Below are 56,401 nucleotides of genomic sequence, written 5' to 3' on the forward strand. Positions count from 1 at the left end.
TTCTGCTTCGGGAGCCGCCGCGTTCTGCTGCGTTCCGGCGGAAGCCTGTTCCAGCAGAGCGTCGATGTCGTCGGCGGAAAGCGGATCACCGTTTTTCTGCGCGGCGGGTGCCTGCGGCTGCTGCGGTGCGGCTGCTGACGCCTGTTCGATGAGCGCATCCAGATCGTCGATGTCGGGCGCGTCCGTTTCATCGCTGGTGCCTGAATCCGGCGCGGCAGGCTGTTCTTTTTGCGCGGTGTCCTGCACCGCTTCGTCCATGGCTCCGTTCAGCAGGGCATCCAGATCATCCAGATCGTCATCCTGCGAGGGTGCGGGAGCACCCACATCGCCCAGAAGATCATCCATGTCAGACATGTCAGGCATCTGCAGTTCTTCGTTGGGGTCGACCACGGGTGAACCTCCTGATGCTGAACCGGCGCTGCCGGCAGAGGGGGCGTCCTGTTCCAGATCATTCAGCAGGGCATCTATATCGTCTTCATCGTCTGCGGGTTTCCTTGCGGACGGGGTGGTGCCGCTGTCGATCTCCAGATCATCGAAGCCTTCGATGGAATCAAGACCCGCATCGTTATCCAGCAGGTCTTCCAGCTCTTTTTCAAAATCAGCGGCATCGCTGTCCGTACTGCCGGGAACAGATCCTTTTTCGACGATTTCCGTCAGTTCGATGATATCGTCTTCTTCGTGCAGGGGGCCCTGTGGTGACATGGCGTACCTTCAATCTGAGGTTGAGGGTATCCGTCCGGCTGCCGGAGCGCCGCGGAGCGGAAAACAGCAACAATCTGTATCGTCAAAAAGATAAGCATACATCGCGCCGTAACGCAAGAGGCCGCCCTTTCGGGCGGCCTCGAACAAGCAAATCCGGACCAGTGCCTAGGGGTGGCACTTGGACTTTTTGCAACCGGTCAGTTCCTTTTTCAGGTCCTTGTCGCTGCCTGCAGCTTCAAGGTGGCAGGACATACAGGTGGCAACAGTGGTGGCCTTTCTGTCGTGGATGATTTTGTAGTAAGAATGGACAGACTTGTCCTTCTTGTCAAAAACATCGTGACAGCCGGCGGTGGCACACTTGGCAAGATTTTCCTTGCCGTCAACGGGGTGGTGGCAGTCGGCGCACTGGTAGCTGGAGTGGCTGGAGTGGTTGAAGATCACCGGCATTTTGGTGTTTTCCATCTTCAGACCGTCGGCAGGTGCTTCCGCGGCGATGACGGGCAGCGCAAAAGCGGCTACCAGTGCCAGCACCATTACGGCAAACAGCGATTTCCTCATAACTGTGATACCTCCTTCACAAGGTATGTTAAATAATTTGGGCAATCCTAGAGCTACACCCCACTTCTGTCAAGCAGGGGCGCTGGTTAGCAAAGGGTCTGCGCGTGAAAAAAAGTGCAAGCGACCTTGCGGGGCATGACCTGCGCTGTGCCCGCGGGGGGCAGATGCGCGTACCTGCGGCGGGCACAGCGCAGGCTGCATTGCGCGGCGTGCAAAGCGCAGATGCCTGCGCCGTGTCCGGCTCAGCGGTATTTTTTCATGTATCCGCGGGGTGTCACCATGTTGCCCCGTATTATTCTGGTGGTGCTGTTGCCTATGATCACAATGGAGAGCATGTCCACCTGCGCCGGTTCGAAAACCGACAGAGGGGCAACCGAAACAGCCTGTTCCGGCCTGTTGGCCTGCCGTACCAGTCCGACAGGTGTTTCGGGCTGTCTGTAGCGGCGGGCCGTTTCCAGCGCATGCTCCAGCTGCCAGTCGCGTTTTTTTGAGCGCGGGTTGTACAGCACCACAACGAAATCAGCTTCCAGTGCGTTTTGCAGGCGCTTTTCGATAACTTCCCAGGGGGTGAGCAGGTCACTCAGGCTGATGCAGGCGAAATCGTGCATCAGCGGTGCGCCCAGCAGCGCCGCAGCCGCAGAAAGTGCAGGCACTCCTGCGATGACGTGCACGGGCAGATAGGCGTCCATTTCTTCGATCAGTTCATAGATAAGTCCGGCCATGGCATAAATGCCGGGATCGCCGGAGCACACCACTGCCGTGGCCCTGCCGGAAAGAGCAGTTTCAATGGCCTTGGCGCAGCGTTCCATTTCGCCCATCATGCCCGTGGCAATGATTTCGCGTCCGGCAAGAATATCGTCCGGCACCAGTTCAACATAGCGGGTGTACCCTGCTATGACTTCTGAAGCCCGCAATGCGTCCGCAGCCTGCGGGGTGAGCAGCTGCGGGTCTCCGGGGCCCAGACCGACGATGTAAAGAGGTGCGGGGTGCATGGTGTATTGCTCCTGTGCCACGGCAGCGGTCACGTCGCCGTCGGCTGCTTTGGGTATGATAAGATGTGCCGCGGCATGCTGTGTGCAGCGGCATTCATTGTTTGTCCGCGCTGCCAGCAGGGCGGCAGCCTCCGCCACGGAAGGGGTGCCCACGGCTTTCAGCGGTCTGGACGACGGGTTGGGTACCGCAATTGCGGCCAGTGCGGCAGAGGAAAAAAAGATAACGGGCACCCCCAGCCTGCGGGAGGCCTCGTGCATGGCCGGTTCAGCCCGTTTAGCCTCCACGCTTGCCAGCGATGCCAGTGCCAGCGGAGTGATGTCATGCGCTTCCAGCAGCCGCAGCAGGTGTTCAGCCGCTCTTGGCGCGGGCACGTTTTTGCGGCAGCCCAGACCTGCATGAAGAATGCGCGGATGCAGTACCAGCCTGTCTGCAGGAGCGCGCCGGGCAGCCGATGCATGGATTGTCACCAGTACGGAGGGTAGTGCCGCGTACCGGTTGTCCAGACTGTGTTCGTCGGTGTGAATGAACAGGCCGCAGGGGTGATTTTTCAGCTTCAGCAGGTCGTGGCGGTCGGCAACGGCCACCTGCCGCCCTTCCAGCAGTGCGGCGTTGACGTGCCGTACTGCGGTCAGCCGGGCTATGGCCATGTTGTTTTCCGCCGCCAGCAGATCGAGTGACGGCAGTCCTTCGGTATCAGTGGCGGTGGTGATGACAGGTGTGCCGCCGGTCATGGCGGCTATGCGGCAGGCAAGGGCGTTTGCTCCGCCGAGATGTCCCGAGAGCAGGCTGACGGCGTGGAGCCCCTGCTGGTCCAGCACCACCACGGCGGGGTCGCGGTCTTTGCCCTGCAGCAGCGGCGCTATGCTGCGCACGGCTATGCCGCATGCCGCGATAAAAATCAGACCGTCATAAACAGAAAACGCATGCCGCACGGCATCGGCAAGCCGGAGAAAACGCTCTGTGCGGGGGGCGGTTGTGCTGTCTGCAAGACCGGCAAGCCGGTGCGGCAGAAACAGGTCTGCCTGCAGATGCGGGCAGAGCCGCGCGGCCAGCTGTATTCCCTGAGGAGTCAGTGCAAAAACACACAGCCGTGACGTATGTGTGCCGCCGGAATCTGTGCCGGAGACGTCGTGCAGGGAACGGGGTGTGCTGTTCATGATGTTGCCGTGCGCAAAGGTGAAAAAAGCCGGAGCACCGTTCAGGCGCTCCGGCAGCATAGCATTGTTGCGGGGGCGGGACCATACCCGCAGGAGTTGCCCTAGAAGGTGACGTTGCGCACTGCTGCGAGCATGGCCGCAAAGTCGTCTTCGGTGTGGGCCAGCGACACCATGGCGCATTCAAAACCGGACGGGGCAAGGTAGATGCCCTGATCACGCATCTGCTGGTAAAAGCGGGTGTAGAGCGTGCCGTCGGCTTTTTTGGCGCTGTCATAGTCAGTCACCGGTTCTTCGGTGAAGAAGATGGTGAACATGGAGGCCAGACGGTTGACTGTCACGGGTACGCCCTTGGCCTTGAGAATGGCTTCTATTTCAGAAGCAAGCGCGTCCACACGTTTTTCCAGTGCGGGATAGTCGGCTTTTTTCAGTTCAGCCAGCGTGGCGATACCTGCGGCCATGGCCACAGGGTTGCCTGCCAGAGTGCCGGCCTGATACACATCGCCGCAGGGAGCGATGCGCTCCATTATCTCGCGTCTGCCGCCATAGGCGCCCACGGGCATGCCGCCGCCGATGATTTTGCCCAGTGTGGTCAGGTCGGGGGTGATGCCGAAATACTGCTGTGCCCCGCCGTAGGACAGCCGGAAGCCGGTGATGACCTCGTCGAAGATAAGCAGCGCGCCGTAGCGGTCGCACAGATCGCGCAATCCCTGCAGAAAACCGGCGGCGGGCCGTACCAGTCCCATATTGCCCGCCATGGGCTCCACGATGACTGCGGCGATGTCTGCGCCGTGGTTTTCAAACAGGGCTTTTACGCGTTCAAGGTTGTTGTAGGGGGCCAGCAGGGTGTCCGCCACCACTGTGTCGGGCACGCCGGGGGTTCCCGGAATGGAAAGCGTTGCCACTCCGGAACCTGCGCTGGCCAGAAAAGCATCGCCGTGGCCGTGGTAGCAGCCCTCAAATTTAATCAGTTTGTTGCGGCCGGTGTAGCCGCGCGCAAGGCGCAGGGCAGACATGGTGGCTTCTGTGCCGGAGCTGACCATGCGTACCATCTCAATGCTGGGCACGGCGTCCACCACGGCTTCTGCAAGGCGGATTTCGTCTTCGCAGGGTGCGCCGAAACTCGACCCCTTGTCCACGGCTTCGTGGATGGCCTTGTTGACGGCGGGGTGGGCATGGCCCAGCAGCAGCGGCCCCCACGATTCCACAAAGTCGATGTATTCTCTGCCGTCAACGCTGTACAGCTTGCTGCCCTGCCCGCGTTCTACAAACACGGGGGCGCTGTCTACGCTCAGACAGGCGCGCACGGGGCTGTTCACCCCGCCGGGAATAAGTTTCTGGGCGCGTTCGAAAAGATTTCTGGAACGTTCCATGATGCGGTATCCTTGTCATGCCCGCGATTGTGCAACCGCGGATTTGCTCCTCCGCGCTAGAAATAGGTCATGGAGGTTTTTTTCAGTTCTTTCAGGCTGTTCAATACAGCATATTCTTCCAGCGCAGTTTCTTTGCGCAGGGTGTCAATCACTTCAAGATATTCGTTTTCGTGCCGCCCGTGGATCATGGTGTACAGCGTGTAAGGCCAGTCCGGCGCGGTACTGGGGCGGTAGTAGACATGCGATATGAGCCGGTGCTCGGCGGCCTGTCTGCCCACTTCGTCCACGGTGTCTTTGTCGACAATCCATGTTACCATGGCGTTGTGCGTGTAGCCTGCCTTCTGGTGCTTAAGGCTGGCGCCGAAACGGCGGATGGAGCCTTCTTCCTTCATGCGGCGCAGCAGAGCAAGCACTGTCTGCTCGTCGGTGCCTGTCTGTTCGGCGATATCGGCATACGGCGTTGCGCTGTCCGGCAGGTTCTTCTGCACAATGCGCAGAATGGCGCGCTCGGTGTCTGTAAAAGTCTGAGCCATCTCGCGTCCTCGTGATAGGGTTGCGGTTCACGCTGTTGATACCTGTTCAGGCGCGGTGTTGCAACCATGCAGCCGCACTTGAGCCCGGACGCTGTTTGCAGTATGTGCCGTGTGCGTGGCACCGCCGCTGCATAACTCTGCAAAAACGGGGAGACCCATGAAAATAGCCGTAGCCGGAGGCGGAAGCTGGGGGAGCGCTCTTGCCCATCTGCTGGCCGCCAATGCCTGTGACGTGACGCTGCTGGTGCGCGATGCCGTACAGGCCCGCCGTATCAATGCCGACCATGTGAATCCCGATTATCTGCCGGATGTGGTGCTGCACAGTTCTGTGCGGGCCACTGTGGATGATGCCGAAGCGCTGGATGGTGCCGGTCTGCTGCTGATGGCCGTGCCGTGCCAGCATTTTCGCAAGGTGCTGCAAAGATTGCGGCCGCTGCTGCCGCCGGAGCCGGTTGTGGTGTGCGCCAACAAGGGCATAGAGGTGGAAAATCTGTGCACGGTTTCAGAGGTTGTGGCGCAGGAGCTGGAAGGCACCGGCCACACTTTTGCCATGCTTTCCGGACCGTCTTTTGCCGCCGAAGTCATGCGCGATATGCCCACCGCGGTGGTGCTGGGCTGCAGGGATGCCGCCACAGGACGCCGGCTGCGTCATATTTTTTCGTACGGGCTGTTCCGCACGTATTCCAGCACGGACGTACGCGGAGTGGAGCTGGGCGGGGCGGTTAAAAACGTCATCGCCATTGCGGTCGGTCTGGCAGACGGGCTGGGGTTCGGCCATAATGCCCGTGCGGCGCTCATCACCCGCGGGCTGGCAGAAATGAGCCGTCTGGGTGTGGCCATGGGCGCGCGGGCTTCCACGTTTATGGGGTTGTCCGGCATGGGCGATCTGGTGCTGACCTGCACCGGAGACCTTTCCCGTAACAGGCAGGTGGGGTTGAAGCTTGCGCAGGGCATGACTCTGGAAGAGGTGACCAGAAGCATGCGCATGGTGGCGGAAGGCGTGAAGACCACCGAGGCCGTGCACACTCTGGCGGCGCGGCTGCAGGTTGATCTGCCCATTACTTCGGCCATGTATGATGTGCTGCACAGCGGTAAAAATCCGCGTGATGCCGTGCGCGAACTGATGAGCAGGGAGCTCAAGGAAGAGTAGGGCGCCGGATACGGATTGCTGCCGTGCTGCATTGCCCGCCGCGGGTTACAGCGCGCGGCTGAGCGCCATGATAACCACGCCGCTGAGCATGGCTGCCAGCACATTGCCGGTCAGGCGCATGCAGGCGATGGTGCAGGCGGAGGCAAACCACCCCCAGGGGCCGAGGCTGACCGAGGCTGGCACCACAATGGACAGCAGTATGGTGCCCGGCAGTGCATCCATGAACCGGCGCGCCCTGCCGGTATCCGGAAGTTTGCCTGCCAGCAGCAGCCCACCGAGGCGCAGGGCGTAGGTGGCTGCCGCAGCCAGTATGACGGCCAGAAAGGCCGCGGTGTTTTCCGTCATGTCTGCTTTCTGTCCTTTCCCGCCGCGTGTGCGGGCATCAGCGCGGCGCACAGGGCGCCGCTCAGGCCTCCGGCGGGTATGTACCATTTGCTGCCGGGAACAGCCTGTTCCACAACCAGAGCCACGGCCGCGGCAGTCAGCCACGGCAGCAGGTCTCTGCCGCCCCGCCAGAAGCTGCACAGCAGTGCGGTGAACACGGCTGTAAACGCGAAATCAAGCCCCAGACGCTCGGGGTTGCCCAGCAACGCCCCCACCTGATTGCCGAACAGCGAACCGGCACACCATGCCATCAGAATGCACAGGCCGCCGCCGAGCATGAAGTATGTGTCCACGGGACGCTTTGAGGCCGCAGCCAGCGTGACGGCCCAGTTTTCGTCGGTGACCAGATGCATGACAAGAGCCTTGTGGGTCAGTGTGGTTCCGGCAAAAAGCTGACGCAGTGATGCCCCGATGAGCAGATAGCGTGTGTTGATCACCAGAACCGCCAGCGCTATTTCCGCCACCGGCAGGGGCGGTTGCCACATATCCACCATGACAAACTGTGCAGACCCGGCAAAGATGGTCAGGTTCATGAACAGCAGCTGCCCCCAGCCGATACCTTTCTGGGCTGCCAGCAGGCCGAAAACGCTGCCGTAAGCGGCTACGCTGGCCGCCACGACGAGGTTGGCGGCAAAGCCTTTTTGCAGCTGGGAAAACGAAGCGGGCAGCGGGGATGAAGGGGATGGCGGGGATGAAGGCTGCAACGGATATCCTTCCGTGTGTATGTATTGGCAGAAAAAAGTCTGCCGCGGCATGAGCGGACAAGAGCATGCTGCGGCAGGCGATTATCGCAGCGGGACAGCTGTCAGCTGCCGGCCATGAACTGCATCCATACCGTGCGTTGCCGCGGACCGTCAAATTCGCAGAAATACACTTTCTGCCATGTTCCCAGCATGATGTCACCGTCTTCAACAATAAGCATCTGTCCGCACCCGAACATGCCTGATTTGATGTGCGCGTCGGAATTGCCTTCGGCGTGGCGATAGTCGCCATGCCGCGGAACGAGCTTGTTCATGTTTGCGGTGATATCGCGCGCGACATCCGGATCGGCCCCTTCATTTACTGTTATGGCGCCGGTGGTGTGAGGGCAGTATACAAGCAGCGCCCCATGGCGCCAGCCCTGTTCGCCTGCCAGTCTGCGGATGTGGGCGGTGATGTCTACAAGCTCTTCGCGGCGGTGTGTCTGAACGTGGAATGTTATCAAAACAGAATCCTTGTGTGATTTCGCCCCGCTGCGGCTGCTGTGTTGCGGCCGGTCAGTCGTGGCGGACGTGGGCGCCGTAAAACCGCACAACGCCTGTGGCGTCCAGGCGCAGACCGGTAACGTCGACGGAATGCGCCAGCAGTTCGCGGTTGTAGACCAGCGGAATCCACGGGGCGTCATTTCTGATAAGCCGTTGTATGCGCCGGTAGTGTTCCTTGCGGATTCCGGGGTCTGTTTCCTGCTGGGCTTTTTCTATCAGCCGGCTGACTTGGGGGTTGGTATAAAACGCCCTGTTCTGGGCATGGGGTGTCACGGCATTGTGAGGATGGAACAGCGGGTAGAAGAAGTTGTCGGGATCGCTGTTGTATCCGCCCCAGCTGATGATGCACATATCGTGCTCCGCGTTGCCGGTGGCTTTCAGGTGTTCGGTCCATTCGGTGTAGCGGATATCCAGACGCACGTTGACGGCTGCCAGTTCATTTCTGATAAGAGCTTCGATTCCTTCGGGGTAAAAAGGGCGCGGACAGAAATACAGCGTGGCGGTGAATCCCTGCGGATAACCGGCCTGTGCCAGCATGTCACGCGCGGCCGCGGGATCGTAGACATAGGGGGGCAGGGTTTCGTCATAGGCCCATACCGTTTCGGGAATGACGTTGTGCGCCACCACGGCGGTGTTGCCGTAGATCAGAGTCTGCATGGGGATTTTATTCACGGCCATGTTCAGAGCTCTGCGCACTGCCGGATTGTCAAAAGGGGGCTTTTGCGTGTTCATGGCCAGATAGGCTATGCGCAGACCGGTACGGCTGGAAAGCTGTATGGAGCTTTGAGCTGATGCATGGCGGGCTATGTCACTGGTCACTCCGTCAAAGGCATCAATGGCGCCGACGTTAAGTGCGGTAAGCCTGTCCGATGCTTTGGGTATGACCTCCAGCACCACGGTATCCAGCTGAGGGGCGCCCCGCCAGTATTCCGTGTGGGCCTTCAGCACTATTCTTCTGCCTTTTTCCCACGTATGCAGACGGAAAGGCCCTGTACCGGCGGGAATATCACCGCCGGCAGGACTGATGACCGAAGCGGTGGCCATGGACATATTGTGCAGAAAAGGCGGGAACGGCGCATCCAGCGTTATGAGCACGGTGTGGTCGTCGGGGGCGCTGACGGCGGTGATGTGGCGGAACGTGAACCGTGACACGCCGGAATCTCCGGCGAAATCAGAATGTTCCGGATCGATCTGCCGCATGAACGACTGCACAACGGCCTGTGCGGTAAGCGGCGTGCCGTCGTGAAACACGACCCCGTGCCGCAGGTGGAATGTCCAGCGGGTACCGTCGGCGGAGCTTTCCCACGAACGGGCCAGCGCAGGCACTATTTCCGTGCCGCTTTCTGCCACGGTGACCAGCCCTTCGTATATGTTGGCGATGACCTTGGTGGATTCAAGGTCCGGTGCGCGCGCCGGGTCCAGAGTCACGGCATCGCTGGCCCGCGCAAAAACCAGCGAACCGGCCGCGGCCGCGGGCTGCGGGGCGAACGCCGCAAAAACGGTCAGCATTGCCGCAAATAGCGCAGCAATGCCCATCATGTGCCGCGCCGCCGCAAAGTGAGGACGCGCTGTGGACTCAGGCATGTGTGCTTCCTGTTTTTTTTACTCTAGCCCGCGGGTGCAAGTGGCGCCATGATATTGCCGGGCAACCAGCGGTTGTTACCGGCCCGAATTTCTCATACAACCGTAAAGGCCGTTTCATCAAGCGGCACAGACGCATAGCAGGAGGAATGCATGCCTGTAGTCATGGGTACGGCTGGACATATCGATCATGGCAAGACAACGCTGGTCAGGGCGCTGACGGGTATAGACTGTGACAGGCTGGGAGAAGAGAAACGGCGCGGCATAACCATTGAACTGGGGTTTGCGTTTCTTGACCTGCCGGATGACAGACGCCTGAGTATTGTCGACGTTCCGGGGCACGAAAAATTTGTCAAAAACATGGTGGCCGGAGCATCGGGCATAGATTTTGTCATGCTGGTCATTGCCGCGGATGAAGGGGTGATGCCCCAGACGCGGGAGCATCTTGAAATCTGTTCGCTGCTGGGCATACGCACCGGGCTGGTGGCACTGACCAAAGTGGATATGGTGGACGAAGAGTGGCTGGGGCTGGTGCAGGAGGATGTGGCGGAGTTTCTGGAGGGGAGTTTTCTGGAGGGGGCTCCGGTTTTTCTTGTTTCCGCCGCTGCCGGTACCGGAATGGATGCACTGCGCGGGCATCTGGCGCAGATGGAAAAAGAACTGCGTCCCGAACGGCGTTCCGACCTTTTCCGGCTGCCCGTCGACAGGGTGTTTACCATGCGCGGCCACGGTACGGTGGTTACCGGTACCATGATTTCCGGTTCCGTGACTCTCGGAGACGAGATAGAGCTGATACCCGGCGGCAGGCGTACCAAGGTGCGCGGGTTGCAGAGCCACGGTGCCACGGTGGAGGTTGCCCCCGCGGGCAGGCGTACGGCAGTGAACCTGTCGGGTCTGGACGTGGATGATATCCGCCGGGGCGATGTACTGGCGCTGCCGGACACGCTGCATCCTTCCGAGGTATGGGACGTGCGCATGACCTGTCTTTCTTCTGCCTCCACTCCGCTGAAGAACAGAACAGAAGTGCACTTTCACCATGGTTCACGCGAACTGCTGGCGCGTCTGTATTTTCCGGACAGAGACCGCCTCATGCCGGGCGATACCTGTATCTGTCAGGTGCGTTTTCCCGAACCGGTGGCCGCCGTGTTCGGCGACAGGTGCGTCGTCCGTTCGTTTTCTCCGCTGCGGACAGTGGCCGGGGGCGTGGTGCTGAATCCGGCATCTGCCATGCTGCGCCGCCGCGATGCACGGTTTGACGAAAAGCTGGCGCTGCTGGAAGAGCTGAATGATGCCGACAGCGAACGGCGCATTGCCATTCATCTGGAACTGGCCGGAGACGCCGGTTGCAGTTTCAGCCTGCTGCGTGTGCTGACGGACATGGAATCGAAACGGCTTGAAAAGACGCTGGTCAAACTGGGCAGTTCACAGCAGGCTTTTGTTTTTGATAAAGAAGACCGGCGGTATGTTTCCGGTGGTGCGGTGGAGCGTCTTTCCTCTTCGTGTGTGGACTATCTGGAGGCGTATCATCGCCGCGAACCGCTGCGGCAGGGGCTGGTGCGCGGAGAACTGGCTTCCGGCTGGGGCCGGGGGCTGCATCCCAGACTGGTACACTTTATCACCGAAAGGCTTGTCCGCACCGGCAGGCTGGTGGCCGAGCAGGACCTGGTGCGGCTGCCGGGGCATACCGTGTCGCTGGCGGCCGATCAGCAGGGGCTGCGCGAGACTCTGGCGGCGGCCTATCGTCAGGGGGCCACGGCTCCGCCCAATGTGAAGGATGTGCTGGACCCGCTGGGGCTGACGTATAAAGAAGCCGCCGGTGTGTTCAAGCTGATGCTGGACGAAGGGGTGCTGATACGTGTGAAGGACGGGTTGTTCTACGATGCCGGTGCCATGGAGCAGCTGAAGGCCATGCTGGAAAAATGGTTTACGGCCAATGAAGATATCGGCCCCAATGAATTCCGCGAGCTTACGGGCCTGTCCCGCAAGTACGTCATTCCGCTGCTGGAATATTTTGACAGGGAACGCGTGACCATGCGTATAGGCGATAAGCGTGTGCTGCGCAGAAAGACCCGGAATGATCCTGCATGAAAAACAGTGAGAGCATGATATGACCACGGGCTGCGGGGCGAAACTCCGCAGCCCGTTCTGCCTGTGCCGCGCGTGGTGGTGTGTCTGCCCGTGCGGTCGGGGCTTGACCTGCCTGCCGCTTTACTGTGTAGATTCGGCACAGGGAAGCTGCGGGAATGTGCGGGGGACCGCTGATGACGGCGCTGCCGCTGCTGTATCAGCTTCCGTATCTGCTCAGAGGGGCGGCACCCGCCGGATGCGGTGCGGCCGCGTTGTACCGTTTTATAATGTGGCTGCATGTCTGCCGTCACGTATGTCCGGACATCTGGTCGCACGTCTGGCCTGATATGGGCCTGATACGGGCCGGATGACTGGCCGGATAGCTGGCCGGACATTTAGCCGCACGTATGTCCGGACATCAACGCATGATGATTGAGTTGGTTTTTGGTTTTCGCAGCGAGCGGCCAAATCGTGCGGACGGTCCTGATCGGCCGTAACCGCTATACAACAGGGTGGTTCTGATGGATATTACCGTGCATCGCACCGGAAGCAACGAGGCCATAATCAATCTTTTCACCCGTACGTTTGCAGATTCGGAAGGTGAAGCGGAAGGACAGGTGATAGGCGGGCTGGTGCATGACCTGCTGACGACTACGGCGGAAGAAGATATTTACTGCGTCACCGCAACTGAAGACGGTGAAGTTGTCGGGTGTATCATTTTTACCCGTCTGACATTGACAGACGGCCCCGTGGCATTCCTGATGGCTCCTGTAGCTGTTCTTACCGGCTGTCAGGGAAAAGGCACAGGGCAGATGCTGATAAAAAGCGGCCTTGAAAAATTGAAGGAGCACGGGGTGGAGCTGGTTTTCACATACGGCGATCCTGATTTTTACGGCAAAACCGGTTTCAGACCGGTGAGCGAAGATGTTGTCCGTGCTCCGCTGAAACTGACCTACCCTGAAGGCTGGCTTGGACAGTCTCTTGCCGGTACCGGCATCCGGCCTGTTGCCGGCAGATCATACTGTGTTGAAGCGTTTAACAAAGCAGTTTACTGGTGATTTATGGATATGATGCAGGCGCAATGCGATCTCGCCCGTCTGGGCTGGGGGCCTTTTTTTCAGCAGCAGCTGAGTATTGAAGAGTGGGAGGAGGCTCTGCCCGCGCGCGTGGCGGGGCTGAATCGTCATATACTGGGTCTTGTGACGGAAAACGGTCCGGTTCAGGCGGCTGTGCCGGGCAGCTGGTACACCGGCGGGCCGGAAGACGTGCCCACAGTGGGCGACTGGCTGCTGCTGGACCGCCGGACAAGCCAGCCGGTGCGCCTGCTGGAGCGTAAAAGCTTTCTGCACCGCAGAGCGGCGGGGCGCGAGGCAAAAATTCAGGCGCTGGCAGCCAACATAGATACACTGTTCATAGTTACTTCATGCAACGATGATTTCAATCCTTCGCGCATAGAACGGTATCTTACACTTGCCATGGGATCGGGGGTGACACCGGTTCTTGTTATTACCAAGGCTGATCTGGTTGCTGATGCGGATGAATTCATCGGGCGGGCAAAAGCCATCAGGCAGGATCTGGACGTGTGCGTGCTCAATGCTCTGGATGCCGGTTCTGCGGCCGTTCTGGAAAACTGGTGCGGCAAAGGGCAGACTCTGGCGCTTGCAGGGTCGTCGGGTGTGGGCAAGTCTACGCTGGTCAACACCCTGCAGGGAGAGCATATCCAGTCCACAGGTGCCATACGGGAACACGATGCCAGAGGGCGCCACACTACCACCGGACGCAGTCTGCATATGCTGCCTTCCGGAGCTGTTCTCATTGATACTCCGGGCATCCGCGAGCTGCAGCTTGCCGATGTCGGACAGGGACTGGCATCGGCATTTGACGATATCGAGCAGCTGGCCGCGGGGTGCCGTTTCAATGACTGCACCCACGACCATGAGTCCGGTTGTGCTGTTCAGGCTGCGGTGCTCAGCGGCGAGCTGGAACTGCGCAGGCTTGAAAACTACCGCAAAATAAGGGCGGAGCAGCAGCACAATGCGCTGAGCGTGGCGGAAAAAAGGGACAAGGCCCGGAAGTTCGGCAAGATGTGCCGGAACGCCGTGGCCATGCAGCGGAAAAAACGCCTGCGGTGATAGATGGGGCTGTCGTTGCGGGGCAGCCCGCCGGGCCATGACCCTGCAAGCCGCTATGGCAGACCTACGGCCGCAGGCTTGCTGCACCCTTACAGCAGCAGGCTGCGGATAGTGGTCAGAATGCCGGTTGTTAACGATCTGCGGGGCTGCGGAGCGGCAGCTGCAGGGTCGGGGCAGGCATCCAGCCGCCTGCGCAGAGCCTGAAATTTATCTTCAAGGCGCTGTTCGGCGCGTTGACGGCGGCGGGCGGAACGTTCGTGTTCCTTGCGTATGCGCTGCATGGCTTTCTCATGGGCCTGTTGCAGCGGGGCAATGACATCCGGTACGGAGTCGTGTGCGGCAGTATGTCTATCCATCTCCAAACCTCGCAAGGCTGACTTTCGCCGGCTGGCATCGGGGCCCCCCCCTAGATGTGGCTTCCGCACATCTGCCTGCGCCTTTCGGAGAATCAATTATAATCCAGAGCCGTGATGTTATTCAAAAGAGCCGCGGTGTCAATGTATAAGACCGTGTCACCGCGGCGTCTGCATCTTCTGCGGGCTTTCGCATATGGCCGAAAGCCGGTGTCCGGCGTGCCATTAATCTGAAAAAAAAGAACTTCCGCTCGGCGGGTGGTCTGTGAGACGCGAACGGGACGTGCAGACGGACCGGTGCGGTATGTTGAGACAGATTGCAGCGCGGGCTGCACGAAAAAGGCGCGGAGCATACACTCCGCGCCCTGTTATTGCAGTGCGCTGCCGCTGTTAGCGACGGTCGCGACGATCGCCGCCGCGTCCGTTGCGTCCGCCGCGGTCACCACGGTCGCCGCGTCCGCCGCGGTCTCCGCGGTCGTCACGGTCGCGGGGTTTGCGCGGGGGGCGTGCGGTGTCGGCCGGATCCCATTCCACGCCCTGCGCTTCCAGCATGACTGCCTTGCGCGAGGCGCGTACGCGTCCGTCATTGATCTCGATGACCTTGACTTCCACGTCCTGTCCCAGCTGCACAACATCCTCGGTTTTTTCCACGCGCGAGGTGTCCAGCTGCGAGATGTGAATCAGCGCTTCACAATTGGGCAGAATTTCCACAATGGCGCCGATCTCCATGATCTTGCGGACTTTTGCGGTGTAGTTTTTACCCAGTTCGGGGCGCTGGTCGTAGTACATGACCATTTCGCGGGCCATATCCATGGACTCTTTGGTGGGGGCAAAAATGGAGATTCTGCCGCTGTCCTCGATGTCGATGGATGCACCCGTGGCCGAGGTGATGGCTTTGATGTTTTTGCCGCCGGGGCCGATGATCACGCGGATGATTTCGGGGTTCACTTCCACCACGCTCAGCTGGGGAGCGTATTTGGAAAGCGCCTGACGCGGCTCGGGCAGCACCTTGGCCATTTCATTCAGAATGTGCAGACGCGCTTCGCGGGCCTGAGCCAGTGCGCGGCCCATCACTTCGGCGGGCAGGCCGTCGATTTTGATGTCCATCTGCACGGCGGTGACGCCTTCTGCGGTGCCGGCGATTTTGAAGTCCATATCGCCCAGAGCGTCTTCATCACCCAGAATGTCGGTAAGAACGATGAACTGGTCATCTTCCTTGATGAGACCCATGGCAATGCCGGCCACCGGAGCCTTGACGGGCACACCGGCGTCCATCAGCGAAAGGCTGCCGCCGCATACTGCGGCCATGGAGGACGAGCCGTTGGATTCCATGGTTTCGGAAACCACGCGCAGTGTGAAGGGGAAGCTGTCGGGCGAGGGCAGTACGGGGCGCAGAGCGCGTTCTGCCAGCGCACCGTGACCGATTTCGCGGCGGGAAACGCGCACGGGCTTCACTTCACCCACCGAATAGGGCGGGAAGTTGTAATGCAGCATGAAGCGCTTGGTTACGTCACCGGTAAGGGAGTCCATGCGCTGTTCGTCGGTGGTGCTGCCAAGAGTGGTCACCACAAGGCTTTTGGTCTCGCCGCGCGAGAAAATAGCCGAACCGTGTGCGCGGGGCAGGGCACCTGCTTCGATGATGATGGGGCGCACGGTTTTGGTGTCGCGGCCGTCGATGCGCAGGCCTTCTTTGAGTATGCGCTGGCGCACGATGCGTTTTTCAAGGCTGCTCAGAATATCGCCCAGAGCGGCAAGGCGTTCGGGAGTTTCGGCAAAGGCGGGGTCCTGCAGCAGGGCGGCCTTCACTTTTTCCTTTACGGCCTTTTTGGCTTCCTTGCGGGCCATTTTTTCCCTGACCTGCAGTGCGGCTGCCAGATCTGCGGTGGCAAGAGCTTCGGCCTTTTCCTTCAATTCAGTGTCTTCTTCAGGAGCCACGAACTCGATTTTGGCCTTGCCTGCCAGTTCGCGCAGCTTTTCCTGCATGTCGATGATGGGCTGCACTTCGCGGTGCGCCCATTCCAGGGCCTGCGCAATCACTTCTTCGGGCACGAAGTCGGCTTCGCCCTCAACCATGACCAGAGCGTCGCGGTTGGCGGCCACAACAAGGTTGAGGTCGGCCTTTGCCGCTTCGGTGATGGTGGGGTTAAGCACAAATTCGCCGTCGATGCGGCAGACGCGGGCACCGGCCACGGGAGCTTCAAAGGGGACACTGGACAGCATGACGGCGGCGGAGGAACCGCACAGCGCCAGCACGTCGGAGTCATTTTCCTGATCGGCGGAAATGACATTGGCCAGAATCTGGACTTCGTTGGTGAAACCCTTGGGGAACAGCGGACGCAAGGGACGGTCGATGAGGCGGGAAACAAGAGTTTCGCGCTCGCTGGGGCGGCCTATTTCGCGGCGGAAAAAGCTGCCGGGAATGCGGCCTGCCGCGTACATCTTTTCGGTGTAGTCAACAACCAGCGGAAAGAAGCTGATTTCGCGTTCCAGAGGCTGCGTGCACACGGTGCACAGCACAACGGTGCCGCCGCACTGAATCCATACCGCGCCGTCGGCCTGATTGGCCAGTCGCCCGGTTTCCATGATGATTTCTTTACCGCCCACGGTGGCGGTGAGGCGCTTGGCGCCGAAGAGATTTTCCATAACGTAAGAATCCTTTTCTCGTGAAGGGGATTCCGGGGAGAAGGCCATGCCCTGACAGGGCGTTCTTCCCGGACCCCCCTTTCACTTGCGTTGGGCGGCTGTGCCGCCGGGGTGTACAAAGCAGGGGAACCCCTGTCGGGGTTCCCCGTGTGAACCTACTTTCTGAGGCCCAGCTTCTGAATGAGAGCGCGGTAACGCTGAACGTCCTTTTTAGCAAGGTACTTCAGCATGTTGCGGCGCTGCCCGACCAGCTTGAGCAGGCCGGTACGGGAGTGATAGTCCTGTTTGTGGGACTTGAAGTGTTCAGTCAGGTATTCGATACGTGCAGTAAGCAGGGCCACCTGCACTTCGGGAGAACCGGTATCGCCTTCGTGCTGACCGTATTCTTCAATGATGGACATCTTCTTTTCAGGAGTCATTACCACAGCAAGTTACCTCCGAGTAACATATTATGTATTCCACAGCCCCCGCAGAACCGTCCAGACGGGCACCTGATTTCTGTAGGCTGTTTCCGCCAGAGCCAGCGGGTCACCGGCCGGGTCGAGCAGTACGGCTCTGATACCTTCGGTAAAAGGCATGCTGGCCATTTCTGCCGGATCATACGGATGGGGCATGCCGTTTTTCACACGGGCTTCGTCAGCTGCGCTCAGGCGCAGCTTGGGCCAGTGCGGCAATGCCTTGTCCAGCGGTATGACCCTGCCGGCAAGTTCCGCCGGTTCTGCCAGAACGTCGTCCAGATCATGGGCTTCGTCCAGCGAGAACGGGTGGCTGTACTCCCGGATGAGTTCGGTCAGCACAGCGCCGCACCCTAGACGGTTCCCCAAGCTGTGGGCCAGGGATCGTATATAGGTGCCCGAACTGCAATGAACCCGGAAGCGCACAAACGGCAGCTCAACAGCGAGCGTTTCCGCCTGTGAAATTTCTATACGCCTTGTTTTGACAGGCGTTTCCTTACCTTCGCGTGCCAGCTTGTACAGGGGCTGCCCCTTGTGCTTGGCCGCGGAATATGCCGGAACCTGCTGTTCCGACGAACCTGTCCACAAGTCGACAGCGCGGACCACGTCCTCTTCGGTTACGTGCGTCCAGTCTGCTGTGGAAAGTGTTTCGCCTTCGTCGTCCCACGTGTCTGTGGTGCGTCCCAGTTCCAGCGTGCCGGAGTATATTTTTTCTCCGCCTTCCATCAGATAGCCGGAAATCTTGGTGCACTGGCCCAGCAGCACCAGCAGCACGCCCTGAGCCATGGGGTCCAGCGTGCCGGCGTGGCCTATTTTTTTCTGCCCCAGCCGTTTGATTCTGGCGATGCAGTGAGCCGATGTGGGGCCTTTGGGTTTGTTAAGTACCAGTACCCCGTGCTGCTGTGCAAGTTTCGAATCAGCCATACAGTTAAGCGCCCTCGGCGTCCAGTGCAAGATTGCGCGAGACGGATGAAAGTATTTCCTGCACGGCGGATTCCAGCGGCATGTCCAGTTCGGCACCGGCGGCATTGCGGTGCCCGCCTCCGCCGAAGCCGGCGGCAACCCGCTGTACATCGGCCGTGCCGTTGGAACGCAGGCTGGCTTTGGAACGTCCGGGACCGTGTTCGCGCACGGTGACGGCCACCTGTACACCACGGATGCGGCGCATGTAATTTATAATTCCTTCGGCATCGGCGATGGTGGTGCCGGTTTCTTCCAGCACGGCGGAGCTGATGCCCAGCGCCGCAATGCGTCCGTCTGCACTCAGGCGCACGGCACCCATCAGTCTGCCCCACAGCTGCATGCGGTTCAGGCTCCAGTTGTTCTGCATTTTCGGTCCGAAATCGCCGAGATCAAGCCCGCAGCGCAGGATGTCGGCTGCAATTTCAAGCACCTGCGCCGTGGTGTTGCCATAGCTGAACGAACCGGTATCGGATACCAGCGCAAGGTAGAGAGCTTCGCCCACGGGGCCGTCGGGCACTGCGCCCAGCTCACGGCCGATAAGCGCGACCATCTCGCCGGTGGCGGCGCAGGAAGAATCAACCCAGTTCACATCGGCGAACTGGGGATTGCCCAAGTGATGATCAATGTTGATGCTGGGAACAGAAGAAAGCAGTGAACGGATTTCCTGACCCGGGCGGCGGTCATCGCCGCAGTCGAGCACCACAAGCCGGCGCGGAGCAAAGCTGTCTATCTCGTCCAGCGCGGTGACGCAGGGGGCGCCCATATCCAGCCAGCCGAACTGGTCCGGCACGCCGGACTCGTTGTACAGCATGACCTGTTTGCCCATGCGGCGCAGCATGTGCGCAAGAGCGGCCATGGAACCTATGGCGTCTCCGTCCGGATTATAATGACTGGCAATGAGAAAGTCGTCTTCGCGGCGCAGTATTTCGGCAATGCGTGCCGCGGGCATGCCGTGGTTTGTGCTTTCCCGCATGGCGGTGTTCCTTTGGCGCTACTCGGCGCCGAAAAATTCCATATCGCTGTAGGTCATTTCTTCGGGGCAGGCTGCTTCCATCATGCTCAGGCACTTGGTAAGTCTGCTCTGCAGGTGCTTTTCGCTGTTGCTTACGGTGACCACGGCCAGCGAAAGACGTGTAAGCGAATCCTGATTGGCAATTTCTGCAATGGATACGTTGAACTTGGCGCGGACCTTGGCTTTCAGGCTGGAGGCAACTCTGCGTTTGCCTTTGAGCGAGTCGTTGCCGTGCAGCGTGTACTCTACTGTCAGAATACCGATGACCATGGCATGTCTTTCCGCGGATGCCGCTGTGCCTGCCGTGTACAGGTTACGGCAGCGCGGCATGGTATAATCCTGCGGGGCGCCGCAGCGCCCCGCAGGGGGAGTGTTTAATCGAGGGTCGCTGCTTCTTCGACTTCTTCAAAGGCTTCGATGATGTCGCCTATCTTGATGTCGTTGTAGTTTTCAAGACCCATGCCGCATTCAAAGCCCTTGGCAACTTCCTTGACGTCGTCCTTGAAGCGCTTGAGCGAGTTGATGCGTCCGGTGTAGATGACCACGCCGTCGCGCAGCAGGCGCACCTTGGTGTTGCGGATGATCTTGCCGTCGGCCACATGGCAGCCGGCAACGGTTCCCACCTTGGGCACGCTGAAGGTTTCGCGCACTTCGGCCTGACCGAGGTACTGTTCTCTGACCACAGGGGCCAGCAGACCGGCCATGGCGGATTTGATTTCTTCCGACAGCTTGTAAATGATGTCGTAGAAGCGGATTTCCACCTTTTCCTGTTCGGCCACATCCTTCACTTTGGCGGTGGGGCGCACGTTGAAGCCGATGATGATGGCGTCCGAAGCGGAAGCCAGCAGAATATCGGATTCGGTGATGGCACCGGCGCCGCTGTGGATGATGTCCACTTTGACTTTTTCGGTCTGCATTTTACGCAGCGCATCGGTGATGGCGCCCACGGAACCCTGCACGTCGGCCTTGAGCACGAGGTTGAGGGTCTGCGTTTCGGCATCGGTTTTGCGCCGTGCAAGGAATGTTTCCAGGGTGACCTTGCTTTCGCGTGCCAGATCGCGTTCGCGCTGTTTGATGGCGCGCTGTTCCGCAATGCGGCGGGCAACCTTTTCATCCTTGACGCAGATGAACTCTTCACCTGCCACAGGTACGCCTTCAAATCCCTGCACTTCGACAGGAATGGAGGGGCCTGCCTGCTTGGCTTTTTTACCCTGATCATTGAACATGGCGCGCACACGCCCGCTGAAAACGCCGCAGACAAATGCGTCGCCGTGTTTCAGCGTGCCTTCCTGAATGAGCACGGTACCCACGGCACCGCGGCCCTTGTCCAGTTTGGCTTCCACAATGCGTCCGCGTGCGGGCTTGTCGGGGTTGGCTTTCAGTTCCAGAACTTCGGCCTGCAGTGCCAGCATTTCCAGCAGATCGTCCAGACCTTCGCGGGTCTTGGCCGAAACATACGAGAAAATGGTGTCGCCGCCCCATTCTTCGGGCACAAGGTCCTGCTCCGCCAGTTCACGCATTACGCGGTCTCTGTTGGCGCCTTCCTTGTCTATTTTGTTCACGGCAACCACAATGGGCACACCTGCGGCCTTGGCGTGGCTGATGGCTTCACGGGTCTGTTCCATCACGCCGTCGTCCGCGGCAACCACCAGAATGACAAGGTCGGTCACCTGTGCACCGCGGGCACGCATGGCGGTGAACGCCTCGTGACCGGGGGTGTCAAGAAACACGATGTCGCCGCGCTTGGTGCTTACGTGGTATGCGCCGATGTGCTGCGTGATGCCGCCCGCTTCACCGGTGGTGACACTGGATTTGCGGATGGCGTCGAGCAGCGACGTCTTGCCGTGGTCAACGTGCCCCATGATGGTGACAACAGGGGGACGGGGCAGCAGCAGTTCGTCGGCATCCACTTCCTTGGGCAGGAGGAACTCATCTTCAGAGAAGCCCACCTTTTCCACTTCGTAACCGAATTCTGCGGCAACCACAGTCGCGGTGTCGATATCCAGCGACTGGTTGATGGTGGCCATAATGCCCAGCGACATCAGAATTTTTATTATTTCCGGTGCCTTCACACCCATCTGGTGGGCAAAATCGGACACGCGGATAGCTTCATCCACTTTGATTTTACGCTTGGCCGCGCGCTGGGGCTGCGTGGACACGGGCTTTGTTTCGGGCTTGCGTTTGCCCTTTTTGCCGCGGTTCCAGTTGCCGCCCACATCTTCGCGCATTTTTTTGCCGCCTGCGCCCTTGTCACCGAATTCCACCGTACGGCGGCCTTTCTGGCGTTTCTTCTTGCTTTGTCCGTCGGCAAAGGGAGAAGAATTTTCGGCCTGAGCGGGCTGTCCGAAACCGGCCGCGGGGCGGGCACCACCCGGACGCGGAGCGCCGGGGCGGGGTGCGGGACGGCCATCGCCGGGACGCGAGTCACCCTGACGGGGACCGCCGGGGCGGGGACCTGCGGGGCGTGCGCCGGCCGGCCGGGGACCGCGGTCAGGACGTTCTGCCCTTTCTTCGCGGGCCTGAGCCGCAGCTGCAGCCTGAGCCTGCACGGCTGCAGGGTCGGGGCGCGAGATGACACGGACCTGAGGCCCTGCGGTTTCTTCGCGTTTCTTTTTCTTTTTCTTTTTCCTGCCGCCGTCAGCGTCGCCATCGGCTTCGGTGTCGGCCTGCACGGAGTCTTTTTCAGGTTCCATTGAAACCTCGTAACGGCGCTTTTCTGCCGGCGCCTTTTCAGCCGCGGGTTCAGCCGGAGCGGATTCGGTTGTTTCCGCCTGTTGCACCGGTGCACCCGCATCATGTGCTTCAACTTTTTCAGGCGCGGCAGGCTGCGCTTCCGGTGCGGGCTGCGCGGGCGCGGCCGTTTCGGGAGCGGGTTCTGCTTTTTCCTCCGCCTGAGGGGTGGCTGGCCGGATGATGCGCGCTCTGGGCGCTTCTGTCCGTGCTTCCGCCTTGCGTGCTTTGGCAGGCGCGGGCTTGGCTGCGGGAGCTTCTTCAGCTTCGGCTGCCGGTGCGGCCGCCTTGGCTTCGGGCTGCGCGGGAGAGGCCTGTGCCTCTGTTTCGGCAGGGGCTGCTTCTTCGCGGGCAGCCGGCTTTGCGCCGGAGCCCTTGCGGCGTCTGCGGATGATGACATCCGAAGCGCCGTCTTTGCGTCTGGCGTCGCCCGATGCTTCCTGCACCTGACCGCGCACCTTGCGCGCTTCTTCTGTAGTCAGCGTGCTGGTGGCGTTTTTCGCCGGAATATCCAGTTTCTTGGCCGCTGCCAGCACTTCTTTCGGAGCGATGTTCAGCTCGGTGGCCAAGTCCTTAATTTTGATTTTAGTCTCGCTCATGCGTGAACCCCCTTGCACTTTCTCCGCCAGCCCCGGAACTTCGGGAACCGTTGCCTGCATTGTTCACTACTGCAAACGTAGTAGCCTCTGCCCGGCTGGGTCTGAGCTTCGTCGGCCACGGGGTCGCCGCAAGGCTCACCCGGGGGGCAGACGTAGCGCAGGAGATCGCTCTTTGCAAACCGTCTCCTGCAGATGACGCAGGTGCGTATCGGAATATGTTTTTGTCCGTCAGTCATCGGCTTCCGGACTATTCGGCGTTTTCCCCGTCAGCGGCTTCTTCTTCCTCTCCGTCTTCAGCGCTGCGCTGTACAGGGGCAAGGAAGTTGATGGCAGCCCGCAGATCCGAGATCTTTCCGGGAGTAAGGCCTTCCACGGCCATCAGCTCTTCGTCTGTGGCGTCGCGCAGCTCTTCTATGGACGAGAAGCCCGCGGCCACAAACTGCTCGATGGGCACTTCGGCCACGCTGGCCAGCTGTTCGAGACCGCGCCCTATGGCGTTGGCTTCGTTGTAGCGGGTCTCGGTGTAAATATCTATTTTCCAGCCCAGCAGTTTGGATGCCAGTTTGACGTTCTGACCCTTTCTGCCGATGGCATTGGTCAGCTGATCGTCAGGCACAACCACTTCGAGCATGTTTTCCTCTTCGTCCACAATGATGCGGCTGATCACGGCGGGGCTGAGGGCGTTGCGTGCATAGGTTGCGATGTCGGGACTCCACACCACTATGTCGATGCGTTCGCCGCGCAGTTCCTGCACGATATTCTGAATGCGCGAACCGCGTATGCCCACACAGGCACCCACCGGATCGACATCGCGGTCCCGCGAGGTGACAGCCACTTTGGCGCGGCTGCCCGGATCGCGGGCAACACCCATCACCTGAACGGTTTCGTCATCCACTTCGGGCACTTCGCGTTTGAACAGCGCGGCCATGTAGTCGGGGTGCGAACGGGATACCACAACCTGCGGGCCGCGGCCTTCCTTGCGCACTTCTATGATGATGGCCTGCACGCGGTCGCCGCGCTTGTAGTGTTCGCGCGGAATCTGTTCGTCTTTGGGCAGCAGCGCTTCGGTACGGCCCAGATTGATGATCCAGCCGGTTTTGTCTCTGCGCTGAATGATGCCGCTGGCGACTTCGTTCAGGCGGTCCTTGAATTCTTCGTATATGATTTCCTGCTCGGCATCCCGCATGCGCTGGATGATGACCTGCTTGGCGGACTGGGCGGCAATACGGCCCAGATCTTCGATTTTCAGGCGAAAGCCCATCTCGTCGTCAAGCTGGACGCTGGGGTCGTGTGCGCGGGCGTCTTCCAGAGAAATCTGCGAAGCCTCGTCCTCCACTTCTTCCGTCACGATTTTGAACTGGTAAACCTCGATTTCGCCTGTTTCTTCATTGAAGTTGACTTCAAGGTCCAGCTCATCGCCGTATTTGCGGATGACGGAGGTACGTACCGCTTCTTCCAGCGTTTCGACCAGCAGTGCCCGGTCCAGCCCCCGGTCTTTGCTGATCTGGTCTATGGCTTTTTTCAATTCCATGCTCATGGGGAATTCCTCCGACTCGATATGTCCGGGCGGCCGTTAGCGCTTCTGGCCTTTTTCGCTGTCAAAATCGTAGATCAGTCTGGCTTTTTTCACATCGTCCCAGTGCGCGCTGAGTTCTTCCTGCAGGTTGTCGCCGCCTTTCAGCGGGTCTATCTGCAGAGTGAAGTTTTCGCCTTCCACGTTTCCGACAACGCCGGTAAATTTTTTCCGTCCGGGAAACTGCGCACAGGGGGCGCGCAGCACCAGTTCTGCCTTGTGTCCTTTATAGGCGGCAAGCTGTGCCGCGCTGAACAAAGGCCGTTCCAGTCCCGGGGACGACACCTCGAGGTTGTAAGCCCCGGCAATGATGTCTTCGACTTCCAGTGCCAGCCCGATATGCCGCGAGACAGTGGCGCACTGGTCGATGGTAACGCCGTCGGGTCCGTCAATATATATACGCAGAACGGCCTTGCCGCCCTGAATAAAGTCCATGCCCCACAACTCAAGGTCGAAGGACCGGATGACGGGGGTGATGATTTCCAGCAGTTGTTCGTGAATTGTTGTGACGGTCATATGCATCGTACCATGCGGTCTTGCCGCAAAAAAAAAGGGGGCCTTGCCGGCCACCCCGCGTTCAGCCGCTTAGCGGCCACAGGATGTATCAATGTCCGCCGGTGATAATCCGGTCTGCCTGCACGGCGTAGGCCAGAACAGGTAGCATCCACGTGGGAACCGCACATTTGAATCGCTATCGTATATGTTGCTCCCGAGACGTTGTCAATGGCCGCAGACCAAAAAACCGGCGCCGCCGGTTAAAAGAAGGCTGAACAGGCTGGCCCGCATGTTGCATCGTGACCGGCTGTGCGGGCGCCTGTGCGCCGCGCCAAGGAGGCTGCCATGCAAGACAGTATGTATAGCGCGTTATTCGGGGCGCTTACCAACGAACACCGGCTGAACAACATCGCCAACAATCTGGCGAACGTGAATACCACCGGGTACAAACGCGACGTGCTCGCGTTCAAGGACACTTTTCTTTCCTTTGCCCATGACGAGGTGATGGAACCCATACCCAATGTGCGTTCCAAGAAGATGTTTCCGGAGCCGATACACATTGCCAAACCGCGCATAGCGCTGGCCAAGACCGATTTCAGTCAGGGCAGCCTGAAGCTGACAGGCGGTACGCTGGACATGGCCGTGCACGGCGACGGCTTTTTCAAGGTGCGTACCCCGGACGGCGAGTTCTACACCCGTAACGGCAACTTCCGTCAGACTTCCGACGGTCAGCTGGTAACGCAGCAGGGCTGGCCCGTGCTGGGAGCGGGCGGAGACATACAGATTCCGCCGCGTGCCAATCTGACAGTGGCGGAAAACGGCACCATCTATGCCGACGGTGAAGAGATAGGTCAGGTGCAGGTGGTCACGCTGGACAATCTGGATGCGCTGGAAAAACAGGGAAGCAACCTTTTCCGACTGCGTGAGGGAGCGGAGGCGCAGGAGGTTCCTGTGGAAAACCCCGTGGTGCTTCAGGGGTTTCTGGAAACGGCCAACGTCGAGGTTGTTACTGAAATGGTCAACATGATCGAAGCCAACCGTCAGTTTGAAGCTTATCAGAAAATTATGCAGACCACTGATGCCGTGGACAAAATGGCCACCACTCAGGTGGGCAGGGGCCGTGCGTAACGTGCGGCAAACCGGAGGATATCCGTCATGATGCGTTCTCTCTGGACTGCTGCTACAGGTATGATCGCCCAGCAGCTTAATATTGACACCATTTCCAACAACCTCGCCAACGTGAACACACTGGGCTTTAAAAAGAGCCGCGCCGAGTTTGAGGACCTCATGTATCAGAACATGAAGATCGCAGGCTCGGTTACCGGCAACGACCAGCGTATTCCCACGGGTATTCAGGTGGGTCTCGGTGTGCGTCCCACCACCGTGCACAAATTTTTCACTCAGGGCGATTACTCCAACACGGGCAACCCGCTGGACCTCGCCATTGAAGGTGACGGGTTCTTTCAGGTTACCGTGAACGGCGAACCGGCTTACACGCGCGCAGGTGCTTTCAAGCTCAATCAGGACGGCACCGTGGTCACGGCCAACGGTTACCCGCTGGAGCCGGAATTCACCGTGCCGCCCGAAACAAAAAACGTGGTGGTGACCGAAAACGGGCACATCGCGGCGCTGGATAAGAACGGTGAAGAGCTGGCCGCGGCTGATATCCCGCTGTACACGTTCATCAACCCCGCGGGACTGCAGGCCGCCGGACGTAACCTGTACCTTGCATCGGAGGCTTCCGGTGTGGCTGTGGAGGGCGTGCCCGGCGAAGACAATGTGGGCACCATCGCGCAGGGCTTTCTGGAAATGTCCAACGTGGAAGTGGTGGACGAAATGGTCAATATGATTGTGGGGCAGCGTGCGTACGAAATGAACTCCAAGGCCATTCAGGCTTCGGACAACATGCTGCAGACGGCAACCCAGCTCAAGCGCGCCTGATGCGTCTGCGGGGGATCGTGCGTATGTGGATGTCCGTTGCAAAACCGTATTCAGGCGCCGCGGCAGAGTCTCTTTCGCGGTGTGGCCTGCGGGGCCTGCACATGGTGCTGCTGGCCGTGCTGCTGGCCGTGCTGGCTGCTGTTCCCGCCGGAGCTTCTCTTACGGGCACGTGGCGTCTGCAGCTGCGCGATGCGGCGGTGGTGCACGGAGATATGGTGCTGCTGGGTGAAATAGCTTCACCCGTGGGAGAAATGCCGCCGGAACTGTGGCAGCAGCTTGCCCGCCGGCCGTTGTGGGAATCACCGGATAAGACCGGCAGAACCATGAGCATAACCGGCCCGCGGCTGAAGCGTGCCATGCGCCGGTACCTGCCGGAACACCACCGCAAATGCCTGTACCCCGCTTCCATGGCGGTGCAGAAAGGGGGCGGTCTGTATGACGAGGCCGCTTTGCGCAAGGTGGTGGCGGACTCGCTGACTCCGCGGCTGGCCGCACTGGAAGGCGAAGCCTCGCTGCGGGATTACAGGCTGCCTGCGTTCATGTTTGTGGAAGACCCGCTGAACACTGTCATGCTGATGACGGACGATGTCCGTGCCGGAAGGCTGTCGCTGAGGCTGGCCGAAGTGCGGCCCACCGGAGACGTGGTGCGTCAGGCCACAGGCAGTGTGTTTGTGGATGTGTGGACGGGGGTTCCGGCTGCGGCGTTTCCTGTTAACAGGGGCGATCTGCTGGGGCCGGATGCTGTGACCATGGTGCGCAAGAACAGGGCGTTCATGCGCGGAGACCCGTGGGACGGCAAAGGCGGCCCGTGGCGCCTGACGCGGGCCGTGGGGCAGGGGCAGGTCATCTATGCAGCCGATCTTGAAATAATGCCCACTGTGGCGCGCGGAGACAGGGTTGATCTGGTTTTCCGCGGCAGCCGCATTCTGCTTACCGTGCCTGCAGAAGCGCTGGCAGACGGTGCCGCCGGAGATTCCATTCCGGTTCGGAATTTGCAAAGTCGCAGGCAGGTGTATGCCACCGTCAAAGATCCGACCACCGTCATTGTGCAATAGCCGGCCGCACCGGCGTCCGGAGGAGTGGATATCATGAGATACGCAGTCATATGCATGCTGCTGCTGGCAGCTTCCGGCTGCACGGCCGCCAGACAGGCGCCGTCGCCCGAACCCGGGCTTGTGCCGCCGCCTGTGGTCACCACGCCGGAGGAAAAAGCCGAAAATCCCGGTTCGCTGTTCAGCGATGAAAACGCAGACCTGCTCTATGCCGACTACAGAGCACGCCGCGTGGGGGACATTGTCCTTATAAATATAGTGGAAAATTCCAAGGCCGAGAACAAGGCATCCACCTCCACCAATAAAGAATCCACCGGCGAGTACGGCGTTTCTTCGTTTTTCGACCGCAGCAAGGTGGGCATCATTCCCGGGCAGACGCTGCTCAGCGGCCGCACTGGCGATGTGCCGCTGCTCAAGTTCAGCTCTGTAAGCGATTTTTCCGGCGACGGAGAGACAACCCGCGAAAACACTGTCACCGCCACCATTGCCGCAAGGGTGACACGGGTGCTGCCCGGAGGTCTGATGCAGGTCGAGGGGTCGCGTGAAACCAGAGTGAACGAAGAAACCCAGATAGTGATGGTGAGCGGACTGGTGCGCACTTCGGACGTGGCGGACGACAACTCCGTCATGTCCACCCAGATGGCTGATGCCCGCATTTCCTATTACGGCAAGGGTGTCATTTCGGACAAACAGCGTGTGGGCTGGTTCACCCGGCTCATGGACAACCTCTGGCCGTTTTAGGAGCGCACACACATGACCTTTTTTACCCGTTGCTTCCGCCGTGGCGCGCTGCTTTTTCTGCTGGCTGTCCTGCTGCTGCCGTCGCCCGCCCAGGCTGTACGCATCAAGGACATAGCCTCGTTCGGCGGTGTGCGCGACAACGACCTCATGGGCTACGGGCTTGTGGTGGGGCTTGGCGGTACGGGTGACAAAAAATCATCCACGTTCACCATAAGCTCCATGGTGAACATGCTCGACAAGATGGGCATAGCCGTGGACCGCACCAAGCTGACACCTAAAAACGTGGCCGCTGTGATGGTGACCACGCGCATGCCCGTGTCGGCCCGTCCGGGTTCGCGTCTGGATATTACGGTATCATCGCTGGGAGACGCCACCAGTCTGCTGGGCGGCGTGTTGCTGATGACACCCATGAAAGGGGTGGACGGCAAGGTGTATGCGCTGGCACAGGGACCGCTTGCCCTGGGCGGTTTTTCGGCGGAAGGCGATGCGGCGCGGGCGCAGAAGAACATCACCACCGTGGGCCGCATTCCCGGCGGTGCCGTGGTGGAGCGTGCCGTGCCGTTTGAATTCAACACCCAGAACAAGCTGACGCTGCATATGAACGTGCAGGATTTTTCCACAACCATGCAGGTGGTGGACAGGCTTAATGACAACATGGGCGGCCAGTTTGCCAGTGCGCGCGATATAGCCACCGTGGACATCATGGTGCCGCCCGCCTACAGGGGCAATCTGGTGCCGCTGATGGCTTCGCTGGAAAACCTGCCCGTAACGCCGGACAGCCCCGCCCGTGTGGTGGTGGATGAAAAGACCGGAACCGTTGTGGTGGGTAACAGTGTGCGGATTTCCAAGGTTGCCGTGTCGCATGGCAATCTGCAGATAGTGGTGCAGGAAAATCCGCAGGTTTCGCAGCCCGGAGCCTTCAGCCCGGGGCAGACCGTGGTCACTCCGCAGACGGATATAGCCGCACAGGAAGAGAACCGGCGGCTGGTGATGATGGAAGGAGCCACGCTGCAGGAACTTGTGGACGGCCTGAATTCCATAGGCGCCACACCGCGCGATCTTATTTCCATACTGCGCACGCTCAAAGCGGCGGGCGCGCTGCACGCGGAGCTGGAGGTCATCTAGCATGAGCGGCCCTTTGTACGATTCCGGCATGGCATCTTCCGCCCTTGAAGGGCAGGAGCTTGTGCGGCGCAAGCGCGAGATGGACGCGCTGCGTCAGCGGCTGGGCGACAGCAAGTCGCGCGAGCAGCGTCTGCGCGAATCGTGCGAAGGCTTTGAATCACTGTTCATTCAGAAACTGTGGCAGCAGATGCGCGCGACCGTGCCCAAAGAAGGTTACCTGCACAGCCGCGACGAAGAAATGTACCAGTCCATGTTTGATCAGGAGCTGGCCAAGAAAATGGCTTCGGCAGGCGGCATAGGGCTGGCAGATATGCTGTATGAACAGCTGCAGGGAAGGCTGGAGGATGCCAGCCGCACCACATCGCCCGGCGCCATGACAGGTGCCGCGGCAGTACGCCCGCTCTCTCTCAGAGACGGTGCCGCAGCGGTGCCGGAAGATGCCGCGGCGTTACCGGAAGATGCCGCGGCCGGTGATGCGGTTCCGCAGGACGGAGACGAGGCCATGTACACGCCGCTGGAACAGCCGCAGGCCGGTGCGGGCAAATCTGTCTTGGCGGATTCTGCTCCGGCGGAGCATCCGCCTTTGTCATCGGTTCCTCCCGCGTTTTCTTCTGAAGACAAAAAGATATTTACACAGGTGGAGGCGCTTGCCCGGCGCATACGGCAGAATGCCGCACCGCAGGATGCCCCGCAGCAGGTTGAAGCCGCGGGCGGCATGGGCGGCCCCGCACAAAGCGATGCCGCTCCCGTCTCGCTGCACTGGCCGCTGCCGGGCAGAATATCGTCCGGTTTCGGCTGGCGTCCGGACCCGTTTACAGGTGAACGGGAATGGCACGCGGGGCTTGATATCGCCGGAGAAGAAGGCGAACCCGTGGCAGCCTGCTGGGACGGAAAGGTGGTTTTTGCCGGAGAAAAGGGAGACTACGGCAAACTGGTGGTGCTGGAACACGCCGGCGGGTGGCGCAGTTATTACGGTCACAACAGTGAACTGAATGTGGAAGTGGGGGATGTTGTCACGGCTGGCAGGAAAATTGCTGAAGTAGGTGACACAGGCCGCTCCACAGGCCCCCATCTGCACTTCGAACTGCGTCAGGGTGAACTTGCATGGAACCCCGAGCAGATCAGAAACCGGCTGATGGCGGGGCTTTCCATAGGTAAACGCGGCTGACGGAGGTAAAGGATATGACCGGTTATCTGCTCGGCAATCTTGTCCGCCAGAAAGGCGCGCTGCACTATCTTGAAACACTGCTTGAGGAAGAGTTTTCCCACCTGCGTGAACGTCGTCCCGATGATGTGAGCCATGTGGAGATGATGATTCATGAACTGGTGCGTCAGGTGGCTTCCGAGCGTGTGGAGCTTAAGGAAGCCATGAACGGCGTGCGTCTGCAGGAATACTGCGACAGTCTGGATGAAGAGACGGCGGCTCCTGTGCGTGATGCCCTGCAGCGCATCGACGAACTTGAGCAGACCTGTTCGCGTATGGCTTCGCGCAATGCAGAGCTGGCGCTGGCGCTTATGGATCAGAGCCAGAAAATGCTTTCTTTCATGCATGAACGTATCCAGCCGGATACCCGTATGACCTACGGCGGCCGCGGGCGCTACACCACCCACAGACCTCAGGCCGCACTGCTCAGCGGGAGGCTGTAATGACGCTTAACTCGCTGCTCAGCGTGGGCAAGGATGCGCTGTTTGCGTCGCAGAGCGCCATCCAGACCACAGGTAACAATATCGCCAACGTGAACACCCCCGGGTATTCGCGTCAGGCCGTACGTTTTGAAGCCAAAACCCCCATCGACTGGAAACCCGGCCAGATGGGAACCGGCGTCAAGGCGGCGGAGGTTTTCCGGTACTTCAATACCTTTATTGAACAGGAATACCACGATCACTTTGCCACCGAGCAGCGGTGGAAAGCGCAGCATCAGATGCTGCAGAGCGTCGAGAGTCTTTTCAACGAATCCAATTCAAAAGGCATAAACGCCGCGCTTTCGCAGTTTTTCACCGACTGGCAGCAGCTGGCGCAGCGTCCCGACGACAAGGCCACGCGCGAAGCTTTGCTGGCACACACCCAGAGCCTGACAAGTCTCATCAACAGTACAGCGGATTCCATGAATCAGCTGGAACACCAGATGGATGAGTACATCCGGCAGGATGTGGACAAAGCAAACAAGCTTATCAAGGATATCGCCGAGCTGAACCGTTCCATTCAGGTGCACGATATTCCCGGATCAAACAACGCCAACACGCTGCTTGACCAGCGCAACCAGATGGTACGCGAACTGGCGGCCATCATGGATGTGGATGTCATCGACAGAGGCAGCGGTGACTTTGTGGTCAACACCAAGGCCGGGCATACGCTGGTGGACGGAGAGGAATCGTTTGAACTGAAATTTGAAGGCCCCAAAACCAGCGCCGTGGTCAAGGGCGTGCCGCCTTTTGACGGCGAGATTGTCTTTGAAGGTTCTTCGGCCCGTGAATACACGCTGGAGATTGTTTCCGGCGGTGCCGTGGGCGGCGGCGCCACGTTCAAGGTTTCGTACGACGGTGGCCGCACATGGCTGACGGACGAGACCACGGGGCTGCCCAAAGAGTTTCAGGCCAATGCGCAAACCGGCAAAGTGCATGTGGACGGTCTTGATATATACTTCAATGCCGGTGCCAATGACCTTGCCGCAGGGGACGAATTTACCATCGTGCCCAAAAGCGGCCTGTACTGGGTGCGGCCCACCACTGAACCGCTGAACATAACCCCCATGGCGTTTGCCGAGGGCGGCGACAATCCGCGGCGCCTTGTGGGCGGTACTCTGGCCGGCTATTTCAGCTTCCGTGATGCCAATCTGGGAAAATATCAGGAAAAGCTGGATGCTTTTTCCCGCGAGCTGGCGTGGCAGGTCAACTATCTGCACAGTCAGGGTGCCGGTCTGGGCCATCTTGACTACACACGCGGCGGCGACAGTGTGAACGACCCCGCGCTGGCGCTGGGCGATGCGTCTTCCGGTCTGTCCTATTTCGACAAGCTGAAGTCCGGCAACCTCACGATGTACTTTTTTGACTCTGCAACGGGCGAACTGGCCTCCGGGGCCTCTTTCGGCCCGCTTGATTTCGGCGGCGGAGCCAACTTCGATCCTTCTGTGCATACGCTTGACGATGTGGTGAATGCCATAAACACATCGTGGGGCGGGTATGTCACCGCGTCCATAGCAGACAACCAGCTGGTGCTGGATGCCGCCGACGGCTACCAGTTCGGCTTTGCCGACGACAGCACGGGATTGCTGGCTGCACTGGGCATCAATACATATTTTCAGGGTGATTCGGCGGTGACGCTGGGCATGCGTCCCGAAGTGCTGGCCGATGTGAGCCGCATCAACGCCGGGCGCATCAACGGCGGCGGAGAAGCCAATGTGGGCGACAACGACACCGCCACGGCCATCAGCGGACTGGCAACCAAAAAGCTCGATATCCCCACAAGCTACGAACAGGGACGCAATCAGTCACTTTCGGAATATTTCAACACCATTTCCGCCAACGTTGGTTCGGATACGGCGCAGGCCAAGTTCGGGTCGGATTTTTACGGCACGCTGGCCGACGACCTGAGTGCGCGACAGGATTCCGTTGCCGGGGTGAATCTGGACGAGGAGATGAGCAGCCTTGTCAAATTTCAGCATTCATACAAGGCGGCCGCCAAGCTGGTGACCACGGCCGACGAAATGCTGCAGGTGCTTCTGGGACTCAAGCAGTAGCGGCACATGCGGGAAGCTGCCACGGCAGCCCTGCGGAGGAATGAATCATGCGGGTATCACAGCGCAGTCTTTTTGATAACTTCATCAGCAACATGAACATGTCGCTGTCTAACCTGATGGACTCCAACATTCAGGCTTCCAGCCAGAAGCGCATCAACAAGCCTTCGGATGATCCTGTGGGCGCGGCGCGGGTGATGGGGTACCGCGATTCTCTGGCCGCCATCAAGCAGTACCGCAGCAATGTGGACACCGCCACCAGCTGGCTGGCAACCGCGGACCAGACCCTGACACAGGTGAACACCGTGCTTACGCGCATCAAGGGGCTGGCGGAACAGGCAGCCACGGGCACGCTGGACGCCAACAACCGCGAGCAGATAAGCTTTGAACTGCGTCAGCAGTACGAGCAGCTGATCAACCTTGCCAATACGCGGGTGGAAGGAAGGCACATTTTTGCCGGTCACAAGACGGACCAGCCCGCATTTGTGCAGGGGCTCAATGTTTCCACCATTGATACGGCTTTTTCCGGCGCGTCGTTTTCGGTAAGCGGCAGTCTGGAAAAGACCATGCTCATCCAGTTTACCAGCAACGGTCAGGTGGGTACCGACGCGCTGAGCTACCGGTATTCCAATGACGGCGGCGATACATGGCAGACGGGCACACTTTCTGCCGGCGGCACGACACTGACCGCCGGCAGCGTGCAGGTGGAACTGCCCGCGGGCCGCACCGTTTCCGCTGTGAACCCCGACAACCCGCACGAGACCGACAACGGTACATGGCTGTATGTGCGTCCCACCGCCGTGTACAAAGGGGATGACAACGACTCCACCACGGTGCAGTCATACGGCAATAATCTGGTGAATGCGTCGGGCAACGGTTATTTCAAAAGCGATGTGATGGTGCGGATTGATTCCGGAACAGACCTTGCGTCCGGCATCACATATTCGTACAGCACGGACAACGGCAGTACCTGGGTGGAGGGCAATACCACCTCGGGCACCGGCAGTTCCGCCTCGCTGCTTATTCCCGGCGGTTTTCTGGAGCTGAGTTCCGGTGCCGGTTCGGCTGTCAATCCGGGCGACCAGTTTATACTGCGGCCCCACCGTGCGGACATCCAGCTTGAAATTTCTCCGGGCGAACATCTGACCATCAACAGCGTGGGCAAGGATATTTTCGGCGGAATATATAATCCGCCGGACGGTTCGGGCCCGCAGGTGGCCATGGGCGGCGGCACCAGCAACCTGTTTGAGGTGGTGGGCGAACTGGTGGCCTTTGCCGAGACCAACAATCAGGCCGGAATTCAACGTTCGCTTGCTGCTCTGGACGATGTGGGGCAGCATGTGATGACACAGGTGGCCAGCATAGGCGGCCGCGAAAACCGGCTGGACGTGGCCAAAAATGTGTTGACAACCGCGGAGCTGGACGACAAAAGCCGTATGAGCGACATTGAAGATGTGGACGTTGCCGAGCTGATGACCCGCCTTGCGCAGCAGCAGCTCATCTATAACAGCGTGCTCAAGTCGTCCTCCATGATCATGCAGATGAACCTGACCAATTACCTGTAAACGAGCAGCGTATGCTTATATTGACGCGCCGTCCGGGAGAGAGCCTGTACCTGGGCGATACCATCAAGATCACTGTCCTGAGTGTGCAGGGCAAGCAGATCAAGATAGGTCTCGATGTGCCCGGAGACATGACCGTGTACCGGGAAGAGGTATACATGCGCGTTCGTGACCAGAACCGTCAGGCACTTGAAACCAGCGATGCGGACCTGCTCGCAGCGACTCAATTATGGCACGCGAAAAAGAAATAGAAATCCAGACTCGTCTCGGAAAGCAGCGCATCCTGCCCAGCAAGGTGATCTATTTTCCGCGCGGTATCATGGGCTTTGAAAATCAGCATGAATTCACGCTGCTTAAATTGCGTGAAGACGCGCCTTTTCTTGTGCTGCAAAGCATTGATGACGCCCGCCTGGGGCTGCTGGTCGCCGACCCGTACAGTTTTCTCAGCGACTATCAGATAAAGGTGAGCGATGCAGAGCAGAAACTGCTGCGCCTGCGCAACATCAGACAGGTTGCCGTGCTGGTCACCGTATCCATTCCCCCCGGTCAGCCCGACAAGACAGCGCTCAACCTCAGCGGTCCCATTCTGGTGAACCATGAGGCAAAGCTGGGCCTGCAGGTGCCGCAGGTGGAAGGAAAGTATCCGGCGCAGGTCTATGTGCATCCGCAGAATGAAACCAAGGTGGCTGCCGCAGATGCACGTCATCCCGATGACGGCGGCGCGGAAAACTGGTGAGCTGTGTACTATAACTGATTTTACGGGCGGGCTGCATCATGCGGCCCGCTTTTTTTTGCGGCCGTACTGCCGCGGTGCTACAACCGGTCTGCTTCGCGCAGAAGAGCGCGGAACGAGCCGTCCTGCTTCATCCGGCGGATTGCCTCTTTCAGGCGGGGAGCCAGATCTGCGTGTCTGGCCGCCAGATAGATGTAGCCCGGCATCTCGACAGCTTTGCCGGTTTTGATGACGGCGGGCTGTGCATCGTTGCGTGCCGCCAGCATACAGTCCAGCACCGTGGCTGCACCTATAAGCATGTCTATGCGGCCCGCGCGCAGCATGTCTATGCCCTGCGCGTAGGTGTTCAGTCTGTAAATGGTGTGGCCCGCGGCAAGGGTCTGCGCGGCTATGCGTCCTGTGACCGAACCGCGTATATAGCCTACCTGCAGCGCTCTCGTGCCGGGGCGCGTCAGTCTCTGCAGCGTGGAGATATCCTGCAGCTCAGGGTCTGTGACATACAGGCTGTAGCGTATGTCAAAAACAGGTTCGTCCACCTTCACCAGCATGCCGTTCAGGTTGGTGCCGTCGTCCGCCCTCAGAAAATCTCCGTCCAGCTTGCCGGATTCGACAAGTTTTTCAAGGCGCTTGAGAGGCAGCGGCCTGATGGAGACATCGCGCTGCACATGGGCGAAGATGGCGGAGTACAACTGTCCTACCAGCTGAACATGTTCCTGCCGGCACATCTCCGCTGCTCCCAGAACCAGCGTGCCGTTGCCTGCCTGCGTCCGGGGGACTGCGGAAAAAAGAACCAGCAGAATGGCGCCGGTAAAAAACAGGAGCATGGGGCGGGTATGAGGCATTGAGTTCATCCTGTGTTGTATGACCTGACTTGAAGGGGCACCGGCGGGGCACCCGCCGGAAGGACAGAGAGCATAACGGGGCATGTTGCCGCTGTCCATTATTGCCGTGCAGCAATGCGGAAGGCAGTGGCGGATGGCTGAACCTTGCCGCCGGCTGTACGGGACATGGCATGGGTGGGTACCGCTGCTCTGTTTGATCAATTTTTTGTGCCGGAAATCCCGTCTTTGAACCGAAGCCGCTCCGCCGGTCTGTTGGTTGCGTCTATTGAACCACGTTCATGCAAGGGTTGCGGCCAATGGTGCGGCCAATGTTTGCGGTTGGTCGGGCGGTTACCCGCATAGCGGAAAGCCGGACGTGCGAATGCCCTGCGTGCAGACGTACGCAGGATGTGCCGTCGTTTGGTAAGAACAAGTGGCAGCTGTTCTTGACGGAAAAGTTTACGCACTTCTGTGTGGCAGGAGCGACTCAGGGTTGATGATGCAATGCTGCGGGATGGCGAAAGACGTTTTTACACTTGCTGGACGTGTATCCACAGCACTGGAAACTCTTTGTTCAATTATCGGCTTGCGGGGGGGATTACCGGAGAAGTTGATATGAAAATGAATCGTTTTTCGATCTGTTTGTGATTGACATGACCTGCCACTGATGATGAAATTCTTTATCGATTCCGGTTTGCGATAATTATCACCGAGTTCTTTATGGCGAAAGTGAAGTGCTTTTTACGCCAAACTGAAATCTATCTTATTTTGTTGATAGCCTTCAGTGATTGATGCGTGTCTGCTTTGGTAAGGCAGGAATACGCTTGTTCCGATCAGGTGATAATGAAAGGCATGGTCATTTCGGACTGGAGTTTTTTAAAAAATGCAGGCGACAGCAGGAGTCTGTGAAGTTTTGAAACTATACAATTCAGATGAGTGGGCATGGTGCGTAACTCGCAAGGGGGGGTAAGCACGCAGAAAAGCTGATGGTGCAATGAGCGCGGTTCATATCTGTTCTGTTTCTGTCATGTTTATGGAAAAGAGGTGAAGGATGAAAATGAATAAGGTTTTTTTAGGATTGGTTGCAAGTTTCTTAGGGCTTCTGCTTTATTACCTTGTAATGCACCGAATTGAAGGCCCTCAGGCCATTTATAAATATAGTTTTCTGATCGTGGCCATGTTTTCGCTTGCCACAATGGTTATTCAGACAGGAAAAAGTGCTGAAAGGGGTTCTGTTGCCCAAAAAAGCGAGGCTTCGGCTTCTGCTTCTGCCACAAAGGAGCCTTCGTATCGTAGCACAGCATGCACTTTTTTAATTTGTGTCACTTTTATATTCAGTTTTTCAATGTTCCTGAATACCTGGTGAAGGGTAATCCCCCCTCAATTTTAGGAAGCTTGAAAGTGGAGGCTATGCAGGTCTGTCCGCGATTGGTTCCGGCAGTTGCGTATCAGTGGATATCTGGAAACATTGTATAGCCGGAAAAGGTGACATGCCTCGCTAGGCTAGCTGAGTCCGGGCGGCTTCGAGCATTTGTCTTATCAGGACCGGCAGAAACAGACGGCGTCGCCTCTCCGCTACTATTCGTTTTTTATGGCTCTTTAGCACAGGAAGATGAGGCAAAGGAAAAAGCACTCATGCGCGGGCATGAGTGCTTATCTTCATTTTGGCGTCCCCAAGGGGATTTGAACCCCTGTCGCCTGCGTGAAAGGCAGGAATGCCAGCCAAGCAAAGCTGGTTGCAGCAATAAAATCAACAACGTCTTGGCTGCACTTGTCAGCAGTAGGCACGTTTGACACGGATTCTGACACGTCATGGACACGCTGCAAACAAAGCGGCGATCAGCGTCAGTACGTTGTCTTAGTCATTTTAACAGCCATTATATTATTTCATAATTGATAAACTAGTTAAGGAATTAGCTCTGAATTTTTCTTAGCCTTATTGCGAAACGTCAGCAGCAACCATAATCATGCCGGACAACTCCCGGATATATTCACCGCCCTGAACGGCGTGGCCGAGTTCATACAGGCCCGGCGCGGAATGGAAGCTGCCATAGAACATCACCACGTCACCCCAGGGTGCGTAGTAAGCCAGAGTGCCGGAGCGCACATCGCCAGCCAACGGCGTGTCGGACGTATTCAGTTTTTTCGGGGGGTAAAAAATTTTCTCATTGTTCCCATAGTTTTCAACGGTAATTTCCATGGGTAACTGAACAAGCAATGACTTGGACGCCGGGCTCTCATTCAATGCGAAGACGATATCCTGACCATTTGCGTGTACGACCATCTGCATGGGATGTTCTCCGGTTTCATTGGCAAAAGAGACTGTTACGGAAAAAAGCATAACGACACAGAGTGACACCAGAAACCATACACCATTCTTCATCATGACCTCCCATGGTAATCCACCAGACCGGGAATGATGATCAGGCCTTCGATCCAGCCGCATGTGCCTGTTGCAGCGCGCGGGTTCCCTTAACCGAATCTTCATCCCACACGCCAGTAATGGAAATCGTTCCCTTTTCCCTGATATTGCGCAGACACCCGGTAAACGTCCTAAAACTCTGCACCGTGCTTTCCACCGGCAGGGCACCGCCAGCTGCGGAGATGATAAAATACACGTCCTTGTCACTGACGTGCGTGTAGACAGGACACACCCGGTCGATGAACGTCTTCATGGGGCCGTTGAAGGACCGGAAATACACCGGCGTGGCAAAAACAATCACATCGGCAGCGATCAGCTTGCCCAGAATGTCTGCCATATCATCCTGCTGCGCACAGACGCCAGAGCCGCCGATACAGCTGCAGCACCCTGTGCAGTAGTTGATATTCTTCTCCGCAAGGCGGACCTTTTCCACCGTATGTCCGGCTTCAGTCGCTCCATGCATGAAGGCATCGCACAGAAGGTCAGAGTTGCCCTTTGCTCTGGGGCTCGACGAGATACAAAGAATTGTTTTGCTCATGAGATAGTACCGCTACAGCACGTTTTGCTGCTTTTTTCTGGAGTTGCCGCCCCTTCTCAGGTACCTGAGAGCACCGGAGAAGGAACGTACAACCTGATGCGTCATTTTCCGATTGGGCTATTTGCGTTTGGCCAGAACGCCCTCGAGCACCTCTCCGGCAATTGCGGCCTCGTCTTCACCCACCTTGGCCGCGAGTACCGTCACAAAGCTCTGCATCTGCGCCTCGGTCAGTCCCGTGTTCATGGCTGCCCCCAAATGGTAAGAGAGCTGCCCCGCCGTGCCGGTCATATTTGCAAGCGCAGCGACTGTCGCCAACTCGCGTTCCTGACGGGTCAGTACGTCGCGGGCGAAGATGTCGGCAAAAAGATGTTGCTTGAGAAAGTCATCGATAACAGGTGAAAACTCCTGCCATGCAGCAGGAGGCGGAACGTCCTTCAGACCGGACAAATCCGCCCGGACACGGGCACCATAGGCATCCTTGTCCAGGTCGGCTGGAATGGGGCTGGCGTCCCTGCCTATCTCGTCCAGAATCCCTTTGGCCTTGCGTTCGTCCACAACCTTCATGAAGGCAGCCATGCCGTTCAGGCTCCGCGGGAATCCGGTGTAGGCGTACATCTGCACGAGGATTTCCTTCACCTCATTGACCGTCAGGCCGGAATTCAGCCCTTCATGCAGCGCAGGAGTAAGGCGCCCCATGTCACCGCTAGCCGTAAAGGCGGCGATGGCCACAATGGCCTGCTGCCGCGCATCCAGTGCATTGTTCATGGCCTGTACCTCCGATGCGGCAACGGTTCCCAAAATTATGGCAGCAACCGCAATAGCCGTTAATTGTTTGATATTCATATCAGTGTCCTTGCGGTGCGACGGCGCAGCTCATTAGCTGAGCGCATTGTATTCCTCGTCGGAAACAGGTTCCAGCCATTCGTTGGATCTCCCCTCCGCAGGCACTTCCACGGCGAGATGGGCAAACCAGCTATCTCTGGCGGCACCGTGCCAGTGCTTGGTATCCGGCGGAATATTCACAACGTCTCCGGCACGCAGCTCCTGCGCGGGTTTCCCTTCTTCCTGATACCAGCCGCGGCCGCCGGTCACGAGCAGAACCTGACCACCCTTGCGGTGGATATGCCAGAAGTTGCGGCAGCCCGGTTCAAAGGTGACGTTACCGATGACAACGCCTTCAGCAGACAGTATTTCCAGATAGCTAGTCCCGGTAAAATACTGTGCATAAGATTTGTTTTCCGGCCCCTTGGGAAAAATTCCATCTCCCTGAAATGTGGTGTTCATTTATATTTGCCTCCAAAGTTGTTTCGCTCAGGATGGTTATTGAGTCTGAGTGTTATAATCCGCGGTAGAGAATGCTATGTGTAAATGGCCTGTCAGTCTGCTATCGCGGCTCATGCCTTTTTACCCAAGGGCTTTTTTGAAAAAGTCATCCAGTTTGCCAAAAGGAATTATGTCCATGCGGTCGTACAGGTCGATATGTCTTGCTTCGGGAACGATAAAGAGCTCTTTCGGTTCTTCAGCCATTTTGTAAGCGTCTTCTGTAAAGTAACGCGAGTGTGCCTTTTCGCCGATAATGAACAGAATAGGGCGGGGCGATATTGTTTCGATGAAATCCAGCAGAGGGAAGTTTATGAAAGCCATGTTGCTTGTTACTGTAAACGGTCCGTGTGAACGGGGATGATGCCCCCGCTTCATGGCGTAGTATTCCCAGAACTCACTGCTTATGGGGTCCAGTCCCTGCGGGATCGAATCGCTTGGGGTGTCCGGAAAGCCTGCCGGCAGTAGCGGTGCTTTGCTCTCAAAATCTTTCCAGCGTTGCATTCCGAGTTCATCCAGCATTGTATTGCGTTCTTCGTCCGACAAAGAATCAAGCCAACCGTACCTGATTACCCGACTCATGTCATACATGCTGGCGGTCGCGACGGCTTTAATCCGGCGGTCAGCCTGTGCGGCTTTAAGGGCAAATGCTCCGCTTCCGCAGATTCCTATGACGCCGATTTTTTCTCTGTCCACAAAAGGTGTTGTGCCCAAAAAATCAACGCCCGCACTGAAGTCCTCCGTAAAAATTTCAGGAGAGGATATGTGTCTGGGGTTGCCGCCGCTTTCGCCGTTAAAGGATTCGTCAAACGCAATGGCTACAAAGCCGCGTTCCGCCATGGTCTGTGCGTAGATACCTGCGCCTTGTTCCTTCACTCCGCCGTAGGGTGTGCCGACAATGAGCGCTGGAAGCTGCCGGTTTGGGTCCATAGTACGCGGCATGTACATGTCGGCAGAGATGAGAATCCCGTATCTGTTGGGATAGATGACTTTTTTATGAAGTACTTGTGCACTTGGCTTGAACGTTTTGTCCCAGGTCATTGTTTCCTCCGTATGAGCTGCTTTTGTTTGTAAAACAGTGCCGGCGGCAGCGTTGTCTTAAAGGTTCTGATTCCGGAACCATATGTTATCAGATGAACCGTGCGGAATTGCGAGATTTGCAGTTCATAAGGGTTCACTTGTCTGATTTTGTCTGCATGAAATATGTAAAGGCATTGCTCCTTGTCTGGAACGCACGTTTCTCTTTAAAACTTGCCTAATCCTCTAACTGCGGCAGGGCGGGGTTGAAATTACATAGGATATGGTGTTTACACTGCATTGCTGCGTATGGAGGAATATCTATGTCCGGTATGGTGAAACTGCTTGATGAGATTGCCGGTGTCGACGGCGGCGTTGTTGAGTCCAGGCTTCCAGGTGTCCGTTTTTTTAAGGAGACAAGGCATGTAGCACGCAGGCCGATGCTGTATAATCCTGGAATATGTATAGTCGTATCAGGACATAAAGTGGCGTATGTCGGCGGTCAGACTTTCAGATACGATGTGGATAACTATCTTGTGACTTCGGTCGCCATGCCGTTTGAGTGCGAATCCTTTCCCAGTCAGGAAAACCCGTTACTGGGGATGTTTATCGACATTGACATCGGGCAGCTGAATAATCTGATAAGTATGATGGAAAGGCAGGATAATCCGTCTGTGGCAGTTTCTAACGGGCGGCAGCTTGCCATTGGCCCTTCGGCTATGGACGCGGATATGAAAGACGCTGCTGTGAAGTTGGTTAAAGCACTGCAGAGTGAACAGGAAGCCAGAATACTGGGGCCGGGGCTGGTACGCGAGGTGTATTACAGAGCATTATGCGGAAATCAGGCTCCCGTGTTGTATTCTCTTGTGCGGGGAAGCGGTTCTTTTTCGCAGGTGGCCAGAATTATACACATGATGGAAGGCAGCTACTCTGAAAAATTTGATATTCAGCAGCTTGCAGATTCCGTGCATATGAGTGTTTCTGCTTTTCATAAGGCGTTCAAGGATATTACGGCAGATTCGCCGTTGCAGTATTTAAAGAAAATACGACTTTCGCGCGCCAGAGACCTTATCGTCCAGCAGGGAATGAAAGCTTATCTGGCAGCAGATGAGGTCGGATACGAAAGTCCGTCTCAGTTCAGCCGCGAATTCAAACGTTATTTCGGGCGCAGTCCCGCAGAGCTAATGCGTGATGTCCGTTCATCGTAGGGGCTTCGGGCTTTGCTACCGCAAGCCTGCAGGGTCAGGTGGGCGCCGTGCCAGCCGGGTCCGGCGCAGGGGGAAAATGATGCTTGTTCAGGCAAAAGAAAAAGCACTCATGCGCGGGCATGAGTGCTTATCTTCATTTTGGCGTCCCCAAGGGGATTTGAACCCCTGTCGCCTGCGTGAAAGGCAGGTGTCCTAGGCCAGGCTAGACGATGGGGACGCTTGACGCTTGTGTACTGGTGCACACAGCGCGGAAAAGCTTTCTGACAGAATAGCATGTGCCCGTCAAGAAAAAAGTGTGCAAAAAAGCGGGAAGGTTTTTCGACGGTGTGCCGGATGCATGGCGCGCCCCCTTCATGCAGCGCACAGAAGGCCTGAGATGTGCCGCGGCGGTGCGGGGGGCTGCTGGCATGTGGCGGAGAGGACTTTGGCGGAGCGTAGGGGCTGCCGTGCGGGGGGCAGTTATTCTCTGCCTTTGAAAAAACGGACGTACTTTTTGTAGCAGCGGGTGACCGGTGATTCGGGATCAAGGATTTCTGTCAGGCCGCCCAGATTTTCCGGTTCAGGCGGTTGCCAGCGGCGCACTTCATAGGTGGGGGCCTTCAGTCTGGCAAGGTCCGTCTTGCCCATAAGCAGGTCCACCTGCACGCGGTTGAAGTGTTCTTCCCCCACAAATGCGTTCACGCGTTCAAGAATTTCCTGACTGTAGTAGGTAAGGTCCTGTTGCGCCATGTTGTCTTCGGCGCCGATGACAAGCGTGTTTTTACGGTGTCCCAGCGGAATGGCCAGTGCGGCTATGTCGGGGCCCAGCACTTCGTCCCACTGGCGCCACAGGGCGATAAGCCGCACGGCAAGGCCTCCCCCCCGTTCTTCGAGGAAGCGGCGCATGGAATTTCGCAGGTCGCGGGCGTAAATATCTTGCATCGGTGATTCTCCGGTGTGGCGCGCCGCAATGTGCTGGCACATGCCGCGGCAGCCTGAGTGCGGCATACGATGGCGCTGCCCTGCTGTCAATGAGATGCACCCAAGCCTCGGGCGGCAGGTGGCGCGGCATCCTGTTTCTGTCCGGCGGTCGGGGCGAAGCGGTGTACAAAAATTGGCTCCGCAGCAGAACCGTGTTGACTGTATTCTGCTTTTTCGATAGAGCTACATCAACTTTTCTTGATTCAGATTTATCAAGTAAACTAAAAATAACAGCCGGACCAGAAACCATGTCATCCGCACTCGCACTTTTCAAGGCGTTGTCAGACGAAACCCGTCTGCGGCTCATCAATGTGCTCAACAGGTTTGAGCTCAGCGTCAATGAGCTGGTCGCCATTTTGGAAATGGGACAGTCGCGTGTTTCGCGCCATCTCAAAATAATGACCGGAGCAGGGCTGCTCAGTTCACGCCGTGACGGGTTGTGGGTTTTTTATTCCGCACCGGCGGAAGGGCCGGGGCGTGACTTTATCAATGCGGTTATGCCGTTTGTGACTAAAGATATCACGCTGCATGCAGATCTTGATATGGCCCGCAAGATAATCGAAGAACGGTCGCGCAAAACCCGGCAGTTCTTTAATTCCATTGCGGAAGACTGGGATCAGCTGAATCGCGAGGTCATAGGCGATTTTGATCTGCCTGCGGCCATTGTGTCGCATATGCCCCGCTGCAGAGTGGCGGTGGATTTCGGCTGCGGCACGGGAACCATGCTCAAGGCCATGATGCAGAAAGCGCAGGAGGTCATCGGCGTGGATGGCTCGCCCCGCATGCTTGAACTGGCGCGGCGCAGGTTCGAGGAAGATGCCGGGCGGGTTTCTCTGCGCATAGGCGACCTTGAACATCTGCCGCTGGCCGATGGTGAAGCGGATTTTGCCGTAGTAAGCATGGTGCTGCACCACCTGTCGCATCCGGGTGCCGCCCTGCGGGAGATACGGCGTGTGCTCAGTCCCGGCGGAGTGCTGGTGCTGGCCGATTTTGACAAGCACGAAGATGAACGGATGCGCACGGAATACGGCGACCGCTGGCTCGGGTTTGATCTGCCCGCGCTGACAGAAAAGTTGACCGGAGCCGGATTTGCGGTGCGCCACAGCGAGTTGCAGAACGTGGAAAGAAATCTTTCCATCCATCTGATCGTCGCACAGAACAACAGTTAACCCATATTTTTTCGGAGAACGTCATGACAGATGCCAGCAAAGCCCTTCCTCTGGATTTGAGCCTTGAAAACAAGGTCAAAGATCTTTCCCAGGCCGATTTCGGCTACAAGGAAATGCAGCTTTCCGAACGTGAAATGCCCGGCCTGATGGAACTGATAGCCAAGCACGGTGCCGAAAAGCCGCTCAAGGGGCTCAAGGTCACAGGCTCGCTGCATATGACCATTCAGACCGCCATGCTTATCAAAACTCTGTACGAGCTGGGCGCTGATATCCGCTGGGCTTCGTGCAACATATTCTCCACGCAGGACCATGCCGCAGCCGCCATTGCCGATTCGGGCATGGCAAAGGTTTTTGCATGGAAAGGTGAAACGCTGGAAGAATACTGGTGGTGCACCGAAATGGCGCTTACCTGGCCCGACGGGTCCGGTCCCGATCTTATCGTGGACGACGGCGGCGACGCCACCATGCTTATCCATAAAGGGGTGGAAGCAGAAAAGAATCCCGCCCTGCTGGAAAAGTCCTACGATAACAAAGAATTTCAGATTGTGATGAACCGCATTGCCCTGAGCATGAAAAACGATCCCGGCAAATGGACGCGTGTTGCCGCCAAAGTGCGCGGTGTTTCAGAAGAAACAACCACCGGCGTACACCGTCTGTACCACATGGAAAAAGACGGGTCGCTGCTGTTCCCGGCCATCAACGTCAACGACTCCGTTACCAAGTCCAAATTCGACAACCTGTACGGTTGCCGCGAATCGCTGGCAGACGGTATCAAACGCGCCACCGATGTGATGATTGCCGGAAAGACCGTTGTGGTGCTGGGCTACGGCGATGTGGGCAAAGGCTGCGCCCATTCCATGCGCGGATTCGGCGCACGGGTGCTTGTAACCGAAATCGACCCCATCTGCGCGCTGCAGGCCGCCATGGAAGGCTTTGAAGTGGTCACCATGGATGAAGCCGCTCCCGAAGGTGATATCTTTGTGACGGCCACCGGCAACTTCAAGGTAATTACCGGCGAGCACATGGAACGGATGAAAGATGAAGCCATTGTCTGCAACATCGGCCATTTTGATAACGAAATCGATATGGCTTACCTTGAAGACAGCACCGAATGCTCCTGCCTGAACATCAAACCGCAGGTGGACAAATGGACGCTGAAGTCCGGCCGTTCCATCATCGTTCTGGCAGAAGGCCGTCTGGTCAACCTCGGCTGCGCCACCGGGCACCCCAGCTTTGTCATGTCCAACAGCTTTACCAATCAGGTGCTGGCACAGCTTGAGCTGGCTTCCAACCCCGATCTGGAGCGCAAGGTCTACATCCTGCCCAAAAAGCTGGATGAAGAAGTGGCCCGTCTGCACCTTGCCCGTCTGGGGGCAAAGCTGACCACCCTGACCGACGAACAGGCAGAATACATCGGAGTGGACAAAACCGGTCCCTTCAAGCCCGACCACTACCGTTACTAACGGCAGGCGCTGCTGTGCAGCGCACCGTCATATGGTATCATACCGGCCGCCCCGCTTTTGCGGGGCGGCTTTTTTAGTGCGCGGTCCCATTTTTTGTCAGGGGCAGCTTGTGCTGTTCCCATTCCAGCAGACCGTGCTGCAGATGGTACACGGGACCTTTGAACCCCAGTTTTTCCAGTGTGCGCAGCGTGCGTGCGCTGCGTGCTCCGGACCGGCAGTACAGCAGGTACGCTGCGCGGGAATCCAGCCGGGCAAGTTGTCCGGCAAAGTCCGGTGCATGAAAGTCGGCATTGACCGCGCCCTTGATATGTCCGCGGGCAAATTCTGCCGGAGTGCGGACATCAAGAGGAATGACGCTTTTCTCATTCAGCAGTCCGGCAGCCTGTGTGGCGGATACCGGTACCAGCTGCATGCCTGTATCCGCGGTGTGCCCGTAGCGGTACCACTGCATAAAGGCCATGCCGGAAGCCAGCATGAGAAAAACAAGCACTCCCGCAGTCAGAGCCTTGCGGTGCGTAAAGTCCGGTATCATAACGCTCTCCTGTGATTTGTCCGCCGGGGTGTCTGTACAGCTTTTCTTTATCATTGAGCACCCGCAGCGCATAGCCCACTATGCTTATGAGGGCTTCCCCCCTCCAAGCCTGCGGGAGGCGTTTCATGTGCCAGATTATCCGGACTTTTGAGCTGGTGAGACAGGGCGATATGGTCATCGAGGACATAGTGACTGCCGTAAAGGTGAGCGGTGTGCCCCGCTGGTATCCCTTTGAAGAGCGCTGGCGGTGGATGCGGCTCATGTACATGCAGGGCAAGGCGACTCCGCAGCTGCTCCGGACATTTCTTTCGCGGCTTTCGGCGCATACGCCCTATACGCTGTGTACGCTGCAGGATCTCAACGTGCGCTCCGGCGTCGAGATTGTCTGCCCTGTGCTGCGTGATACGGGCGTGTTTGATCTGTGAAATCCCTGTAAAGGCAGCCGGCCTGCACGGGCCGCGGTGCGCGGGTGCGCGTCGCGGCCCGTCAGTTTTTCACAGCACTGCGCCGCGGCGCAGTGCACCTGAAAAGCTATATGGGACTTCATGCTTGCGCAGCGGCTGTGCTGCGGTATAGTGATGCTCTGCATACAAAAGGAGTACCGCAGTGAAGCATACCATCTCTGCACTTGTGCAAAACCGTGTCGGTGTAGTGGCAGAGGCTACGGACGTGTTCCGCAAATACAATGTGAACATCAAGTCTGTCTCCTGTGGCGAGACCGAAGACTTTGACGTGTCGCGGCTTGTGATCACAGTGGAAGGCCAGTCTGCGGAAGTCGAGCGCATCTGCGCGGAACTGTCCGGACTGGATTTTATCCGCGAGGTGGAAGATCTGGCCCGTAAAGATTTTGTTGACCGCGAACTGGCTTTGCTGCGGGTTTCCATCACGCGCGACACCATGTCACAGGTCATGCAGATTTTTGAGGTATTCCGGGCAAATGTTGTGGGTATGGGACAGGAAACCATCACTGTAGAACTGACCGGTGATCAGGAAAAGGTGGACGGTTTCATCAAGATGCTGCGGCCTCACGGCATCCGCAGCCTGTGCCGTACCGGTGTCATTGCGTTGCGTCGCGGCGATGAAGACTGATGCCGGAGGACCCATGAAGATGACTTCCATGGAAGATCTGCTGGCCGCGGCGGCGCGGACAGGAACCATGCCGCGTGTGGCCGTGGCCGCCAGTGCGCAGGATGTTGCGTTGCTGGCCGCGCTGGATGCACATGCCCGCGGCATAGCGGAGCCTGTGCTTGTGGGCGATCTGGAAGAGACACGCCGCATAGCCGGACGGGCCGGAGTGGATATTTCTGCGCTGGAATCGCACCATGTGCCGGATAGGGCCGGAGCCGTGCAGCATGCACTGGCCTTGTTCCGCGCGGGTGACGTTTCCATGCTGATGAAGGGGAACGTCAATACGGACGTATTGCTTAAAGGCGTGCTGAATAAAGAAACGGGTGTGCCGCCTGCCGGTATTCTTTCGCATGTGGCGGTGTTTTGTCTGCCCGGCGAGCATCGTCTGCGTCTGCTGACAGATGCGGGGGTTAACATTGCGCCCAACCTGCAGCGCAAGGCGGAAATAGTGCGCAACGCGCTGCATGTGGCCCGCTCGCTGGGGCTTGAGCGACCGCGTGCGGCCATGCTGGCCGCCACGGAAAAGGTTATGTATCCGGCCATGCCTGCCACGCTGGATGCGCAGATGGTGGCCCGTATGAGTGCCGAAGGGGCATTCGGTGATGCCGTGGTTTCCGGCCCCATGGCGCTTGACCTTGCGGTATCGCCCGCGGCAGTGGCGCGCAAAGGGTTTGAAGACCCGGTGGCCGGTAATGCCGACGTGCTGGTGGCGCCGGATATCGAAAGCGGTAATGTACTGTACAAGACCCTCACCACACTGCTGGACCTGCCCGTGGCGGGCATTGTGGCCGGCAGCAGGATTCCTCTTATCGTCCCTTCCCGCGGCGACAGCGACCGCAGCAAACTGTATGCACTGGCTCTGGCAGCCTACATGACCCGCAAGGAATGCACCGGATGAGTCTGATCCTGACCATTAATCCCGGATCGACAAGCACCAAGATAGCGGTGTTTGCAGCGGAAGAGGAACTTTTTGAACGTACGGTGGAGCATCCCCATGATGCCTTTTCCGGTCTGGCCGGTGTATACGGGCAGCTGGAAGCGCGGCGGCATGCCGTTCAGACCATGCTGTCCCGGGCCGGTTATGCCGATGCCCGTTTTGATATTGTGGTGGGACGCGGCGGTTTGCTGGCCCCCATGCACGGTGGTGCATGGCGTGTGAATCAGACCATGCTTGATATTCTGGAATCCGCCGCGCACGGCGAGCATCCTTGTAATCTCGGCGCACCGCTGGCTCTGGCGTTTGCCCGCAGCCACGGGGCGCACCGGAATGTACAGGCCATCATAGTGGACCCTGTGGTTACGGATGAACTGGACCCCGTGGCCCGTATAGGCGGATTGCCTGAACTGCCGCGCCGCAGCGTGTTTCACGCGCTTTCACAGCGCGCGGCGGCACGCAGGGCAGCGGCACAGCTGGGCATACGCTATGAGGATGGCCGTTTTCTGGTCGGGCATTTCGGGGGTGGCATTTCTGTAGGGGCGCACCGCCACGGCAGAGTGGTGGACGTGAACAACGCGCTGGAAGGAGAAGGGCCTTTTTCACCGGAGCGGACGGGCGGCCTGCCTGTCATGCCCGCTCTGGAGCTGGTACGCAGAGGCGTGTACTCGTTTGAGCGCATGCGCAGTATTGTGCAGCGCGAAGGAGGCATGTGGGCGCATCTGGGCACCAACGACCTGCGCGAGGTACAGCGCAGGATGGACGCCGGTGATACCGCAGCGGCGCAGATTTTCGACGCGCTGGCTTACAACAGCGCCAAGGCTCTGTGCGCGCTGTTACCGGCACTGACCGGCGCGGGGCAGGACGTCCCGTCGGCCCCGCCGGTGGATGCGGTGGTGCTTACAGGCGGAATGGCGCGTTCCGGGCGGTTCATGCAGGCTGTTTCGGACAGGCTGCGCTATCTCGGACCGGTCATAGTGCTGCCCCGTCTGGAAGAGATGCAGGCACTGGCCATGGGCGGTCTGCGGGTGCTGCGGGGTGAGGAGACCCCCGCGGAATACGGCGGCGGCATGTCCTGAGACTGCGCGGCTTTTTTCAGGGTACAGCAGGCGGGGGCCGCAAGGCTGCCCGCCTGTATACTTGACGTGCGCGGCGTATAGTAGTTTAGTGCTGGCCTTCAAATGATACAGAAAAGCGGGGCATCATGGCATCATCGAAACACCTGATACTGGAAAACGCCCGGCGGTTGTTTTCCGAAAACGGCTTCAAGGGCACAACCATCGCCCAGATAGCCAAGACGTCCAATGTGACGGACGCCGCGATATACAGACACTACCGGTCCAAGCAGCAGATTTTCGACAGCATCATCAACGATTTTTTTGATGAGTTCAGCGGGCTGATGGACAGCATCCACGAGCGCCAGAAAAGCGGCTACTGCCTTATCGAGACTCTGATTCTCGATCTGGATGCCTTTCTGGACGAGCGGGTGGTCGAGCTGAAGGTCATCATGAACACATATACCATCATGCCCAGCGCGCGGCAGATAATGGAACGCATGTACGCCCTGCTGGGGCTTACTCTTGAACGCTGCCTTGAAAAAGGCATGCGCGACGGGACAGTGCGCGATGATCTGGATATTACGCCCACGGCGTCGCTTATTGCCGTCATGCTGATGGGCATGAGCCGTCGGCAGCTGTACTGGCCGGAAACACCCAATCTGGCGCAGGAGGCGGTGACTTTCTGCCAGCGGAGTATCCGCAGCCTTTAAAGGGTATCTGCACGGCGGCCGTGCCGCTGTACGGAAAAAAGGGCTTTCCGCTTTTGCGGAAAGCCCTTTTTTATATATGCGGCAGCGGGGTCAGAGCACCCGCGTGTATATGCTGGTCACATCTTCTGCCGAAAGAGGCACTATTCTGCCCAGCGCGCGGTAGCTCAGGGCATTCTGTACCATACGGGGAATGTCGGATGCGGGAATGCTCCAGCGGGACAGACGGTCGGGAGCCCCCCAGCGCGAGAATGCCTGACGGGTTGCGGCCACTCCTTCTTCCGCTGTGGAAACACCCCATATGGTGCGGGCAAAACGCGTGAAGATGTCCGGCACGCTGTGGCAGACCTGCTCCATCCACGAGGGGAAAATCACCGCCAGTCCTTCACCGTGGGGAACCTGCGGGTGCAGTCCGCTCAGGGCGTGTTCCAGAGCGTGCGAAGTCCAGTCGCCGCCGGAAAGCCCCGAGCCTGAAAGGCCGTTAAGCCCCCAGCTGGCTGCCCATGCCAGATTGGCCCGCGCGGTATAGTCCGAGCCGTCGCGCTGCAGTTCATCCAGTGACATGATGATGGCACGCAGGATTCCCTCGCACAGCTGCAGAGTTGTCTCTTCCTGAAAGTAACCGGTGGCTGCGCGGGCCGTTCTGCCGCGGAAGTAGTTTTCCATCACATGGGTCATGGCGTCGATGCCGCCCGCGGCGGTCAGATGCCACGGAACGGAGGACTGGAGCTGCGGGTCGATGATGGATACTCTGGGGCACAGGCACAGGCCGCTCAGCGACCATTTTCTGGCCAGCGGTTCGTTGGTGATGACGGCTTTTTCGTTCATTTCCGAACCGGTGCCCGAAAGAGTGAGCACCGTGAATACAGGCAGAGCCTGTGTGACGGGACGCCGTGTTTCCACCTGTGCCCAGTAATCTTCCAGAAAAACACCGGCGGCAATGGCTTTGGCGCAGTCTATGACACTGCCGCCGCCGATGGCCAGCACGCTGTCCGCCGCAAACGCGTGTGCGGCGGCTATGCCTTTTTCCACAAGATCAAGGGAAGGATTGGGCGTGACACCGCTGAAAAGCGTATGCATCACACCGGCCCCGTCCAGTGAAGCCGTGACCTGTGCGTATGCTCCGGTACGCATGGCGGCGCTGCCGCCGGTGACCAGCAGCGTGCGGCGCACATTGTGTGCCGCCAGTTCCGCACCGGTTTGTGATACGGTATTTCTGCCGAAGACGATGCGCGTGGGCGCGTGGTATATGAAGTTGTCCATTACTGTTTTCTTCCGGCGTCCACAGGGGTGTCTTCGGGGGCGGTGACCGTTACGGCGTGGCTTATGACCCGTTCGGAGCCGGCTGGTACTGCAAGCTTCCAGACATACTGCTGTGTTTTTTCATCCAGTTCCGCCTCGGGCGAAGAACGTAGTTTCAGTTCCATGCCGGCAAGCCGCAGCTGCGGGGCGGCGTCCTGAACTTCCAGATTGACGGGGTGCTGGCGGGCGTTTGTCAGGGTGATTTCCCATGCCCATTCAAACACCTGCTTTTTGCCTATGAATCCCTGTGTTCCTTCCTGCCGTTTCTGCAGATTCATCTGCGCGGTGACCATCGGGTCGCTGCCGAAGTGAAAGGTTTCTTCCGTACCGGCAAATTCCAGACGTTGCCTGCCCGCTGTGGCTCCGTCCACCAGCATGGTGGCCTGGCCTGCGGGCAGCAGGCGGGTTTCGGGCATGGTGACCCGCGCTGTAAGAAACGCGCGGGGAGAACGGGCGGGGCGCACGGTATAGACGTATGCTGCCTGCCATGTCTCGTTAAGTACGGGTACCTGCCTGCTGCCGCCCGCGGCAAGCGAAACTGTGCCCAGATTCCACACCGCATAGGTTGATGCCAGAGACCTTTCTGCGGCCTCGGGCGCAGCGGCCAGCATGTTTTCAGGTGCGGCATCTGCTGCCATCATGACGGCTTTTCTTAACTGGACGGTCTGCTGCTGCACGGGGCCGATGTCCCAGCGGGGCAGGGGCGGCGGCGCAAGACCTGCACGGGGAGGCAGCGTGGCCACGGCCAGACGGACGTTGTTCCAGTCTGTGCCCAGTCCCTGCCGCAGTGCGGCCGCGTAGCTGAATTCAACCACATTTTTGCCGGGCACGGCGTGCAGGGTGTACAGCGGCTGCCAGCCGCAGCCGGTTGCGGTGTAGGCGTACTGCGCTGTCACCTGACCGGAGGCGGGGGTGTGCAGCTGCGCCGTGACGGCCCACACTTTTTCCGAGCCGCCTGTGGCATTGTTCAGCCGTGCTTCCAGTTCGTGCACGGCGGCCTGTTGTTTTTCAAGCAGCCTGTCTGTTTCTTCCGCCTCGGGCAGCAGGGCGGAAAGGTGTTCCGTCATGGCTTTATCCAGCCGTTCAAGTTCTGCCGTGCCGCCCACGGCCGGACGCGGCTGCGACCACATGGCAATGCGGGCTTCTATTGCCGTTTTGCGTCCCTGTGTGCGTGCCAGTGCCGCGCGGGCCTGCAGCAGCTGTTCTTTGACGGCTGCCGCGGCGGGACCGGCCTGTCCGTCGGTCAGCACCCATTCCATGGCGGTGACGGTATTGCCGGATATGTTGAGAGTAAGGCTTTCCGGGTCTGCCTGATGCGGCAGAAAAAGAGTGAGCGAGTTTTCCGCAGGCAGGGTCTGCAGGACTTCGATGCGGGCGCTTTGCGGAAACAGCGTCACTTTGAAAGGCTCTGCGGGGTGCGGCAGAGTCTGTCCGGCCATGAGTATGTCTGCGCCTGTCAGCGACAGTACAAGCGTGACCAGCAGGGCTGCTGCGGATAAGCGGTAGCGTATCATGATGATTCTCCGGTGTGTTCGGGTCGTGCCGGTGGTTCCGGCGTCATGACCGGTGTACCACAGCCTGACCGGCTGAGCCAGAACTGCCGCCATGAAAAACGCCCCGCGGGAAATTCCGCGGGGCGTTGCCGGTGCCGGCAGATCAGAACATCTGCTTCATAAGGTCTTCGCCGCTGCGGGCGTCGTCGGCGCCGTGGCGGGGGGCGGAACCTTCCACCACGGTGGGCTGGGTTCCTTCCTTGAAAGGCATGAAGTAACTTGTTTCAGAGCCGGGCCCCGCAAGATTTCCTGTTTTGCCGTCAATGCGCACCTGCACGATGCCGGGAGGCATGGGAAAATCCTGTACGGGGTAGTCTTCTTCCACACCCTGACGGTAGCCGACCACAATGGGCGATGCCGCCCGCGAGCCGGTTTCCCATTTGCCCATGGGGGTCAGGTCGTCAAAGCCCACATAGGACACCGAGACAAGGTACGGAGAGATAAGAACAAACCATGCGTCACGCTCGTCGTTGGATGTGCCGGTCTTGCCGCCCAGAGGACGTTTGAGCACCCGTGCGCGGAAGCCTGTGCCGTCGCGCACTACCTCTTTCATCAGCGACGCCATGATATAGGCGTTCTGCGGTGTCAGCGCTTCTGTCTGCTGCGGCTCAAAGGTGGCTATGGGTTCGTCCCATGCCGATTTGATGCCGGTGATCATGCGGTGTTGTGCGCGCAGACCTTCATGGGCGAACGCCGTGTATGCTTCTGTAAGGTTCAGAGGCGAAACGGCCACAGACCCGAGACTTACCGAAAGGTCGAAGGGGAAGGGCCCTTCAAGTCCCAGTGCTTTGGCCCGTTCGACAATGGCCGGTATGCCGATGTCCTGTGCAATGCGGATGGTACACAGGTTACGCGATTTGACCAGCGCGGTGCGCAGCAGCGTGGGGCCGTAGAATTCTCCCGAAAAGTTTTCGGGGCGCCATGTTTTGGCCGTGGCGTCGTCGGTATAGACAAACGGGGCGTCCAGTACCGTGGATGCCGGTGTGTAGCCGTTGTCCAGCGCGGTGGAATAGACAATGGGCTTGAAAGCGGAACCGGGCTGGCGTTTGGCCTGCACGGCGCGGTTGTACTGGCTGTCGGCAAAGGAATAGCCGCCGACCAGTGCCACCACATCGCCCGTCTGCGGTTCTATGGAAACCAGTGCCCCCTGCACTTCGGGGTACTGCGCGATGGCCAGTGAAAAGTCCGTATCAGGCGTGACGGAGGCGGCATCAAAGCTTTTGCCCGCATCGGGCAGCATAAACTGCGCCCATACCACATCGCCCGCTTTGACCACCGTACGGGCATCTTTCACGGCGGGCACATAGTCCGTCACCACGGTGGGGTCGGGCGTACGGCACCAGTGCATGGTTTCCACGTCCATCCGGCCCTTGTAGCTGCCAAAGCGCACATCGGCCCCTGCGGCCGTCACGCGGGTGACCAGCACTTTTATCCAGCCTTCGTGCTGCATTGCCGCCGCATCCACGGGGTTGTCACGCAGAAAAGCTTCGCGTGCCTCCTTGCTTTCCAGATGCTCCACAGGGCCGCGCCAGCCGCGCCGTTTTGTAGAGGCCACCAGCCCGTCGCGCAGTGACTGTTCGGCGTACTTCTGGTGCTTGGGGTCCATGGCGGTGTAAACATGCAGGCCGGATTCATACACGGCATCCTCGCCGTAGCGTTCCAGCTTGATGCCCAGTTTTTCCATGTTGTCTTCGCTCAGATAGTCGATGAGCCTGCGGCGCACTTCTTCCAGATACCATGCGCCGGTGCCCCACGAAGGATCGGCCATGGAGGTGAACACAAGCTTTTCATTGATGGCCGCGTCGTACTGCGAGGGTGTTATCCACCCGAGCTGAAGCATGCGGTGCAGCACATACAGCTGACGGGTGTATGCGTCCTGCGGGTTGTTGAGCGGGTTGTATTTGGAAGGAGCCTGCGGCAGACCGGCCAGCAGCGCAGATTCGGCTATGGACAGTTCGCCCACATGTTTGCCGAAGTAGCTGCGCGCGGCGGCTTCCACGCCATATGCCCCCGCGCCGAGATATATCTGGTTCAGGTATATGGTCAGAATTTCATCTTTGCTCAGATAGCGTTCCAGCCGGTAGGCCAGAATGGCTTCTTTTATCTTGCGCTCGTAGCTGCGTTCGGAAGTAAGCAACAGGCGTTTGATGACCTGCTGTGTGATGGTGGAACCGCCCTGCCGGATGGTGCCTGCCTGCATGTTTTTCATGAAGGCGCGCAGAATGGCGCGGAAGTCTATGCCTTCATGCCGGTAAAAGGAGTCGTCCTCTGCGGCGAGAAAGGCCAGAGGCAGATGCTGCGGCATTTCATCAAGGCGCGCCAGAAAGCGTTTTTCGCGGTAGAAATACCCCAGAATGCTGTTATCGCGCGCGTACACCGTGGTGACCAGCGGCGGGCGGTAATCGGTGATACGGGTAAAGCCGGGCAGGTCTTTGGTGGCCCATATATAGATGCCGCCCAGCCCGAGTATGCCCAGCAGGGCAAGACCTGTGACGCTGACAAGAAAGTATGTGAGAAAACGTTTCATGATATTTTTATCGGGTATGGTCGCAAAGCGGATAGCGGTTGCCGTCTTCGTCATGCTCCGGATCAAGCCCCCACGCAAGTCGCAGGCGGCCGAACATCAGGCGCAGTTCGTTTTCTGTAACGCCCAGTTCCTGCATGGCGTCTCTGACGGAGCGTGACTC

General features: G+C 58.6%; 54 protein-coding genes, 1 tRNA gene and 2 pseudogenes (1 of these 57 only partly in view). 24 read left to right on the top strand and 33 right to left on the bottom strand.

Going from position 1 to position 56,401, the window contains the following annotated elements; translation table 11 throughout:
- From H586_RS20855 to ahbB, 6 genes and pseudogenes are all read right to left on the bottom strand, one after another.
- Window positions 1-702: pseudogene (locus H586_RS20855) on the bottom strand (chemotaxis protein CheA); the annotation flags it as partial.
- 165 nt (window positions 703-867) lie between these two features.
- Window positions 868-1,260 (bottom strand): cytochrome c3 family protein, encoded by a 393-nt coding sequence (locus tag H586_RS0113750; protein WP_011368930.1) that lies wholly within the window; start codon window positions 1,258-1,260, stop codon window positions 868-870.
- A gap of 242 nt (window positions 1,261-1,502) precedes the next feature.
- Complete coding sequence (cobJ, locus tag H586_RS21240) at window positions 1,503-2,252, bottom strand: precorrin-3B C(17)-methyltransferase (RefSeq protein WP_234702980.1); 750 nt, start codon at window positions 2,250-2,252, stop codon at window positions 1,503-1,505.
- Between the two features lie 27 nt (window positions 2,253-2,279).
- Window positions 2,280-3,590, bottom strand: a pseudogene (locus H586_RS21245) (cobalt-precorrin 5A hydrolase); the annotation flags it as partial.
- Complete coding sequence (hemL, locus tag H586_RS0113760; RefSeq protein ID WP_027182348.1) at window positions 3,512-4,780, bottom strand: glutamate-1-semialdehyde 2,1-aminomutase; 1,269 nt, start codon at window positions 4,778-4,780, stop codon at window positions 3,512-3,514. The gene hemL and the pseudogene H586_RS21245, both read right to left, overlap by 79 nt.
- A gap of 56 nt (window positions 4,781-4,836) precedes the next feature.
- Complete coding sequence (ahbB, locus tag H586_RS0113765; RefSeq protein ID WP_027182349.1) at window positions 4,837-5,313, bottom strand: siroheme decarboxylase subunit beta; 477 nt, start codon at window positions 5,311-5,313, stop codon at window positions 4,837-4,839.
- Between the two features lie 157 nt (window positions 5,314-5,470).
- Here ahbB and H586_RS0113770 point away from each other — a divergent pair, with 157 nt between their 5' ends.
- Window positions 5,471-6,463, top strand: a complete 993-nt coding sequence (locus H586_RS0113770) for an NAD(P)H-dependent glycerol-3-phosphate dehydrogenase (RefSeq protein WP_027182350.1) — start codon at window positions 5,471-5,473, stop codon at window positions 6,461-6,463.
- Window positions 6,464-6,508: 45 nt separating this feature from the next.
- Here the strand turns inward: H586_RS0113770 and H586_RS0113775 are convergent, their stop codons facing one another.
- The 4 genes from H586_RS0113775 to H586_RS19360 all read right to left on the bottom strand — a co-directional run bounded on the left by H586_RS0113775 (window position 6,509) and on the right by H586_RS19360 (window position 9,675).
- Window positions 6,509-6,808 carry an AzlD family protein gene (locus tag H586_RS0113775; protein ID WP_011368925.1) on the bottom strand — a complete coding sequence of 100 codons (300 nt, stop codon included), beginning with the start codon at window positions 6,806-6,808 and terminating at the stop codon, window positions 6,509-6,511.
- Window positions 6,805-7,551 (bottom strand): AzlC family ABC transporter permease, encoded by a 747-nt coding sequence (locus H586_RS0113780; RefSeq protein ID WP_027182351.1) that lies wholly within the window; start codon window positions 7,549-7,551, stop codon window positions 6,805-6,807. The genes H586_RS0113775 and H586_RS0113780 overlap by 4 nt, the downstream gene beginning before the upstream one ends.
- Before the next feature lie 101 nt (window positions 7,552-7,652).
- The gene (locus H586_RS0113785; protein ID WP_027182352.1) at window positions 7,653-8,051 is read right to left on the bottom strand and encodes a secondary thiamine-phosphate synthase enzyme YjbQ; all 399 of its coding nucleotides are present in this window, start codon (window positions 8,049-8,051) and stop codon (window positions 7,653-7,655) included.
- Between the two features lie 52 nt (window positions 8,052-8,103).
- Window positions 8,104-9,675, bottom strand: coding sequence for an ABC transporter substrate-binding protein (locus tag H586_RS19360; protein ID WP_051364031.1), 1,572 nt, complete (start codon window positions 9,673-9,675; stop codon window positions 8,104-8,106).
- A 150-nt stretch (window positions 9,676-9,825) separates the two neighbouring features.
- Here H586_RS19360 and selB point away from each other — a divergent pair, with 150 nt between their 5' ends.
- The 3 genes from selB (at window position 9,826) to rsgA (ending at window position 13,871) form a co-directional block, all read left to right on the top strand.
- The gene (selB, locus tag H586_RS0113795; protein ID WP_027182353.1) at window positions 9,826-11,760 is read left to right on the top strand and encodes a selenocysteine-specific translation elongation factor; all 1,935 of its coding nucleotides are present in this window, start codon (window positions 9,826-9,828) and stop codon (window positions 11,758-11,760) included.
- Window positions 11,761-12,260: 500 nt separating this feature from the next.
- Window positions 12,261-12,797, top strand: a complete 537-nt coding sequence (locus H586_RS0113805) for a GNAT family N-acetyltransferase (protein WP_011368919.1) — start codon at window positions 12,261-12,263, stop codon at window positions 12,795-12,797.
- 9 nt (window positions 12,798-12,806) lie between these two features.
- Window positions 12,807-13,871 carry a ribosome small subunit-dependent GTPase A gene (rsgA, locus tag H586_RS0113810; RefSeq protein WP_202795140.1) on the top strand — a complete coding sequence of 355 codons (1,065 nt, stop codon included), beginning with the start codon at window positions 12,807-12,809 and terminating at the stop codon, window positions 13,869-13,871.
- A gap of 89 nt (window positions 13,872-13,960) precedes the next feature.
- On the opposite strand, the gene H586_RS0113815 is transcribed toward rsgA, so the two are convergent.
- From H586_RS0113815 to H586_RS0113855, 10 genes are all read right to left on the bottom strand, one after another.
- On the bottom strand, window positions 13,961-14,227 hold the full coding sequence (locus H586_RS0113815; protein ID WP_027182355.1) for a hypothetical protein: 267 nt from the start codon (window positions 14,225-14,227) through the stop codon (window positions 13,961-13,963).
- A 387-nt stretch (window positions 14,228-14,614) separates the two neighbouring features.
- The gene (pnp, locus tag H586_RS0113820; RefSeq protein WP_011368916.1) at window positions 14,615-16,867 is read right to left on the bottom strand and encodes a polyribonucleotide nucleotidyltransferase; all 2,253 of its coding nucleotides are present in this window, start codon (window positions 16,865-16,867) and stop codon (window positions 14,615-14,617) included.
- Between the two features lie 155 nt (window positions 16,868-17,022).
- Window positions 17,023-17,292, bottom strand: a complete 270-nt coding sequence (gene rpsO / locus H586_RS0113825; protein WP_011368915.1) for a 30S ribosomal protein S15 — start codon at window positions 17,290-17,292, stop codon at window positions 17,023-17,025.
- A gap of 24 nt (window positions 17,293-17,316) precedes the next feature.
- Window positions 17,317-18,246, bottom strand: coding sequence for a tRNA pseudouridine(55) synthase TruB (truB, locus tag H586_RS0113830; protein ID WP_011368914.1), 930 nt, complete (start codon window positions 18,244-18,246; stop codon window positions 17,317-17,319).
- Window positions 18,247-18,250: 4 nt separating this feature from the next.
- Window positions 18,251-19,258, bottom strand: a complete 1,008-nt coding sequence (locus H586_RS0113835) for a DHH family phosphoesterase (protein ID WP_011368913.1) — start codon at window positions 19,256-19,258, stop codon at window positions 18,251-18,253.
- 18 nt (window positions 19,259-19,276) lie between these two features.
- A complete protein-coding gene (locus H586_RS0113840) occupies window positions 19,277-19,567 on the bottom strand; it encodes a DUF503 domain-containing protein (RefSeq protein WP_027182357.1) in 291 nt (96 codons plus the stop codon).
- A gap of 104 nt (window positions 19,568-19,671) precedes the next feature.
- Window positions 19,672-22,626 carry a translation initiation factor IF-2 gene (gene infB, locus H586_RS0113845; protein ID WP_027182358.1) on the bottom strand — a complete coding sequence of 985 codons (2,955 nt, stop codon included), beginning with the start codon at window positions 22,624-22,626 and terminating at the stop codon, window positions 19,672-19,674.
- Complete coding sequence (locus tag H586_RS20540) at window positions 22,623-22,862, bottom strand: YlxR family protein (RefSeq protein WP_011368910.1); 240 nt, start codon at window positions 22,860-22,862, stop codon at window positions 22,623-22,625. Before H586_RS20540 ends, infB begins: the two co-directional genes overlap by 4 nt.
- 11 nt (window positions 22,863-22,873) lie before the next feature.
- Window positions 22,874-24,163 carry a transcription termination factor NusA gene (gene nusA, locus H586_RS0113850; RefSeq protein WP_027182359.1) on the bottom strand — a complete coding sequence of 430 codons (1,290 nt, stop codon included), beginning with the start codon at window positions 24,161-24,163 and terminating at the stop codon, window positions 22,874-22,876.
- Between the two features lie 36 nt (window positions 24,164-24,199).
- On the bottom strand, window positions 24,200-24,715 hold the full coding sequence (locus H586_RS0113855) for a ribosome maturation factor RimP (protein WP_011368908.1): 516 nt from the start codon (window positions 24,713-24,715) through the stop codon (window positions 24,200-24,202).
- Window positions 24,716-25,039: 324 nt separating this feature from the next.
- Here H586_RS0113855 and flgF point away from each other — a divergent pair, with 324 nt between their 5' ends.
- The 11 genes from flgF (at window position 25,040) to fliW (ending at window position 35,585) form a co-directional block, all read left to right on the top strand.
- Entirely contained in the window at window positions 25,040-25,822 is a 783-nt protein-coding gene (gene flgF / locus H586_RS0113860; protein ID WP_011368907.1) for a flagellar basal-body rod protein FlgF, read from the top strand.
- Between the two features lie 27 nt (window positions 25,823-25,849).
- Window positions 25,850-26,635, top strand: coding sequence for a flagellar basal-body rod protein FlgG (flgG, locus tag H586_RS0113865; protein ID WP_011368906.1), 786 nt, complete (start codon window positions 25,850-25,852; stop codon window positions 26,633-26,635).
- 101 nt (window positions 26,636-26,736) lie between these two features.
- On the top strand, window positions 26,737-27,690 hold the full coding sequence (gene flgA / locus H586_RS0113870) for a flagellar basal body P-ring formation chaperone FlgA (RefSeq protein WP_234702970.1): 954 nt from the start codon (window positions 26,737-26,739) through the stop codon (window positions 27,688-27,690).
- Window positions 27,691-27,723: 33 nt separating this feature from the next.
- Window positions 27,724-28,428, top strand: coding sequence for a flagellar basal body L-ring protein FlgH (locus H586_RS0113875; protein ID WP_027182361.1), 705 nt, complete (start codon window positions 27,724-27,726; stop codon window positions 28,426-28,428).
- 12 nt (window positions 28,429-28,440) lie between these two features.
- Complete coding sequence (locus H586_RS0113880; protein ID WP_011368903.1) at window positions 28,441-29,553, top strand: flagellar basal body P-ring protein FlgI; 1,113 nt, start codon at window positions 28,441-28,443, stop codon at window positions 29,551-29,553.
- A gap of 1 nt (window position 29,554) precedes the next feature.
- Window positions 29,555-30,721 (top strand): peptidoglycan DD-metalloendopeptidase family protein, encoded by a 1,167-nt coding sequence (locus H586_RS0113885; protein WP_011368902.1) that lies wholly within the window; start codon window positions 29,555-29,557, stop codon window positions 30,719-30,721.
- A gap of 14 nt (window positions 30,722-30,735) precedes the next feature.
- On the top strand, window positions 30,736-31,200 hold the full coding sequence (locus H586_RS0113890; protein WP_011368901.1) for a flagellar protein FlgN: 465 nt from the start codon (window positions 30,736-30,738) through the stop codon (window positions 31,198-31,200).
- On the top strand, window positions 31,200-33,290 hold the full coding sequence (gene flgK / locus H586_RS0113895; protein WP_011368900.1) for a flagellar hook-associated protein FlgK: 2,091 nt from the start codon (window positions 31,200-31,202) through the stop codon (window positions 33,288-33,290). Before H586_RS0113890 ends, flgK begins: the two co-directional genes overlap by 1 nt.
- Window positions 33,291-33,337: 47 nt before the next feature.
- Window positions 33,338-34,852: a flagellar hook-associated protein FlgL gene (flgL, locus tag H586_RS0113900; RefSeq protein WP_011368899.1), complete on the top strand. Its 1,515-nt coding sequence runs from the start codon at window positions 33,338-33,340 to the stop codon at window positions 34,850-34,852.
- Between the two features lie 11 nt (window positions 34,853-34,863).
- Window positions 34,864-35,100, top strand: a complete 237-nt coding sequence (csrA, locus tag H586_RS0113905) for a carbon storage regulator CsrA (protein ID WP_011368898.1) — start codon at window positions 34,864-34,866, stop codon at window positions 35,098-35,100.
- Window positions 35,079-35,585, top strand: a complete 507-nt coding sequence (gene fliW, locus H586_RS0113910) for a flagellar assembly protein FliW (RefSeq protein WP_011368897.1) — start codon at window positions 35,079-35,081, stop codon at window positions 35,583-35,585. The genes csrA and fliW overlap by 22 nt, the downstream gene beginning before the upstream one ends.
- A gap of 77 nt (window positions 35,586-35,662) precedes the next feature.
- Here the strand turns inward: fliW and H586_RS0113915 are convergent, their stop codons facing one another.
- Complete coding sequence (locus H586_RS0113915) at window positions 35,663-36,424, bottom strand: substrate-binding periplasmic protein (protein WP_027182362.1); 762 nt, start codon at window positions 36,422-36,424, stop codon at window positions 35,663-35,665.
- Between the two features lie 1,030 nt (window positions 36,425-37,454).
- Here H586_RS0113915 and H586_RS0113920 point away from each other — a divergent pair.
- Window positions 37,455-37,769, top strand: a complete 315-nt coding sequence (locus tag H586_RS0113920; protein ID WP_027182363.1) for a hypothetical protein — start codon at window positions 37,455-37,457, stop codon at window positions 37,767-37,769.
- 570 nt (window positions 37,770-38,339) lie between these two features.
- Here H586_RS0113920 and H586_RS19370 read toward each other — a convergent pair.
- The 5 genes from H586_RS19370 to H586_RS0113945 form a co-directional block, all read right to left on the bottom strand.
- A complete protein-coding gene (locus H586_RS19370) occupies window positions 38,340-38,789 on the bottom strand; it encodes a cyclophilin-like fold protein (protein ID WP_234702971.1) in 450 nt (149 codons plus the stop codon).
- Between the two features lie 37 nt (window positions 38,790-38,826).
- Entirely contained in the window at window positions 38,827-39,363 is a 537-nt protein-coding gene (locus tag H586_RS0113930; RefSeq protein WP_027182365.1) for a flavodoxin family protein, read from the bottom strand.
- Window positions 39,364-39,480: 117 nt separating this feature from the next.
- Window positions 39,481-40,128 (bottom strand): carboxymuconolactone decarboxylase family protein, encoded by a 648-nt coding sequence (locus H586_RS0113935; RefSeq protein ID WP_234702972.1) that lies wholly within the window; start codon window positions 40,126-40,128, stop codon window positions 39,481-39,483.
- Between the two features lie 111 nt (window positions 40,129-40,239).
- On the bottom strand, window positions 40,240-40,647 hold the full coding sequence (locus H586_RS0113940; RefSeq protein WP_011368890.1) for a cupin domain-containing protein: 408 nt from the start codon (window positions 40,645-40,647) through the stop codon (window positions 40,240-40,242).
- 120 nt (window positions 40,648-40,767) lie between these two features.
- Entirely contained in the window at window positions 40,768-41,724 is a 957-nt protein-coding gene (locus H586_RS0113945) for an alpha/beta hydrolase (RefSeq protein ID WP_027182366.1), read from the bottom strand.
- A 308-nt stretch (window positions 41,725-42,032) separates the two neighbouring features.
- Between H586_RS0113945 and H586_RS0113950 the strand changes: the two genes are divergently transcribed.
- Complete coding sequence (locus tag H586_RS0113950; RefSeq protein ID WP_234702982.1) at window positions 42,033-42,908, top strand: AraC family transcriptional regulator; 876 nt, start codon at window positions 42,033-42,035, stop codon at window positions 42,906-42,908.
- A gap of 139 nt (window positions 42,909-43,047) precedes the next feature.
- Here the strand turns inward: H586_RS0113950 and H586_RS0113955 are convergent.
- Together H586_RS0113955 and H586_RS0113960 are read right to left on the bottom strand one after the other, a co-directional pair.
- Window positions 43,048-43,125: transfer RNA gene (locus H586_RS0113955), tRNA-Glu, on the bottom strand.
- Window positions 43,126-43,367: 242 nt separating this feature from the next.
- A complete protein-coding gene (locus H586_RS0113960; protein WP_011368887.1) occupies window positions 43,368-43,829 on the bottom strand; it encodes a DciA family protein in 462 nt (153 codons plus the stop codon).
- Window positions 43,830-44,116: 287 nt separating this feature from the next.
- On the opposite strand from H586_RS0113960, the gene H586_RS0113965 reads away from it, so the two are divergent.
- Entirely contained in the window at window positions 44,117-45,037 is a 921-nt protein-coding gene (locus H586_RS0113965; RefSeq protein WP_011368886.1) for an ArsR/SmtB family transcription factor, read from the top strand.
- Window positions 45,038-45,060: 23 nt separating this feature from the next.
- Entirely contained in the window at window positions 45,061-46,500 is a 1,440-nt protein-coding gene (gene ahcY, locus H586_RS0113970) for an adenosylhomocysteinase (RefSeq protein ID WP_027182367.1), read from the top strand.
- Window positions 46,501-46,573: 73 nt separating this feature from the next.
- Here the strand turns inward: ahcY and H586_RS19375 are convergent, their stop codons facing one another.
- Complete coding sequence (locus H586_RS19375; RefSeq protein WP_011368884.1) at window positions 46,574-47,032, bottom strand: rhodanese-like domain-containing protein; 459 nt, start codon at window positions 47,030-47,032, stop codon at window positions 46,574-46,576.
- A 125-nt stretch (window positions 47,033-47,157) separates the two neighbouring features.
- Here H586_RS19375 and H586_RS0113980 point away from each other — a divergent pair, with 125 nt between their 5' ends.
- From H586_RS0113980 to H586_RS0114005, 5 genes are all read left to right on the top strand, one after another.
- The gene (locus H586_RS0113980) at window positions 47,158-47,457 is read left to right on the top strand and encodes a hypothetical protein (protein WP_011368883.1); all 300 of its coding nucleotides are present in this window, start codon (window positions 47,158-47,160) and stop codon (window positions 47,455-47,457) included.
- 181 nt (window positions 47,458-47,638) lie between these two features.
- Window positions 47,639-48,121, top strand: coding sequence for an acetolactate synthase small subunit (gene ilvN / locus H586_RS0113990; RefSeq protein WP_011368882.1), 483 nt, complete (start codon window positions 47,639-47,641; stop codon window positions 48,119-48,121).
- 13 nt (window positions 48,122-48,134) lie between these two features.
- A complete protein-coding gene (locus H586_RS0113995; RefSeq protein WP_034619314.1) occupies window positions 48,135-49,058 on the top strand; it encodes a phosphate acyltransferase in 924 nt (307 codons plus the stop codon).
- Window positions 49,055-50,173 carry a butyrate kinase gene (buk, locus tag H586_RS0114000; protein ID WP_011368880.1) on the top strand — a complete coding sequence of 373 codons (1,119 nt, stop codon included), beginning with the start codon at window positions 49,055-49,057 and terminating at the stop codon, window positions 50,171-50,173. The genes H586_RS0113995 and buk overlap by 4 nt, the downstream gene beginning before the upstream one ends.
- Window positions 50,174-50,298: 125 nt before the next feature.
- On the top strand, window positions 50,299-50,862 hold the full coding sequence (locus H586_RS0114005; RefSeq protein ID WP_011368879.1) for a TetR/AcrR family transcriptional regulator: 564 nt from the start codon (window positions 50,299-50,301) through the stop codon (window positions 50,860-50,862).
- A 90-nt stretch (window positions 50,863-50,952) separates the two neighbouring features.
- Here the strand turns inward: H586_RS0114005 and H586_RS0114010 are convergent, their stop codons facing one another.
- The 4 genes from H586_RS0114010 to H586_RS0114025 form a co-directional block, all read right to left on the bottom strand.
- Complete coding sequence (locus H586_RS0114010; protein ID WP_027182369.1) at window positions 50,953-52,122, bottom strand: iron-containing alcohol dehydrogenase; 1,170 nt, start codon at window positions 52,120-52,122, stop codon at window positions 50,953-50,955.
- Window positions 52,122-53,675: a DUF4139 domain-containing protein gene (locus H586_RS0114015; protein ID WP_027182370.1), complete on the bottom strand. Its 1,554-nt coding sequence runs from the start codon at window positions 53,673-53,675 to the stop codon at window positions 52,122-52,124. The genes H586_RS0114010 and H586_RS0114015 overlap by 1 nt, the downstream gene beginning before the upstream one ends.
- 142 nt (window positions 53,676-53,817) lie before the next feature.
- A complete protein-coding gene (locus H586_RS0114020; protein WP_027182371.1) occupies window positions 53,818-56,241 on the bottom strand; it encodes a penicillin-binding protein 1A in 2,424 nt (807 codons plus the stop codon).
- 7 nt (window positions 56,242-56,248) lie between these two features.
- Window positions 56,249-56,401: the 3' portion of a hypothetical protein gene (locus tag H586_RS0114025; RefSeq protein WP_011368875.1), read on the bottom strand. Its footprint extends 423 nt past the window's final position; 153 of the gene's 576 nt are visible here — the last part of the coding sequence; its start codon lies off the right edge, out of view — the gene reads right to left on this strand; the stop codon is at window positions 56,249-56,251.

Source organism: Oleidesulfovibrio alaskensis DSM 16109 (assembly GCF_000482745.1).
Classification (GTDB): domain Bacteria; phylum Desulfobacterota; class Desulfovibrionia; order Desulfovibrionales; family Desulfovibrionaceae; genus Oleidesulfovibrio; species Oleidesulfovibrio alaskensis.

Excerpts from the sequence above, each read along its gene's own strand:
- H586_RS0113750 (WP_011368930.1), bottom strand. The coding sequence starts at position 1,260 with ATGAGGAAATCGCTGTTTGCCGTAATGGTGCTGGCACTGGTAGCCGCT.
- cobJ (WP_234702980.1), bottom strand. The coding sequence starts at position 2,252 with ATGCACCCCGCACCTCTTTACATCGTCGGTCTGGGCCCCGGAGACCCG.
- hemL (WP_027182348.1), bottom strand. The coding sequence starts at position 4,780 with ATGGAACGTTCCAGAAATCTTTTCGAACGCGCCCAGAAACTTATTCCC.
- ahbB (WP_027182349.1), bottom strand. The coding sequence starts at position 5,313 with ATGGCTCAGACTTTTACAGACACCGAGCGCGCCATTCTGCGCATTGTG.
- H586_RS0113770 (WP_027182350.1), top strand. The coding sequence starts at position 5,471 with ATGAAAATAGCCGTAGCCGGAGGCGGAAGCTGGGGGAGCGCTCTTGCC.
- H586_RS0113775 (WP_011368925.1), bottom strand. The coding sequence starts at position 6,808 with ATGACGGAAAACACCGCGGCCTTTCTGGCCGTCATACTGGCTGCGGCA.
- H586_RS19360 (WP_051364031.1), bottom strand. The coding sequence starts at position 9,675 with ATGCCTGAGTCCACAGCGCGTCCTCACTTTGCGGCGGCGCGGCACATG.
- selB (WP_027182353.1), top strand. The coding sequence starts at position 9,826 with ATGCCTGTAGTCATGGGTACGGCTGGACATATCGATCATGGCAAGACA.
- H586_RS0113805 (WP_011368919.1), top strand. The coding sequence starts at position 12,261 with ATGGATATTACCGTGCATCGCACCGGAAGCAACGAGGCCATAATCAAT.
- rsgA (WP_202795140.1), top strand. The coding sequence starts at position 12,807 with ATGATGCAGGCGCAATGCGATCTCGCCCGTCTGGGCTGGGGGCCTTTT.
- H586_RS0113815 (WP_027182355.1), bottom strand. The coding sequence starts at position 14,227 with ATGGATAGACATACTGCCGCACACGACTCCGTACCGGATGTCATTGCC.
- pnp (WP_011368916.1), bottom strand. The coding sequence starts at position 16,867 with ATGGAAAATCTCTTCGGCGCCAAGCGCCTCACCGCCACCGTGGGCGGT.
- truB (WP_011368914.1), bottom strand. The coding sequence starts at position 18,246 with ATGGCTGATTCGAAACTTGCACAGCAGCACGGGGTACTGGTACTTAAC.
- H586_RS0113835 (WP_011368913.1), bottom strand. The coding sequence starts at position 19,258 with ATGCGGGAAAGCACAAACCACGGCATGCCCGCGGCACGCATTGCCGAA.
- H586_RS0113840 (WP_027182357.1), bottom strand. The coding sequence starts at position 19,567 with ATGGTCATCGGTATTCTGACAGTAGAGTACACGCTGCACGGCAACGAC.
- infB (WP_027182358.1), bottom strand. The coding sequence starts at position 22,626 with ATGAGCGAGACTAAAATCAAAATTAAGGACTTGGCCACCGAGCTGAAC.
- H586_RS20540 (WP_011368910.1), bottom strand. The coding sequence starts at position 22,862 with ATGACTGACGGACAAAAACATATTCCGATACGCACCTGCGTCATCTGC.
- nusA (WP_027182359.1), bottom strand. The coding sequence starts at position 24,163 with ATGAGCATGGAATTGAAAAAAGCCATAGACCAGATCAGCAAAGACCGG.
- H586_RS0113855 (WP_011368908.1), bottom strand. The coding sequence starts at position 24,715 with ATGACCGTCACAACAATTCACGAACAACTGCTGGAAATCATCACCCCC.
- flgF (WP_011368907.1), top strand. The coding sequence starts at position 25,040 with ATGCAAGACAGTATGTATAGCGCGTTATTCGGGGCGCTTACCAACGAA.
- flgG (WP_011368906.1), top strand. The coding sequence starts at position 25,850 with ATGATGCGTTCTCTCTGGACTGCTGCTACAGGTATGATCGCCCAGCAG.
- flgA (WP_234702970.1), top strand. The coding sequence starts at position 26,737 with ATGGTGCTGCTGGCCGTGCTGCTGGCCGTGCTGGCTGCTGTTCCCGCC.
- H586_RS0113875 (WP_027182361.1), top strand. The coding sequence starts at position 27,724 with ATGAGATACGCAGTCATATGCATGCTGCTGCTGGCAGCTTCCGGCTGC.
- H586_RS0113880 (WP_011368903.1), top strand. The coding sequence starts at position 28,441 with ATGACCTTTTTTACCCGTTGCTTCCGCCGTGGCGCGCTGCTTTTTCTG.
- H586_RS0113885 (WP_011368902.1), top strand. The coding sequence starts at position 29,555 with ATGAGCGGCCCTTTGTACGATTCCGGCATGGCATCTTCCGCCCTTGAA.
- H586_RS0113890 (WP_011368901.1), top strand. The coding sequence starts at position 30,736 with ATGACCGGTTATCTGCTCGGCAATCTTGTCCGCCAGAAAGGCGCGCTG.
- flgK (WP_011368900.1), top strand. The coding sequence starts at position 31,200 with ATGACGCTTAACTCGCTGCTCAGCGTGGGCAAGGATGCGCTGTTTGCG.
- flgL (WP_011368899.1), top strand. The coding sequence starts at position 33,338 with ATGCGGGTATCACAGCGCAGTCTTTTTGATAACTTCATCAGCAACATG.
- csrA (WP_011368898.1), top strand. The coding sequence starts at position 34,864 with ATGCTTATATTGACGCGCCGTCCGGGAGAGAGCCTGTACCTGGGCGAT.
- fliW (WP_011368897.1), top strand. The coding sequence starts at position 35,079 with ATGGCACGCGAAAAAGAAATAGAAATCCAGACTCGTCTCGGAAAGCAG.
- H586_RS0113915 (WP_027182362.1), bottom strand. The coding sequence starts at position 36,424 with ATGCCTCATACCCGCCCCATGCTCCTGTTTTTTACCGGCGCCATTCTG.
- H586_RS0113920 (WP_027182363.1), top strand. The coding sequence starts at position 37,455 with ATGAAAATGAATAAGGTTTTTTTAGGATTGGTTGCAAGTTTCTTAGGG.
- H586_RS19370 (WP_234702971.1), bottom strand. The coding sequence starts at position 38,789 with ATGATGAAGAATGGTGTATGGTTTCTGGTGTCACTCTGTGTCGTTATG.
- H586_RS0113930 (WP_027182365.1), bottom strand. The coding sequence starts at position 39,363 with ATGAGCAAAACAATTCTTTGTATCTCGTCGAGCCCCAGAGCAAAGGGC.
- H586_RS0113935 (WP_234702972.1), bottom strand. The coding sequence starts at position 40,128 with ATGAACAATGCACTGGATGCGCGGCAGCAGGCCATTGTGGCCATCGCC.
- H586_RS0113940 (WP_011368890.1), bottom strand. The coding sequence starts at position 40,647 with ATGAACACCACATTTCAGGGAGATGGAATTTTTCCCAAGGGGCCGGAA.
- H586_RS0113945 (WP_027182366.1), bottom strand. The coding sequence starts at position 41,724 with ATGACCTGGGACAAAACGTTCAAGCCAAGTGCACAAGTACTTCATAAA.
- H586_RS0113950 (WP_234702982.1), top strand. The coding sequence starts at position 42,033 with ATGGTGAAACTGCTTGATGAGATTGCCGGTGTCGACGGCGGCGTTGTT.
- H586_RS0113960 (WP_011368887.1), bottom strand. The coding sequence starts at position 43,829 with ATGCAAGATATTTACGCCCGCGACCTGCGAAATTCCATGCGCCGCTTC.
- H586_RS0113965 (WP_011368886.1), top strand. The coding sequence starts at position 44,117 with ATGTCATCCGCACTCGCACTTTTCAAGGCGTTGTCAGACGAAACCCGT.
- ahcY (WP_027182367.1), top strand. The coding sequence starts at position 45,061 with ATGACAGATGCCAGCAAAGCCCTTCCTCTGGATTTGAGCCTTGAAAAC.
- H586_RS19375 (WP_011368884.1), bottom strand. The coding sequence starts at position 47,032 with ATGATACCGGACTTTACGCACCGCAAGGCTCTGACTGCGGGAGTGCTT.
- H586_RS0113980 (WP_011368883.1), top strand. The coding sequence starts at position 47,158 with ATGTGCCAGATTATCCGGACTTTTGAGCTGGTGAGACAGGGCGATATG.
- H586_RS0113995 (WP_034619314.1), top strand. The coding sequence starts at position 48,135 with ATGAAGATGACTTCCATGGAAGATCTGCTGGCCGCGGCGGCGCGGACA.
- buk (WP_011368880.1), top strand. The coding sequence starts at position 49,055 with ATGAGTCTGATCCTGACCATTAATCCCGGATCGACAAGCACCAAGATA.
- H586_RS0114005 (WP_011368879.1), top strand. The coding sequence starts at position 50,299 with ATGGCATCATCGAAACACCTGATACTGGAAAACGCCCGGCGGTTGTTT.
- H586_RS0114010 (WP_027182369.1), bottom strand. The coding sequence starts at position 52,122 with ATGGACAACTTCATATACCACGCGCCCACGCGCATCGTCTTCGGCAGA.
- H586_RS0114015 (WP_027182370.1), bottom strand. The coding sequence starts at position 53,675 with ATGATACGCTACCGCTTATCCGCAGCAGCCCTGCTGGTCACGCTTGTA.
- H586_RS0114020 (WP_027182371.1), bottom strand. The coding sequence starts at position 56,241 with ATGAAACGTTTTCTCACATACTTTCTTGTCAGCGTCACAGGTCTTGCC.